The sequence below is a fragment of the Mesonia algae genome (genome assembly GCF_003253545.1).
In the GTDB taxonomy this organism is placed as follows: domain Bacteria; phylum Bacteroidota; class Bacteroidia; order Flavobacteriales; family Flavobacteriaceae; genus Mesonia; species Mesonia algae.
In genome coordinates, this window is sequence record NZ_QKYV01000002.1 from 115,343 (window position 1) to 173,013 (window position 57,671).

Annotated in this window: 56 protein-coding genes (2 of these 56 running past the window's edge); 37 read left to right on the forward strand and 19 right to left on the reverse strand. The window is 31.8% G+C overall.

The genetic code is table 11. The annotated features are described in order from the left end of the window. The 4 genes from LX95_RS03710 to LX95_RS03725 all read left to right on the forward strand — a co-directional run. Positions 1-245, forward strand: the end of a protein-coding gene (locus tag LX95_RS03710) for a short chain dehydrogenase (RefSeq protein ID WP_111540096.1). 358 nt of this gene lie to the left of the window's left edge; only the last 245 of its 603 coding nucleotides appear in the window; its start codon lies off the left edge, out of view; it ends in the stop codon at positions 243-245. A gap of 2 nt (positions 246-247) precedes the next feature. Next, positions 248-1,111 carry a helix-turn-helix domain-containing protein gene (locus LX95_RS03715; RefSeq protein ID WP_111540097.1) on the forward strand — a complete coding sequence of 288 codons (864 nt, stop codon included), beginning with the start codon at positions 248-250 and terminating at the stop codon, positions 1,109-1,111. An 89-nt stretch (positions 1,112-1,200) separates the two neighbouring features. Beyond that, a complete protein-coding gene (locus tag LX95_RS03720; RefSeq protein ID WP_111540098.1) occupies positions 1,201-1,398 on the forward strand; it encodes a hypothetical protein in 198 nt (65 codons plus the stop codon). Next, on the forward strand, positions 1,398-2,258 hold the full coding sequence (locus LX95_RS03725; RefSeq protein ID WP_111540099.1) for an SDR family oxidoreductase: 861 nt from the start codon (positions 1,398-1,400) through the stop codon (positions 2,256-2,258). Before LX95_RS03720 ends, LX95_RS03725 begins: the two co-directional genes overlap by 1 nt. A 68-nt stretch (positions 2,259-2,326) precedes the next feature. On the opposite strand, the gene LX95_RS03730 is transcribed toward LX95_RS03725, so the two are convergent. Then, complete coding sequence (locus tag LX95_RS03730) at positions 2,327-2,950, reverse strand: LysE family translocator (protein ID WP_111540100.1); 624 nt, start codon at positions 2,948-2,950, stop codon at positions 2,327-2,329. Positions 2,951-3,060: 110 nt separating this feature from the next. On the opposite strand from LX95_RS03730, the gene LX95_RS03735 reads away from it, so the two are divergent. The 8 genes from LX95_RS03735 to LX95_RS03770 all read left to right on the forward strand — a co-directional run bounded on the left by LX95_RS03735 (position 3,061) and on the right by LX95_RS03770 (position 8,523). Next, entirely contained in the window at positions 3,061-3,933 is an 873-nt protein-coding gene (locus LX95_RS03735) for a LysR family transcriptional regulator (RefSeq protein ID WP_111540101.1), read from the forward strand. Positions 3,934-3,991: 58 nt separating this feature from the next. Further along, the gene (locus tag LX95_RS03740) at positions 3,992-4,555 is read left to right on the forward strand and encodes a TetR/AcrR family transcriptional regulator (protein WP_111540102.1); all 564 of its coding nucleotides are present in this window, start codon (positions 3,992-3,994) and stop codon (positions 4,553-4,555) included. Positions 4,556-4,621: 66 nt separating this feature from the next. Beyond that, positions 4,622-5,170 (forward strand): carboxymuconolactone decarboxylase family protein, encoded by a 549-nt coding sequence (locus LX95_RS03745; RefSeq protein WP_111540103.1) that lies wholly within the window; start codon positions 4,622-4,624, stop codon positions 5,168-5,170. Positions 5,171-5,274: 104 nt separating this feature from the next. Further along, complete coding sequence (locus LX95_RS03750; RefSeq protein WP_111540104.1) at positions 5,275-6,000, forward strand: SDR family oxidoreductase; 726 nt, start codon at positions 5,275-5,277, stop codon at positions 5,998-6,000. A gap of 17 nt (positions 6,001-6,017) precedes the next feature. Next, positions 6,018-6,332, forward strand: coding sequence for an EthD family reductase (locus LX95_RS03755; RefSeq protein ID WP_111540105.1), 315 nt, complete (start codon positions 6,018-6,020; stop codon positions 6,330-6,332). 22 nt (positions 6,333-6,354) lie between these two features. Beyond that, on the forward strand, positions 6,355-7,026 hold the full coding sequence (locus LX95_RS03760) for a hypothetical protein (RefSeq protein ID WP_111540106.1): 672 nt from the start codon (positions 6,355-6,357) through the stop codon (positions 7,024-7,026). A gap of 53 nt (positions 7,027-7,079) precedes the next feature. Next, positions 7,080-7,724 carry a DsbA family oxidoreductase gene (locus LX95_RS03765; RefSeq protein WP_111540107.1) on the forward strand — a complete coding sequence of 215 codons (645 nt, stop codon included), beginning with the start codon at positions 7,080-7,082 and terminating at the stop codon, positions 7,722-7,724. Positions 7,725-7,731: 7 nt separating this feature from the next. Next, positions 7,732-8,523 (forward strand): haloacid dehalogenase type II, encoded by a 792-nt coding sequence (locus LX95_RS03770; protein WP_111540108.1) that lies wholly within the window; start codon positions 7,732-7,734, stop codon positions 8,521-8,523. Positions 8,524-8,577: 54 nt separating this feature from the next. Here LX95_RS03770 and LX95_RS03775 read toward each other — a convergent pair whose 3' ends face one another. Continuing rightward, complete coding sequence (locus LX95_RS03775; RefSeq protein ID WP_111540388.1) at positions 8,578-8,949, reverse strand: Fur family transcriptional regulator; 372 nt, start codon at positions 8,947-8,949, stop codon at positions 8,578-8,580. A gap of 73 nt (positions 8,950-9,022) precedes the next feature. On the opposite strand from LX95_RS03775, the gene LX95_RS03780 reads away from it, so the two are divergent. The 6 genes from LX95_RS03780 to LX95_RS03805 all read left to right on the forward strand — a co-directional run bounded on the left by LX95_RS03780 (position 9,023) and on the right by LX95_RS03805 (position 17,772). Continuing rightward, positions 9,023-9,958 (forward strand): NAD(P)/FAD-dependent oxidoreductase, encoded by a 936-nt coding sequence (locus LX95_RS03780; RefSeq protein WP_111540109.1) that lies wholly within the window; start codon positions 9,023-9,025, stop codon positions 9,956-9,958. Positions 9,959-10,007: 49 nt separating this feature from the next. Continuing rightward, a complete protein-coding gene (locus LX95_RS03785; RefSeq protein WP_111540110.1) occupies positions 10,008-10,919 on the forward strand; it encodes a helix-turn-helix domain-containing protein in 912 nt (303 codons plus the stop codon). Positions 10,920-11,150: 231 nt separating this feature from the next. After that, positions 11,151-12,218 (forward strand): efflux RND transporter periplasmic adaptor subunit, encoded by a 1,068-nt coding sequence (locus LX95_RS03790; RefSeq protein ID WP_111540111.1) that lies wholly within the window; start codon positions 11,151-11,153, stop codon positions 12,216-12,218. A 4-nt stretch (positions 12,219-12,222) separates the two neighbouring features. Then, positions 12,223-15,351, forward strand: coding sequence for an efflux RND transporter permease subunit (locus LX95_RS03795; protein WP_111540112.1), 3,129 nt, complete (start codon positions 12,223-12,225; stop codon positions 15,349-15,351). Between the two features lie 3 nt (positions 15,352-15,354). Beyond that, a complete protein-coding gene (locus tag LX95_RS03800) occupies positions 15,355-16,686 on the forward strand; it encodes a TolC family protein (protein WP_111540113.1) in 1,332 nt (443 codons plus the stop codon). A 21-nt stretch (positions 16,687-16,707) separates the two neighbouring features. Further along, positions 16,708-17,772 carry an adenylate/guanylate cyclase domain-containing protein gene (locus LX95_RS03805; protein ID WP_111540114.1) on the forward strand — a complete coding sequence of 355 codons (1,065 nt, stop codon included), beginning with the start codon at positions 16,708-16,710 and terminating at the stop codon, positions 17,770-17,772. A gap of 503 nt (positions 17,773-18,275) precedes the next feature. Here the strand turns inward: LX95_RS03805 and LX95_RS03810 are convergent. Beyond that, positions 18,276-18,893 (reverse strand): toxin-antitoxin system YwqK family antitoxin, encoded by a 618-nt coding sequence (locus LX95_RS03810; protein WP_111540115.1) that lies wholly within the window; start codon positions 18,891-18,893, stop codon positions 18,276-18,278. An 18-nt stretch (positions 18,894-18,911) separates the two neighbouring features. Continuing rightward, positions 18,912-21,434, reverse strand: a complete 2,523-nt coding sequence (locus LX95_RS03815) for a leucine-rich repeat domain-containing protein (protein ID WP_111540116.1) — start codon at positions 21,432-21,434, stop codon at positions 18,912-18,914. 216 nt (positions 21,435-21,650) lie between these two features. Here LX95_RS03815 and LX95_RS03820 point away from each other — a divergent pair, with 216 nt between their 5' ends. The 9 genes from LX95_RS03820 to LX95_RS03860 all read left to right on the forward strand — a co-directional run bounded on the left by LX95_RS03820 (position 21,651) and on the right by LX95_RS03860 (position 33,509). Then, a complete protein-coding gene (locus LX95_RS03820) occupies positions 21,651-26,654 on the forward strand; it encodes a DUF4132 domain-containing protein (protein WP_111540117.1) in 5,004 nt (1,667 codons plus the stop codon). Between the two features lie 121 nt (positions 26,655-26,775). Then, positions 26,776-27,189, forward strand: a complete 414-nt coding sequence (locus tag LX95_RS03825) for a hypothetical protein (RefSeq protein WP_111540118.1) — start codon at positions 26,776-26,778, stop codon at positions 27,187-27,189. A gap of 11 nt (positions 27,190-27,200) precedes the next feature. Further along, complete coding sequence (locus LX95_RS03830) at positions 27,201-27,521, forward strand: hypothetical protein (protein ID WP_111540119.1); 321 nt, start codon at positions 27,201-27,203, stop codon at positions 27,519-27,521. Between the two features lie 37 nt (positions 27,522-27,558). Then, positions 27,559-28,290: an SIMPL domain-containing protein gene (locus LX95_RS03835; RefSeq protein ID WP_111540120.1), complete on the forward strand. Its 732-nt coding sequence runs from the start codon at positions 27,559-27,561 to the stop codon at positions 28,288-28,290. A gap of 105 nt (positions 28,291-28,395) precedes the next feature. Further along, positions 28,396-28,911 carry a GNAT family N-acetyltransferase gene (locus LX95_RS03840; protein ID WP_111540121.1) on the forward strand — a complete coding sequence of 172 codons (516 nt, stop codon included), beginning with the start codon at positions 28,396-28,398 and terminating at the stop codon, positions 28,909-28,911. 4 nt (positions 28,912-28,915) lie between these two features. Further along, the gene (locus tag LX95_RS03845; protein ID WP_111540122.1) at positions 28,916-29,617 is read left to right on the forward strand and encodes a hypothetical protein; all 702 of its coding nucleotides are present in this window, start codon (positions 28,916-28,918) and stop codon (positions 29,615-29,617) included. 268 nt (positions 29,618-29,885) lie between these two features. Beyond that, entirely contained in the window at positions 29,886-30,260 is a 375-nt protein-coding gene (locus tag LX95_RS03850; RefSeq protein WP_111540123.1) for a hypothetical protein, read from the forward strand. 68 nt (positions 30,261-30,328) lie between these two features. Beyond that, complete coding sequence (locus LX95_RS03855; RefSeq protein WP_111540124.1) at positions 30,329-32,704, forward strand: leucine-rich repeat domain-containing protein; 2,376 nt, start codon at positions 30,329-30,331, stop codon at positions 32,702-32,704. Between the two features lie 34 nt (positions 32,705-32,738). Then, positions 32,739-33,509, forward strand: a complete 771-nt coding sequence (locus LX95_RS03860) for a hypothetical protein (RefSeq protein ID WP_111540125.1) — start codon at positions 32,739-32,741, stop codon at positions 33,507-33,509. A 71-nt stretch (positions 33,510-33,580) separates the two neighbouring features. Here LX95_RS03860 and LX95_RS03865 read toward each other — a convergent pair whose 3' ends face one another. The 14 genes from LX95_RS03865 to LX95_RS03930 form a co-directional block, all read right to left on the reverse strand. After that, complete coding sequence (locus tag LX95_RS03865) at positions 33,581-34,012, reverse strand: hypothetical protein (RefSeq protein ID WP_111540126.1); 432 nt, start codon at positions 34,010-34,012, stop codon at positions 33,581-33,583. A 19-nt stretch (positions 34,013-34,031) separates the two neighbouring features. After that, the gene (locus LX95_RS03870) at positions 34,032-34,541 is read right to left on the reverse strand and encodes an endonuclease V (protein ID WP_111540127.1); all 510 of its coding nucleotides are present in this window, start codon (positions 34,539-34,541) and stop codon (positions 34,032-34,034) included. Between the two features lie 20 nt (positions 34,542-34,561). Further along, a complete protein-coding gene (locus tag LX95_RS03875) occupies positions 34,562-35,356 on the reverse strand; it encodes an alpha-ketoglutarate-dependent dioxygenase AlkB (RefSeq protein ID WP_245924720.1) in 795 nt (264 codons plus the stop codon). 17 nt (positions 35,357-35,373) lie between these two features. Continuing rightward, entirely contained in the window at positions 35,374-36,597 is a 1,224-nt protein-coding gene (locus LX95_RS03880) for a hypothetical protein (protein ID WP_111540128.1), read from the reverse strand. Positions 36,598-36,599: 2 nt separating this feature from the next. Continuing rightward, entirely contained in the window at positions 36,600-37,052 is a 453-nt protein-coding gene (locus tag LX95_RS03885) for a hypothetical protein (protein ID WP_111540129.1), read from the reverse strand. Positions 37,053-37,076: 24 nt separating this feature from the next. After that, positions 37,077-37,682 (reverse strand): SMI1/KNR4 family protein, encoded by a 606-nt coding sequence (locus LX95_RS03890; protein ID WP_111540130.1) that lies wholly within the window; start codon positions 37,680-37,682, stop codon positions 37,077-37,079. 14 nt (positions 37,683-37,696) lie between these two features. Further along, positions 37,697-38,218 carry a hypothetical protein gene (locus LX95_RS03895; protein WP_111540131.1) on the reverse strand — a complete coding sequence of 174 codons (522 nt, stop codon included), beginning with the start codon at positions 38,216-38,218 and terminating at the stop codon, positions 37,697-37,699. A 14-nt stretch (positions 38,219-38,232) separates the two neighbouring features. After that, positions 38,233-38,940, reverse strand: a complete 708-nt coding sequence (locus LX95_RS03900) for a DUF1963 domain-containing protein (protein WP_111540132.1) — start codon at positions 38,938-38,940, stop codon at positions 38,233-38,235. A gap of 11 nt (positions 38,941-38,951) precedes the next feature. Continuing rightward, positions 38,952-39,377, reverse strand: coding sequence for a DUF2262 domain-containing protein (locus LX95_RS03905; RefSeq protein WP_111540133.1), 426 nt, complete (start codon positions 39,375-39,377; stop codon positions 38,952-38,954). Between the two features lie 33 nt (positions 39,378-39,410). Continuing rightward, positions 39,411-40,160 (reverse strand): DUF1963 domain-containing protein, encoded by a 750-nt coding sequence (locus LX95_RS03910; protein WP_111540134.1) that lies wholly within the window; start codon positions 40,158-40,160, stop codon positions 39,411-39,413. A 92-nt stretch (positions 40,161-40,252) separates the two neighbouring features. Continuing rightward, a complete protein-coding gene (locus LX95_RS03915; RefSeq protein ID WP_111540135.1) occupies positions 40,253-41,389 on the reverse strand; it encodes a hypothetical protein in 1,137 nt (378 codons plus the stop codon). 169 nt (positions 41,390-41,558) lie between these two features. Continuing rightward, positions 41,559-42,815 (reverse strand): hypothetical protein, encoded by a 1,257-nt coding sequence (locus tag LX95_RS03920; protein ID WP_111540136.1) that lies wholly within the window; start codon positions 42,813-42,815, stop codon positions 41,559-41,561. A gap of 54 nt (positions 42,816-42,869) precedes the next feature. Beyond that, positions 42,870-43,517 carry a hypothetical protein gene (locus LX95_RS03925; protein WP_111540137.1) on the reverse strand — a complete coding sequence of 216 codons (648 nt, stop codon included), beginning with the start codon at positions 43,515-43,517 and terminating at the stop codon, positions 42,870-42,872. Positions 43,518-43,679: 162 nt separating this feature from the next. Then, positions 43,680-44,585: a DUF6892 domain-containing protein gene (locus LX95_RS03930; protein WP_111540138.1), complete on the reverse strand. Its 906-nt coding sequence runs from the start codon at positions 44,583-44,585 to the stop codon at positions 43,680-43,682. Positions 44,586-44,746: 161 nt separating this feature from the next. Here LX95_RS03930 and LX95_RS03935 point away from each other — a divergent pair, with 161 nt between their 5' ends. From LX95_RS03935 to LX95_RS03980, 10 genes are all read left to right on the forward strand, one after another. After that, entirely contained in the window at positions 44,747-45,097 is a 351-nt protein-coding gene (locus LX95_RS03935; RefSeq protein ID WP_111540139.1) for a hypothetical protein, read from the forward strand. Positions 45,098-45,099: 2 nt separating this feature from the next. Further along, the gene (locus LX95_RS03940; RefSeq protein WP_111540140.1) at positions 45,100-45,966 is read left to right on the forward strand and encodes a hypothetical protein; all 867 of its coding nucleotides are present in this window, start codon (positions 45,100-45,102) and stop codon (positions 45,964-45,966) included. Continuing rightward, on the forward strand, positions 45,967-47,100 hold the full coding sequence (locus tag LX95_RS03945; RefSeq protein ID WP_111540141.1) for an adenylosuccinate synthetase: 1,134 nt from the start codon (positions 45,967-45,969) through the stop codon (positions 47,098-47,100). A 55-nt stretch (positions 47,101-47,155) separates the two neighbouring features. Then, a complete protein-coding gene (locus LX95_RS03950; protein WP_111540142.1) occupies positions 47,156-47,575 on the forward strand; it encodes a hypothetical protein in 420 nt (139 codons plus the stop codon). An 89-nt stretch (positions 47,576-47,664) separates the two neighbouring features. Next, positions 47,665-48,717, forward strand: a complete 1,053-nt coding sequence (locus tag LX95_RS03955) for an SMI1/KNR4 family protein (protein WP_111540143.1) — start codon at positions 47,665-47,667, stop codon at positions 48,715-48,717. Between the two features lie 45 nt (positions 48,718-48,762). Further along, positions 48,763-51,249 carry a hypothetical protein gene (locus tag LX95_RS03960; protein ID WP_111540144.1) on the forward strand — a complete coding sequence of 829 codons (2,487 nt, stop codon included), beginning with the start codon at positions 48,763-48,765 and terminating at the stop codon, positions 51,247-51,249. A 3-nt stretch (positions 51,250-51,252) separates the two neighbouring features. Next, on the forward strand, positions 51,253-51,909 hold the full coding sequence (locus LX95_RS03965) for a DUF1266 domain-containing protein (RefSeq protein ID WP_111540145.1): 657 nt from the start codon (positions 51,253-51,255) through the stop codon (positions 51,907-51,909). Next, positions 51,909-54,167: a tetratricopeptide repeat protein gene (locus tag LX95_RS03970; protein WP_146240734.1), complete on the forward strand. Its 2,259-nt coding sequence runs from the start codon at positions 51,909-51,911 to the stop codon at positions 54,165-54,167. Before LX95_RS03965 ends, LX95_RS03970 begins: the two co-directional genes overlap by 1 nt. Positions 54,168-54,183: 16 nt before the next feature. Next, complete coding sequence (locus LX95_RS03975) at positions 54,184-56,160, forward strand: ATP-binding protein (RefSeq protein ID WP_111540147.1); 1,977 nt, start codon at positions 54,184-54,186, stop codon at positions 56,158-56,160. Beyond that, positions 56,157-56,792 (forward strand): response regulator transcription factor, encoded by a 636-nt coding sequence (locus LX95_RS03980; protein ID WP_111540148.1) that lies wholly within the window; start codon positions 56,157-56,159, stop codon positions 56,790-56,792. Before LX95_RS03975 ends, LX95_RS03980 begins: the two co-directional genes overlap by 4 nt. Before the next feature lie 68 nt (positions 56,793-56,860). Here LX95_RS03980 and LX95_RS03985 read toward each other — a convergent pair whose 3' ends face one another. Further along, on the reverse strand, positions 56,861-57,671 hold the 3' portion of the coding sequence (locus LX95_RS03985) for a hypothetical protein (protein WP_111540149.1). Its footprint extends 185 nt past the window's final position; 811 of the gene's 996 nt are visible here — the last part of the coding sequence; its start codon lies off the right edge, out of view — the gene reads right to left on this strand; the stop codon is at positions 56,861-56,863.

Consider the following 57,671-nt stretch of genomic DNA (forward strand, 5'->3'; position numbering starts at 1 on the left):
TGCAAACTACAAGTGCTGCTATGGTAAATGGAGGAATTCACAGTTTTGTAAAAGCAGTTGTGCTAGAAATGGAAAACGGTATTAGAGTAAATGTAGTATCTTCAGATATGGTAGAGGATGCATATGAAAAATATAAAGACGTTTTTCCTGGCCATAATCCTGTACCTATGAATAAAGTTGTTAATGCTTACATAAAAAGTGTAAAAGGAAGAGTAAATGGAGAAGTCATTCAAGTAAGTGCATAATATTGAATAGCATACCCAATATATTATTTAATAGTAGTGAAGGTGCCACTGATATAGAATTTCTAAGTTTATCTGAAATTTTCTTTAGGGTAGCTAAAAACCCTACTCATAATCCAAAAAAACTTCATAGAATCAATTTCTTCGCGTTGTTAATCGTGACTTCTGGTAGTGGAACGCATCAGGTAGATTTAGAACGTTATGCTATTCAAAAAGGTTCAGTGTTAAAAATCGCCAAAGGTCAGGTTCACGCGTTTCAAGAAGATTTAGGCTATGATGGCTATTTGGTGATTTTCACAGAAGAATTTGTATTGAAATATTTTTCAACATCTACAATCAACTTTATCTCTCAACTTTATAATTATCATATTTCCAATCCGTTGGTCGAAAATAGTACGTTTAATGATTTTTTTCTCAAACAGGTTTCAGAAGAACTTCAAAATATAGATTCTTACGCAAAAAAAGAGATAATTGCTAAAATGCTGGAGTTGTATTTACTGAAGTTAGAACGACTTGCGCATAGTTCTAATTCAGATAAACTGAATAAAGATTATTTCGCACATTTTATAAATTTCAAGAATTTAGTAGAAAACGATTTTTCTAAAACTCGAAATGCTAAAGATTATGCAGACCGCCTTTCTATTACCCCTAAACATCTTAATACTATTGTAAAAACCGTTACATTAAACACTACAAAAGCCTTCATTGATCAATATGTTATTCTGGAATCAAAACGGGCCATTCTTAGTGGTAGTAATTCCTTAAAAGAAGTTTCATATCAAATGGGCTTTGACGAAATAACTAATTTTTCAAAATTTTTCAAAAAGCATACAGGCTTATCCCCCAAAGAATATAAATCAGTATTATAAGCTGTAGGTTCCATATTTACCATTTTTAGAAATAGATTTACCTTGTTTAAAACTGTTCATCAAAAGAACTTTACACAAAAAATAATAGTATGAGTAAAGTAGCAATTTGCCCAACATGTGGCAGTAAATCTAAGATAAAAGAAAAAGACGGAGTAGTAACTTATAAAGCCATTCAAGATGAAGAAGCTTTTAAAAAAGTAGGGCAAATGAAGAAAGCTATGGAGAAATTTAAAACCAAAGCAGAAGAACTTCAGAAGGAATTGGACATATTAAAATCAGATAAATAATGAAAATAGCGGTAACTTCAGCAAGCGGACAGTTAGGATCTACTATTGTAAAAAATTTAATTAAAGAAATAGGAAAAGAGAATGTTGTAGCCATTGCAAGAACTCCACAAAAAGCAAAACATCTAGGAGTAAAGGTAAGAAAAGGAGATTATAATAATAGAGAGCAATTTAATGAAGCTTTAAAAGGAATTGATAAAGTATTATTAGTTTCGGGAATGGATGAACCAAAAAAGAGGATTCAACAACATAGAAATGTAATTGATGCGGCGAAACATAATGGTGTTCAAAAAATCGTGTATACAAGTATAATAGGTGATGAAGAGAAAACGGCATTCCGTTCTATTGTAAAAAGCAACAGGCAAACGGAAAAAGACATACAAGCTTCTGGTTTAGATTGGGTAATTGGTAGAAATGGTATTTATATAGAACCTGATTTAGAATATTTGGAAACCTATATTAAAGAAGGTGAAATTAGAAATTGTGCTGCAGATGGTAAATGCGCTTATACAAGTCGGGAAGAATTGGGCCATGCTTATACCCAAATGTTATTAAAAGATCATCTTAATAACAATAGATTTAACTTAGCTGGAGAATCAATTACACAATCTGATTTGGCAGAACTTATAAATAAAGTATTTCAAACAAATTTAAAATATAACCCTGTTTCTGTAGAAGCTTACGCAGCAGAAAGAAAAGTAGAATTGGGGGATTTTATGGGAACCATAATCGCTGGTATTTATGAAGGAATTAAGATTGGAGTAAACGATGTGAGTTCAGATTTTGAAAAAGTAGCTCAAAGACCGCATCAATCTTCAATAGAAATGATAGAAAGCTATCGTAATCAGCACAATAAAATTTAGTTGAAAAATTATAAAGTATTGAATATAAAACAGCTTCAGGATTAATTCTGAAGCTGTTAAAGGTTTACTTACGTTAAAGCGATCTTTATCCCTATGACGATAAAAACTATGCCGCTTAACTTATTTAACCAAAACCCTGCTCTGGGATTATTTTCAAATTTTTGAGAGAAAGCACTCGCAAATATCGTTAAAAGTAAATACCATAAAACCCCAATTAAAGCATAAGTAATCCCTAATGCAATGAATGGCATTGGATTTTCAATTTGAGTAGGATTAATAAATTGCGGAAAAAAAGCTAAAAAGAATAATGCAACTTTTGGATTTAATGTGTTTGTTAAAAAACCAGACCAAAAATCATTTTTCTTATCTTTATGGACTTTATTTTTTGTTTCATTAGGTAAAAAATCTTCTCTATTTCTAAATTTCACAAAGCCTAAATAAATCAAATAAATAGCCCCTGCAAATTTGATTATAGTAAAGCCATATTCAGATTTAGAAAGAAGAACAGATAAGCCCAAAGCTGCAAATAAAGTATGTGTTAAAACCCCTGCATTAATACCAAAAGTGGCATAAATACCCGATTTTCTTCCTTGACCAATAGACTTGTTTAAAACAAACGCAGTATCTATTCCTGGAGTCATTGTGAAGAACACAGCAGTTATAAAAAAACCAAAAAAATTTTCAATTCCCATAGCACCTATGTTTTTTAAGAGTTAAATAAAATATCTATGCAAATAAATTCTTTTGAGCGCTTTTAAAAAATACTTATTTTTGATTAACTAATGCGAAAACTGCATTAAATATGACTTTACAACAGATCAATTATTTTTTAATACTCGCCAAAGAATTGCATTTTTGGAAAACTGCTGAAAAGATTTTCATTTCTCAATCTTCATTAAGTAGACACATACAATCTTTAGAAGAAGAATTAGGAGTTGTGCTTTTCGAAAGAGATAAAAGAAATGTGAAGTTAACTAATGCAGGAAAGTTTTTGCAAGAACAATGGACAATAAAACTCAAAGAGTTTGATCAAATCCATCGTCAGGCTAAAAAGATAGAAGAAGGGGAGTTTGGAGTAGTTTCCATTACTTATCCTGGTTCTATATCTTATAAATTTCTTCCTAATTTTTTAGAAGTGCTAAATTCTAATTTACCTGATTTAAAATTAGAACTTACAGAACCTACAGATGAGAATCACGAAAAGCTATTACTTGATTATCGAACAGATATTGCTTTTAGTAGAGATCAATTAAAGAACCCAAGTATTGAGTCTTTAAAATTGTATTCGGAGCCTATTTGCCTGGCAGTACCCAAGGATCACTGGTTTGTTCAACAAAAATCTAGAGATATTAGTAAACTAAAGAATGAAAAATTTCTTATTTCGGGATTACATCAAACCACTTTCTTTGGTTCTCTATTAAGAGAATTATTTATAAAATATGATTTTGAACCTATTACTACAATAGAGTCTGATTTTGGGGGAATGATTGTAAACCTTGTCGCTAAAAAAATTGGAATTTCCATACTTCCTTATTCTTATAAATTTTCTAATACGAAAGATGTAAAGTTTATTGAATTAGATGAAAAAATAGATTTATATATTAATTGGAGAAAGGGCGAATTAAATAAAACCATTCATAAAGTGGTTGAGTTTGCTGTACTTATTAATAAATAATTGTTAAAAGCTTTCTGTTAACTAAACGATTGTTTAGTTTTGAATTGTAATTAGAACTATGGCTAGAAAAAAAGAATATATAGAAGAAGAAGTTATTGATAAAGCAATGCATTTGTTTTGGCATAACGGTTATGAAAACACCTCTATGAAGATGTTAGAGCAAGAAATGGGGATTAATAAGTTTTCTATATATTCAAGTTTTGGAAGTAAACACGGGCTTTTTCTTAAGAGTTTAAAATGCTACAATTCTAAAATTAAAAACATCTTTGAAAAACTTAAAAATGCTTCAAACGGTGTTGAAGACATCAAAGAATTTTTTTATGATTCTGTAAATATCGGATCTCAATTAGGTAATAAAAAAGGTTGTTTGCTTACTAATACTTATAATGAGTTTTCGGAAAGTGATGATGTTTTAATTAAAAATGAAATGAATGTTTTTATGAGTAACCTTAAAAACATTTTTATTGAAAAGCTAAAAACTGATGCATCCAAAAGCGAGGAAACAGTATTAAAGCAAGCTAACTTTTTACTATTAGCTAAGCACGGTTTAGCCGCAGCGTCTAGAGTCAATACCCAAAAAGAAATAGAAGACTATATTGAAATGACGTTTAAAAACATATAAAAATTTTTTAACCCAAATCTAAACGATTGTTTAGATATTTATTAATAATAATTAAAGTTTAAAATTATGACAAGTTTAAAAATTCAGAGTTTAGAATCTGCTCCAGAAGAGAGCAAAGAATTATTAGAAAAATCTAAAAAGGCTTATGGTATGATACCTGGTTTACATGGTGTTTTGGCCGGAGCTCCAGGGATTCTTGATGCTTACCAAAAATTACATGAGTTATTTGTAGATTCCTCTTTTAATAATGAAGAGTTAACTGTAGTATGGCAATCTATAAATGTAGAACACGAATGTCATTATTGTGTGCCAGCACACACAGGTATTGCTAAAATGATGAAAGTAGATGATGCTATTACAGAAGCGCTACGTAACGAAACCAAATTAGAAGATTCTAAGTTAGAAGCCCTTCGAACTATGACATTAAAAATTGTTCGTAATCGTGGTAATGTAACTCAAGAAGATTTAGATGCTTTTTACGAAGCAGGTTACGGTGAGAGACAAGTACTGGAAATTATCTTAGGCTTATCTCAAAAAACCATTAGTAATTATGTAAATCATATTGCTAATACACCAGTTGATGAGGGATTTAAAAAATACGACTGGAGTAAATAAATCTTCGTTTTATTCTAAATCTTAAAATAGGTTAGTTGTTATAAACCTTCCGTTTAGTCGGAAGGTTTATAAACTAAAAATTAAGAATCTAAAAAAATAGATATATGAGCATGATAGTAGAAAATAAAGTAGCATTAGTAACTGGCGCAAACAGGGGAATTGGTAAATCTATTGTAGAATCATTTATAAAATACGGTGCTAAAAAAGTATACCTAGCAGTTCGAGATTTAGATTCTACGAAAGAATTAGAAGATAAGTATGGAAATAAAGTTGTAAAGGTAAAAGCAGATCTGTCCAATACAGAATCTATAGAAAATTTAGCACAACAAACAACAGATGTAGAGATTGTTGTTAATAATGCTGGTATTGGTAACCCACAGGTAACCATTGGTAAAGAAGTAGAAAAAGAGCTTCAAAAACAGTTAGACGTTAATGTATTCGGTTTTTTACGAGTGGCAAATGCTTTTGCTAAAATATTAGAAAAAAACAAAGGAGCACTAGTTCAAATGAATTCTGTAGCTTCTTTAAAAAACTTCCCTCATCTTTCTATCTATTCCGCATCAAAGGCAGCTTCTTATTCTTTAACACAGGGTTTAAGAGCAGACTTAAAAGATAAAGGAGTAAATATTTTAAGTGTACATCCAGGTCCTATAGATACTGAAATGGCAGCTGAAGCAGGTTTTGATAATCCTTCTTCTCCAGAAACTGTTTCAGAAGGAATTGTAGCCACACTCAAATCTGGAGATTTTCATTTATTTCCAGACGAGATGGCAAAAGAGGTAGAACAGGCTTACCAGAGTTTTTCTGAAAATGTTGTTTTAGCAGAATAAATATATAAAATAAAAATATGATAAAAGTATCCGTAATGTATCCGAACGGTAAAGATGTGCAATTTGATACAGAATATTACAAAAACAAACATTTACCAATGATTGTAAATGCTCTAGGTGATGCCTTAAAAGGTTTAGAATTAGATTTAGGTGTGGCTAGTAGGGGTCTTGAAGAATCTGCACCTTACGTAGCAATCGCACATTTAAAATTTGATAGCATAACCTCGTTTCAAGAGTCTTTTGGACCTCATGGAGAAACTTTTGCTGCAGATGTTAAAAATTATAGTAACGTGCAAGGAGTGCTTCAAATTAGTGAATTGATTACTTTTTAAAAAAGGCTAGAAAGGTGTTGTAATGAAAATTAAAGAAGAAACTATAAAAAATATAGCAGAAAAGAGTTTCAAGTTAGTTTTTAGAACTACTACTGAAGCTCCAGGTTTTGTGCATCTAGTTTTCAATAAAAAAGAGATTACACCTTATCGATTTAGATATATTATGATAGATCTAAAAAAAGAATTATCCAAACTTAGTGTTTCTACATTCAACAAAAAATTAAGCTACCATTGGCTTGTACGCTTTGACCAACAAGTAAACACACCTTTTCATATAGACAATGCTGCAGATGAATCTATACTTATGTTAGGTTATGAGCCTAGTGAAATTAAAAGTGAGTTGCATGTGGCAGATTATCATGCTTACGCTAATAAAGCTTATAAAACATCCGAAGACTATGCTAATAAATTTACACCTGTTTTTAAAGAGGACGATGATTTATTAAAGCCTTTTACATCAAAAATAAATTCAGTAAAAGAGGACAATTATTCTATTGTTATAATTAATAATAGTAATCCAAAATCAAATGTAGAAACATTAGGTATATATCATAAAGCATTAATTATAAATAAAGATTTAAGTAAAAACAGAGTTGTGAATTCTATGGTTTTAAATGTGGTATCAATAGATGAAATCACAGAGGATGAAAAAAAGGAAACCATTTTTCTTAACACTAATCTAATTAGTAAATAACTAGTTTAGAGGTTTAAATAATAAATACAATATTTAATTAAAAAAATAAAATTATGGCTGATAAATTAAAAATAGATATCGTTTCAGATGTGGTGTGTCCTTGGTGTACTATTGGATACAAGCGTTTGGAAAAAGCAATTACAGAACTTGGTGTTCAAGATCAAATAGAAATAGAATGGCAACCTTTTGAGTTAAACCCTAATATGCCCGTTGAAGGTCAAAATGTAAAAGAACATATTACTGAAAAATATGGATCTACGCCTGAGCAACAAAAAGAGTCACAACAGCATATGACCGAAGTAGGAGAAGAGCTTGGTTTTAAATTTGATTATTTTGATGATATGCGAATGGTAAATACTTTTAATGCTCATATTTTATTAGATTATGCAAAAGACTTCGGAAAGCAAACCGAACTTAAAATGCGATTAACTACCGCTTTCTTTAGTGAACGAAAAGATGTTTCAGATAAAGATATCCTAAAACAAGCTTTACTAGATGTTGGTTTAAATGCAGATGAAGCACTTGCAAGGTTAGATATTGAAGAAATACGCTATGATATAAGAAACAAGCAAGGTTATTGGAAAAATATGGGAGTTAATTCGGTGCCAACAATTGTTTTTAACCGAAAAAGTGCAGTCACCGGAGCTCAACCTGTAGATACTTTTAAACAAGTATTAACCGAATTAATTAAAGAATAAGTGAACTATGAAAGATAGAAGACAATTTATAAAAAATCTAGGAATATTAGGAGCTACAGGAGCATTAATGCCCAATATAGGACTAGGACAAACAACAAATAATATGGAAAATAGTAACAATGTAAGACCAAAAGTTTTATTCTTTGATGTTAATGAAACCTTGCTAGATCTTACCGATATGAAACAAGTAGTGAGTGAAGCTCTTAATGGTAGAGATGATTTACTTTCATTATGGTTTACTACCATGCTTCAGTATTCTTTAGTTACTACTGCAAGTGGTCAATATGAACACTTTGGAAATATAGGAGCTGCAGCTTTACAAATGGTAGCAGCGAATAACGGTATTAAAATATCAGAAAAAGAAGCACGCAAAACTATTTTAAATTCCTTACGAGGTTTGCCAGCACACCCAGAAGTTAAAGAAGCTTTATCTCAGTTAAAAAAAGACGGTTATAAACTGGTATCTTTTACAAATTCTTCAAACGAAGGGGTGAAAAAACAGTTTGAAAGCGCGGGTTTAACTGAGTATTTTGATGAACGTTTAAGTGTTGAAGACATTGGGAAATTTAAACCTTTTACAGATACATATACTTGGGCTGCACGAAAAATGGGAATAAAGCCAGAAGAGTGCATGCTTATAGCGGCTCATGGTTGGGATGTAGCTGGTGCGTTGTGGGCTGGTTGGCGTGCTGCATTCATCAGTAGACCAGGACAGCAAATATTTCCTTTGGCCCCACAGACAGAGATTAGTGAAGATGATTTGAAAAAAGTTGCCGAAGTTTTGTTATCATATAAATAATAAAATATAGATAAGTGGTATTGCTTAGAAGGAGTTAAGATGACAATAAATAAATTAATGACAATCTTGACAAATACCAGAAACGACACTATTAAAATTTTCAAAAGTGTAGCCCTTCGGAAGGTTAATTACCGGTTCTTCTTCTAAGCATTCTACTTTTTCACAATTATTACATTGAAAATGAATGTGGTTGTGACGATGTTCTTCGTGTTTACACGTGGTACACATCGCAAAATATTGTTTACCATTCATTCCAACGATTCGATGTACAATACCATCTTTACAAAACCTATTAAGAATTCGATAAATAGTCGCTCTATTATAGCCTTCTATTTCATTTTCAATCATATCGTGGCTCATAGCAGTACCTTTTAATTTTAAAATTTCTAATACATCGTCCTTTGATTTTGTGTTTCTCCGTTTCATCATAAATTTATTTATTGCGACTATATCGCAATAATACAAAAGTTTCATACCTTTACCAAAAATAATTGAAACAATGAATCACATAAAAGAATTTGATGTAGTAATTATCGGTGGAAGTTACGCAGGTTTATCTGCAGCTATGGCTCTAGGGAGATCATTAAGGAAAGTTTTAATAATTGATAATGGTAAACCTTGCAATAGACAAACACCACATTCTCATAATTTTATAACTCAAGATGGAGCAACACCTAAAGAAATTTTTAATAAAGCAAAAGAACAAGTTCTACAATACCCAACAGTTAAATTCTTAAAAGATTTAGCTGTTTCCGCCACTAAAACTACAAATGGATTTGAAATCTTTACGGAAGCAAAAAAGAAGTTTATTGCTAAGAAGATTCTTTTCGCAACAGGAGTAAAAGACATCATGCCAAATTTAAAAGGTTTTAATGAGTGTTGGGGAGTTAGTGTTTTACACTGTCCTTATTGCCATGGCTATGAAGTGGCAAATAAAAAATTAGGTATAATAGCAAACGGTGATACAGCATTAGAACTTTGTAATCTTATTCAAAATTGGACAGATAAATTAACCTTGTTTACGAATGGAAAATCAGAATTGACGCAAGACCAAAGGAATTATATTTCAAAGTTAAAAATTGATATTGTAGAGAAAGAGATTCAAGAATTAGATCATACTAACGGAAATATAGAAAGTTTAATTTTTAATGATGGTTCTATGACTAAAATTGAAGCTATATTTTCTAGAGTTCCATTTGAACAACACTCTAAAATTCCAATAGAATTGGGATGCAAAACTGCAGAATCAGGACATATAGAAGTAGAATTCTCACAGAAAACAAATATTGAAGGTGTTTTTTGTGCTGGAGATAATACTACACCATTTCGAGCCGTTTCAATCTCAACCGCTTCAGGAACAAAAGCAGGAGCTTTCATTAATATGGAATTGATTAATGAAATATTGCCAAAATATAACGTAACTCACGATTCATAATCATATTTGATAAATATTATATTTGTACACAAAATCGTCATAAATAATTTTGCAAGAAAATTTAATAAGAAAACATACTATTGATGAACTAATTGAAATTATGGGGGACAAACCTCAAAATGACGATTTACACGTACATATTTCAAAAAATAAATATGAAGAAATTCCAATAACTTATCCTTTTAGAACAGATGAGTATTGTTTGTTATTCGTGGTTGAAGGAGAAATTAAGATTCAATTAAATTTATTTGAGATTAGCATTAGAAGTGGAGAAATCATACCCATCAAACCAAAAGTGGCAGTTCAAATCCTTGAACTCAGTGAAAATCTAGAAATTATTGGTGTTAGCTTTAGTATAGACTTTATTTTAAAGAATTCTTTTTCTAAGATAGAATTCGATAAAATGGAATTTTTTACTCAAGAGAACACCACAAAACTAAAATTAACACCACCCGAAAGCGAAACGGTAGTAACACTTTCAAAACTTTTAGAAGAATATAATAATTCAAAAAATATAAATAAACCTTTCAAAGAGGAATTAATAAAATTCACTTTTGGGACATTGGTTTTTCATTACTCATCAATTTTTAAACAGAATAATCCTAATCTAGATTTATCTTTATCTAGAAATGAAGAATTAGCACTTCGTTTTTTTAAAATTCTTAATGATAATTTTAAGTTTGAACGCTCTGTGCAATTTTATGCAGATCATTTATCTATGACCTCTGGTCACTTATCTAAAGTTTTAAAAGAAGTATCTGGTAAAACTGCGGGTCAATTAATTGTTGACACTGTTATTATGGAAGCTAAAATATTATTAGGAAATCCTTCACTTTCTATAGCCCAAGTAGCTGATGAACTCCAATTTAGCGATCAGTCATTTTTTGGAAAATATTTTAAAAAACATTCTGGTTTATCTCCATCTCAGTTCAAAAATGTTAAATTAAAGTTACAGAGTTAGACCAAGTCTGGTTTTAACGAATAATTATAAGTACTTGATAGTTATAATTTTGTATTTTTTTGTTTCTTTATTTAAGTATAAAAAATGCTTAAAATTGACCAATTTTACCCTTTTATAGACCTTTTCTATTTATAATTATAGATGCATTTTTGCGGGGTAAATTATTTTAGCCGAACCCTTATATAGGTTCATTTGATTTAAAAAATAATAGAAACTTTAAAAGCTAATTAAATGCTACGTAAACCTTTTTTGTACTCTATCATATTAGGATTTCTCTTGCTCGCTTGTAATGAAAAAGAAACTTCTAAGAAAATAACACCTATTGGAGTAAAAACCATAACTATTGGAAACACAAACGGTACAACTGAAATCACTTCGGAAAGTTACCCAGGAACAATACAAGCTCAACTAGACGCTCAATTGAGTTTTCAAGTATCTGGTGATATCAATAAAATTCATGTTAGTATTGGAGACTATGTTGAAAAAGGAAGTCTCATTGCTAGTATAGATCCTACTACTTATGTAGAACAATATGAAGCAAAAAAAGCACAAGCTAATTTAGCACAAGAGAATTACACTCGTATTAATGAGGTGTATAAAAAAGGGAGTATTGCTGAGATTAGAATGATTGAAGCACGCTCTAATTTTAAGCAGGCTCAGTCTGCCGCAAATGCAGCATATCAAAATGTAAAGAAAACAAAGTTAAGAGCACCATTTTCAGGATATATTGGTAATAAAATGATGGAAACTGGGGATGTGGCAAGTCCAGGAATGCCTGTAGTAGAGTTACTTGATATGAATAAGGTGCAGGCTCTTATCTCTTTATCAGATAGAGAAGTGAACACTTATAAAGTAGGAGATAGTGCTACGGTTACTATAAATGCCTTAGATAAAAAATTTACAGGAGTACTTACCGAGATTGCTGTTCAGTCTGGGAGTCAAAGCCCTGTATATAAAGCTAAGATTACTTTACCAAATCCAGAGAATGTATTAAAACCAGGAATGGCTTGTCAAGCTAGTTTTAATAAATCAGTTAAAAAGACTAATACAGAGACAGAAAACAATTTACAATCAATTATACTTCCTGTGCAGGTGGTTTCTATAACCGATGATGGACAAAATTTTGTATATATTGTAGATACTAATAAAAATACCGCACAACGAAAATTCGTTGAAATCGGTACTCTCTACAATGACGGTATCGCTATAGAAAAAGGCTTGAAGAAAGGTGATGTAATTATTACATCTGGATACCATAAACTTACCAATAACACACCTGTAAAAGTTTTAAGTAAGTAGCCCTATGAAAAAGCAAGGAACCGTTATAGAATGGGGGATGAAGCATAAAGCTTTTCCTCTAGCATTAGCTCTTACATTATTAGTAATTGGACTTATTGGGCTATTTAATATGTCTCGAAATGAGTTTCCCGATTTTACAACTCGAACAGGACTTGTCATTGGATCCTTTCCAGGAGCAAGTTCAGAAGAGGTAGAAACCCAATTAACTTCTAAACTTGAAGAATACTTATTTACGTTTAATGAAGTGGATAAAACTAAAACCTATTCCTATTCAAAAAATGGGATGAGTTATGTGTATCTAGAAGTTTCAGACAGAATTGGGAAAGATGAAACTCAACAATTTTGGAATAAGCTAAAAAATAATTTATTTGTATTTCAGCAGCAATCTTTACCTAAAGGAGTACGAGGTATTGCTGTAAATAGCGATTTTGGTAATACCGCTGCGATGATTTTGTCGGTACAATCTAAAACGAGACCCTATAAAGATCTTCAACTACATGTAGAAGATATTATTGACAACCTTCGCCAAATAGAAGATATGGCGAAAATCACTTACTCTGGTGGACTTACAGAACAAATAGCTGTTTCGGTAGATCAAAATAAATTAGCTCAGTATGGTATAAGTCCGGGGATGCTAATGCAAAGTCTGCAAACCCGAGGAACTATATTACCTGGAGGAACTTTAGAAAACAAAAATTTTGATCGCCCAATACATATTGATGCATTTTTAAATGATGTTAGCGATGTGGCACAACATATCATTAGATCTGATAAAAATGGAAATGTAATTAGACTAAGCGATATAGCCAATGTAAAGCGGGAATATGAAGATCCCGACTCTTATATACAAACGGGAGGTACAAAAGCAATGATTATAACTTTGGAAATGGCTAAAGGGAATAATATTGTACAATTTGGAGAAGAAATAAAAGAGCATTTAGCCCAGCTAAAACAAGATTTACCAGAAGATATTGAAGTTAGAACTATAGCAGATCAACCTGTAGTGGTAGATCATTCTATAGGTCACTTTATGAAAGAATTTGGCTATGCGCTTTTAGGCGTCATCTTAGTATGTATGCTTTTACTCCCTTTTAGAGTAGCTTCTTTAGCTGCAGCAACCATACCTATTACTATTTCTGCAACGCTGGCACTTATGTATCTATTCAGCATGGAACTTAATACCGTAACCTTAGCCGCTTTAATTGTTGTGCTTGGTATTGTGGTAGATGATCCTATTGTTGTCATAGACAATTATGTAGAAAAATTAGATGAAGGCGAATCTAGATTTGAGGCAGCTTACCACAGTGCTGTAGAATTATTCCCATCGGTTTTTACGGCAACGCTTGCTATTTCTGCTACGTTTTTTCCGCTTATGTTTTTTATGACTGGAACAGCAAAAGATTTCTTAAGTACGTTTCCTTTTACAATTTCTATAGCTTTATTTCTTTCTCTGGCGATTTCCATTTTGTTAGTTCCTTTTCTTAATACCGTTTTTATAAAAAAGGGGTTGCATTCAGAAAAAGATGAAGACGATGCTAAAAAGAAAAAATCTATGTTAGATAGACTTCAAGATTTCTTTAACAATAGTGTTGAAAAAGCTATGGAACATTATAAAATAACTGTTTTCATGGGAGTTTTCTCTATCATATTGGGAGTATTCCTTTTTTCAAATGTAAGTCAAGAACTATTTCCAATTGTAGAAAGAGATCAATTTGCAATAGAAGTGAATCTTAGTAAAGGAAGTAATTTACAAGAAACGGCAGCTATTGTAGAAGAGTTTGAAGAGATTTTAGCAAAAGATGAGAGAATCTTAGACTACACCAGTTTTATTGGAGAAAGTTCTCCTCGATTTCATATGGTTTATGCTCCAAATCTTCCAGCAAAAAATTATGCTCAAATATTGGTGACAACAGCTTCAAACGATGCTACGGAGGAAGTACTAAGAGAATATGACGATAAGTATTCTAAGATGTTTCCTAATGCCTATTTAAGGATGAAACAACTTAACATGGTAGGAAAGCCGGCACCAATTGAGGTAAGGCTTTACGGAAATGATATTTCAGAATTAAAAAAATACGGAGATCAAATTATAGATTTAGCTCGAGAAACTCCTCAAACTATTTGGTCTAGAAGTAATTTTGGAGAATTATACAGTTCGGTAAGTATTGATATTAAAGAAGAACAAGCCGCTCAAGCAGGTCTTACCAAAGAAAATATAGGTAATGCCATCGCTATGAATATGGAAGGCTTACAAACAACTCAAATCTATGAGGATGATTATGCCATTAATATTAAAATAAAAGCAGAAAATCATGCGGCACAGACAATTTCAGATTTAAGTCAACTTTCAATATTAGCACCTAACACAGGTAATGTAATTCCATTAAAACAAGTAGCAAATATAACCCCAGCTTGGGAGCAAGAACAAATTGTTAGACGTAATGGGATGCGCTGTTTAACCATTAGAGTTGATATTGAAAAGGGAGCTGTAGCTAACGTTGTTCAAGGCAAAATGACGCCTAAAATAGAAGAATTAGATATTCCTAGTCATATTAGAATAAACTATGGAGGAGAACATGAAATGTCTGAAGAGAATCTATTACCAATGGGGATTTCTTTATTGATAAGTGTATTGCTTATTATCCTAATTCTTATTTGGCATTTTAAATCCTTCAAACACGCAGCTTTAAGTTTTATTACTATGCCGTTAAGTATTCTTGGAGCCGCATTAGGTTTATTATTAATGCAATATCCTTTCGGATTTACTTCCTTTTTAGGAATATTAGCTCTCTGTGGTATCGTAGTAAGAAACGGAATTATTCTTATTGATTTTGCAGATGAATTACGTATTCACCACGGTAAAAATGTTCTACAAGCTGCTATACTTTCTGCACAACGTAGAATGAGGCCTATTTTTCTTACTTCGTCTGCTGCTGCAGTAGGAGTTACTCCAATGATTATTAGTAGATCTAGTCTATGGGGACCATTGGGGACTGTAATTGCATTTGGTCTTTTGGTTTCTATGGTTTTAACACTTTATGTATTACCTGCTCTTTACTGGTTATTTTTTAGAAACGAAGAAAAGACTGAAGAAGAAAATAATGAAGAAGAATTAAAAACAATAAATTCATAAAAAATGGACGTTATAAACCATTCACTATATAAAAAAGTAAGCGTTTTATTAGTACTTCTTTTATCGCTAACGACAATTAACGCTCAGGACAAAAAATTAGAATTAGAAGACTTAAAAAAGTCAGCTTTAGAATATAGCAATCATATTAAAAATGGAAATCTTCGTGCTGAAAAAGCTGAGGTTGCTAGACAAGAAGCATATTCTAAATATTTTCCTGAAGTTGAGGCTACTGGATTGGCATTATATGGTTTTAATGACCTTATACCACCTATTCCACAAACGCTTCCCAACGGAATTGATAATATTTATAGCATAGGCGCGACTGCTACACAAGCTATATATGCTGGAGGAAAAATTAGATTGGCAAATCAATTAGCTCAGGTACAATTAGAAAGTCGTAAACTGGGTACAGAAGAAACTATGGATTCTGTTGTTCTTGCCACCGAAACTAAATTTTGGCAGTTGATTAATATTCAAGAACAGCAAAAAGTAGTGAGGGCGAGTAAAACCTATCTTAATAATTTATTAAAACAACAAGAAGATCTTTTGGATGCAGGACTTATTTCAAAAAATCAGCTACTTCAGGTAAAAGTAGAGAAAAGCGGACTTTTATTAAGGGAAAATGAATTATCAAACCAAAGAAAAATCGCTTTATTAGATTTGGTATTATATGCAGGAATTTCATATGATACTACTTTAGTAGCCTCAAAGAAATCTAATATAGAAATTGCGTCCCCTCATTTAACCTACAAAAACCCTGAACTAGATATTAAAAACAATACGATGTATCGTCTTTTAGAAAAACAGGTAGAAGTAGCACACTTGCAAGTAGAAAATGAAAAAGCCAATTTATTACCTCAAATAGGAGTGGGGCTAAATGCATCAAAATTTGATTCTTTTAATAATGATTTAGGAATAGATATACAACCCATTGCCTTTGGTACTATTACTATCCCTATTTCTGCCTGGTGGGGAGGAGAAAAAAAGCAAATTAGACAGAGTAAAATAGAGGTAGAAATTGCAGAAAATAAGTTGAAAGATGGAAAAGATCAATTAACAGTTGGAATTATGAAAAGCTGGTATGACCTTCTTAACGCTTACAAACAAATTCAATACTCAAAAGATAAGTTGCTTTATGCTACCGAAAACCTAGAAACTCAAAGAGATTATTATGATAGTGGATTAACTAATTTAACAGATTTATTAGATGCACAACAATCTAAGGAAGAAGCAGAAGCTTCAGTGGTAAACGCTTTTGCTAACTACGAACAAAAAGAAGCTGTATACCTTTATAGAACTCATCAATTAGAAATACCTACTATAAAAAATAATTAGCCGTGAACAAAAGCACAAGCTATGTATAAAAAAGCTTTAACTGAAAATATTCTGTTTGTTATCTTTCTTATATTAGGTGCCTGTGTTTTTGTTTATTCAAGATTTACAGGTTTAGAAGACTTAGTAATAGACCCAACTTATATAGTTCCGTTTGATAAAAAACAATTCTATTTTAAAACTGTTTTTGTAGCATTCTTTCAAGGACTCTTTATTCTAAGTTTTGAAAAATTTCTTCATAAAAAATTATCCCAACATCTTATCTGGAAAAAAAGAATAATATGGGTACTAGGAGTTTTTATTTTAATTTTTTTAAACATCTTTTTTATATCTATTTTTTATGATGTGTTATTTGAAGACTTTACATTTTCCCAAGCGTTTAAGGCCATTAGGACTTTGATACAAACCAATCTCTTTATTGTATTTCTAATTTATTTTTTTTCTTTTAGTGCATTTCTTTCTTTTCTAAAACATCTAAGAGAATTGTTTGGAGAACCTGTATTACTTAATTATATCACTGGAAAGTATGAGAACCCAATTGAGGAAAATCGAGCTTTTATGTTTTTAGATTTAAATAATTCTACACAATTAGCAGAAGAAATGGGCCATTTAAAATATAGTAATTTGTTAAACACATGTTTTAAAGATATACTAGACGGTTTACAGAAATTTGATATAGAAATCTATCAATTTGTAGGTGATGAAATTGTTTTTACCTGGAAATCTGAAACGGATTTAAACAACAAAGCTTTTAAAATTTTCAGTAAAATTGAAAAAAATCTTCAAAGAAAACAGAAAGACTATCTACTAAAATTTAAAATGTTACCCAAGTTTAAATCTGCAGTACATTTGGGAGCCGTTTCGGCAACAATTATTGGAGGACAAAATTACAAAGAAATGGCCTACCATGGAGATGTTCTTAATACTACATCGCGTTTGTTAGAACAATGTCACTTACATAAAAAGAAAATTGTTTTTTCTGAAAACTATTTAAAAAACCAAACCAATCTAATAGATGAAGCTCTTCAATATTTAGGAAGTGTACAATTGAGAGGGAAGCAAAGTTACTTAAATATTTACGGGGTATAATTTCCTATACATAAAGATAATTTTTATTAATAGGGTTCCTATAAATAGGATTATTAGTAGTTCTTCTGCTGATGTAAAATATCAAATAAGTTTTAAACAAATTCTGACTAGAGATAAATTTTCTTGAGATACTTATTTACTCTTAACCTATACTCAGCAAGCATTTTACAATATTTACGAATATTCTTTTTCTTTTATAAAAGTTAATTTTAATCCTACAACAGCTTTAAGAAAGCCTATATTTAATACAAATCATATTTTATAAGAAATGGTAATAATGATAAAACACAATTTTAATTAAAGTGATAATGTTTCTTCTAAAAGTTGGAATAGGTTAACGGATTAAACCTTGACGGAAGAAAGGCATAATTCGATTATAAATTTATTATAACCTTCAAAAACCAGCACTCTAATCAATATAATCTTAAAATGATATCTTGGTCAAGCAGAAAGATTACTCAATTATGAACAGGCCGTAAATATGCTGATAATTGCATTTCTACTTATTCTAAACTAGCTCTTTCCTCAGTTTCTATTAACTTACCGTTTACATCATAAGTCTCTATGATTGTTTTTTTTCTCTTATATTGATAAAGTTGATATGTTTCTAAATCCTCATTTTCATTATAATAATTTACTTTAGTAAAATCAAAACTAGACTTTTTATAAAAGGCTTGAGTTACTAAAAGACCGTTTTCTCGGTAACTTTTTATTTCAACAGGATTACCGTTTTTAAAATTACCTTTCATTTTTATATTCCCGTTTTGGTAATACTGGGTTTCAATGCCGTTACAAACTTGATCGCAATTCATGCTAAGTTGACGTTTAGATTTTGATTGATTTTTACTATCAAATGCAAATAAAATCTTAGGAACTCTTAGGGTATCACTATGATTTTCAAGAGTTGTTATAAAGTGACCAATTAAATCACCACGTTTTACAAATACAGTAATTAATTTGTAATTGAATTCTGAAAAATCTTCAATTTCATATTCAGGTTCAATTATTTGTCCGTTACATTCGTCAAGAAAAACAAGATCTAATTTTTTAGTGTTTTTATTTTGGCTTGTGCAAGAAATAGTAGTGATTAGTAATAAACTTATGCGAAGTAATATTTTCATAACAATTATTTATAGGAATTATTTTTTACTGAATTGAAAAGGCTCATAACGATCTTCATCATCAAAATAGCGTTGAGGAACTAATTTACCTACTAAAGGTTCATAAATTTCTGATTTCATATTGCTTCCAGAAAATTTAGACGTCCAATAAACTAATTTTTCGAGATTTAAATTTCTAAACGATTCAGAAATACGCTCCGTAAAATCACAACCATTAATGCTTAAAACTTTAAGTTGCGTTAATGCTGCTAATTCTTCTGGCAATGTAACTTGTTTAAATCCTTCAACTCCCAAAACACGTAAACTTTTCATTGTCCCAAGCCACTTCGGAATTTTTCTTTTGCTATACTTTCCATTAATTACAAGAGTATCTAAATTTAAATTAGAAATGGCTTTCGGGTACGATTTCATTGCGTTACTAATCTGTTCAAACCAAAGGTATTTTAAACTTTTCCATTGCGATACAGAAGACACAGCATCATAATCAAAATGCTCACAAAAACTAACTTTAAAAGCTTCAATTTTTGGGACATTTAATCCTGAAATGGTTTTAATATCACACTCATAGACTACCATAATTTTCAAGGAATTCAAATTCACCTTCGGGAAATCATTAAGTCCTTCGCAACTTCTCAATTCTAAATATTCTAGATTTGGGAGCTGTTCTAACACTGTTTTCAAGGTCTCACTATCGCCTTTATAATTTTGAATTTCTAACTTTTTGAGATTTAAACTTTTATAAGCTGAAAATTCCTCACAATATTCAGGTTTTTCTTTAGGAAATTCAACGGTTAAATCTTCTAAATTGGGACACCTTTTTAATAAGCCTCCAATGTTTTTAGCAGGACCAGCATATTGGTAAGTTTTAATTTGCTCGGGTTGTTTAAGAAAACTAAACGTCGGGTCGCTTAATACAAACGAATTATTTTTTCCTAAGTTCATTTCATCAGCATCGATAAGTTTATAAAATGCTTTTAAATTTGTTATCGGAGTATGCTCAACATTAACATTTTTGGCTGTAATTTTAGTATTTCCAAGCTCTATTTCTTTTAAACCTTTTAAGGTTAGTTGTTCCATTTGCTTGGGTAAAACATCGGTATTCAACACCAAATGATTTTCAAACTGAATGGTTAATTCCTTTAATTTTTCAATTTCCGAAAGTCCTTTAGGAATAACCGCTAAACTCGCTTCTTCATCCACACGCGTAGCATAAGAGGTGTTTTTGAATAGCGTAATCGATTCTAAATTTCCGCAGGTATTAAGACCATCAAAAAGCCACTCTAAATTCGGCTCAAGTTTATAACTCAGGTGTTCTAAACTTTTAAACGCAGCTAATGTGTTCGTGTTTTTGGTTTCTGGAGCCGGACAATTAATACTTATGGTTTTTAATTCAGTAAAAAAAGCAGCATTATCTAAAACATAATTCAAGAGTTTAGGTGTATCTAGAACCACTTCGTTTCGTGTTGAAACTTCAGTCATTGGTTCAATATCTACATTTCTGTTTCCGATTTTGGTGACCAAATTTGGTTTAGAATCAAATCCAAAAAAGAAATCGGCAGAAATAGATTTTAATTCTGAGGCATTAACTTCAAATAGTTCTAGTTTCGGTAAATTTTCTATACCACTAGGCAACTGTTGCAAACTATTAGAGGTTACTTTAAAACGCTTTAGTTTTTTGAGATGCTGAAGATCTTGCGGTAAGGCTGTCAATGCATCTAAACTGAATAATTCAATGTCTTTTAAAGAAGCCGGAAATACAACTTCAGATAAATCTTGAACGTCAACATAATGTAGTTTTAAGACCTTTAATTTTGGGAGTTCTGTTAGCCAACCAAACTCAATTAGGTTTGTATTAGCAGCTCTATTACCAAATACATAAGCGCCTTTAATACTTAATTTTTTTAAAGCTTTTAAATTTACTATTGAAGCTGGTATGTCCTTTAAAAAAGGCATTGTAAGCTTCATTTTTTTTAGGTTTGCAAGATTACCTAGATCTTCAGGTAATTGTGTAAAATCAGCCTCAATCTCTAAAGATTTTAAACTTGTTAATTTAGGCACTTCCTGAATTAAGGAGGCATAACCTTCTCCTTCTTTTTTTAAACCGATTTTTAATGATTCCATACCATTAAATCGACCTAACAAATACGGATGCTTTAATAATCGATCTAAAAATTCAGTAGAAAAACTAAACAACCCTAATTCTGGTTCTTTATGAATCAATGTGTAAAGTTTAAACAGATCTAACTCTTCAGATAACAACCCATATTCTAAAATAGAAATTAGCCTAGCGTTTACGGATTTTACACCGCCTTTTTGAGTTAATTTCTTTCGGCTTTTAAAGGCGAGTTGTAAAGCTTCTGGGGCTTGTTTTTTTATAATATTGGCACATTCGGTTCTAATCTCTTTATTTGCTGCGGCTTTAGCAATTACAAAGATTTCATAGTAAAAAGCTTCGGGATAATTCTCACAAGATTTAATGGCTTCAAAAGAAGTCTCAATTTCAAAAAAATTAAATAGTGGCGCTTTTATAATGGTTGACATAACAGAGTTTCATTTTAGAATTACAAACTTATTTTAAAATGTCTAAATTTTATTCACGGTATTCTGTGATATTATATATAATTGCAAACCTTCAATAGAAAAAATCCCCAAATACCGTGAGCGAAAAAATTGAGATTCCATTTATCTTGCCAACTGTTATTCGCCTTATTTTAGGTAAATAATTTACATTTATAACAGCTATAAGTATAACAAGATATGATCCCAATAGAAGAAGCTCAAAAATACATTCACAGTCATAAAAAACCAGCCGTAGATCGTTTTGAATTTCGTGCGTTTTCCGAACCTTATCGTGTGTTAGCCAAAATTTTAGGTCGTATTGATAAAGGTGAGAGAAGAGATTATTACACCGCAACAGACTATATTGCGGTTGCTGAAGATGCCATTAATGCTAACCCTTGGCGAACCGAAGAAGGAATGCGTTTAGGGATGCAGTTGTTTGGCATTATTCAAACACCATATTTAGCCGATATGTGGGATTTTATGGACACTTTGCCTTACCAAAAAGGGTACTCTAGAAAAGCATTTAGATCTGTAAAAACTATAGATACTTTACGTAATAAATTACAACTTTTCTCCTCTTTTTTAAGTTTAAGTAGACAAGGTTTTGGTGGCTTGTCTTTACAGGAACATTTTCAATACAGTACCTATTTTCCGCACGGAAATAGTTACTTTTTAGCCACTTTACTCCATAATGGTAATGGAATGTTTGATGAATTGTTAGACGATATTCTCCAAGCAGAAGATGAAATTGGTGGCGTTAGCAAAGATATTATTGAGGCGTTGCTACTTTCTGAAGATGAAAAACATTGGGAAATGGTTGCCAAGCTATTGCTCGCAGCTCAACGTCAAGAAGGTTTACGACAGACCATTTTAGAATCTTTAGACACGTCTGGTCTTGGCGCTCTAAAATATATAATTAATGTTGTTTTAGAAAACGACTTAACCCGTTTTACAAGTGTTACTAGAGCTGTAAGTATGTGGTTTGGTTTAAATTGGGACACACCTAAAAAGTCGGTTATTAATCGCGTTTTAGAATTAGCACATTCTCTAATTTTAAACCTCAAAGAAGTAGATACTTACCTAAAAAGTAAGGATAATTTAGAAGTATTAGTAGGCTTATGGGCTATTGGTATTTTAGATGTCGATACGGCAAACAAAAAAGCCTTAGATATTGTGTTTGAGTCGGAAGATCGACACAAAAAGATTTTAGCTTTATACTTCATCAGTAATACAGATAGAACCAATGATTCTTTAGTTGAATTTTTCAAAAAAGAGATCGGTAAAGATTATGCGTTAGACCATTGGGTTGCGGTTAACTTGCCCAACCAAACTTTAGATGACGAAACCTTTTTAAAGCTATTTACCGTAGCAAAAACTACTGAAGACAAAGGGAAAACTTTTGAGAGTAAAATATTCTCTTGGTGGAGTTTTACACCAAATTCATCGTATTTCTATCGCTTTTTAGTTTATGGTGCAACAGAAACTCAATTAGAGTTAATTGCTAATGATTTAGAGGTGCTACCAACAGAATTTAGAGAAGATTATATTCGTAAGGTATTCCCTAAACATTACAGCTACTCTTTTTATGATTACAACCAAAAATCTGAGAAAAAAGAGCTTTTACCTTACGATAAAAACCATTGGAAACGTACGTTAGCCAGAAAAGCCATTTACAATAGAAATGAGTTATTAATGGCTACAGGGTTAAACTTGTTCAGCAAAATGCATCTTTACGATGAAGATTTAGCAATTGTTGAAGATTTATTAAGACGAAAACATAAAAACTTAAGAACCTCGTTAATTCAGATCATCCTCAACTTAAATTCAGTAGATTTAAGACAAAGTACCACAAACTTAGTCGGCTCAAAAAGCATAGATCAACGTTTGGCAGGTTTAGAGTTATTAACGCTTTTACACGATAATAATAGACACGCAGATTTGGTTGAAACGCAAATTAAGATTTATAATGAGCGACCAAAAATTACTAAAAACGAGCAAGTTTATTTAGATAAATTTTCAGATAATTCAGAAGAATTGAATTATTCTAATGGTTTTGGTGCCATAGATTATGATAACTTAACGCCGTTATACATTCCAAAAACACGTTTTGAGAAAAAAACCAGTTTCTTTGATAAATTAGGAATCACCACTTCTGAAGCTTCAGGGTTTAAATTCAAAGATTTTATAGATGTTAATAAAATCATCAAGGAAGTTAATCGCCTGATTGATCTTGTAACGCAAAATAGAAACCACGAGTACCAAACCGAAGTTTTTAAAGGTGAGATTACTACTACCTATATTGCAAAAGGCATTAGAGACATCAAAAAATTGAGTAAGGATGCAACGCCAGAAGAACATTTACATAATATTCCTTTAGCTAATGTTTGGATTGCTTGGTACAAAGAGAGTCAACTTAACGATTTTGAAATGTATGCTGCAATTCGCTACATTGCAAACCGCAATAACCCATTTGGAGATTATAAAGATTTAGAGCCTTTTGCAAGACAATATTATCCAGATTTAAATGGTCTCAATTTAGGAGATGCAAGACACTATTTCACTACATCAGACACTTACGAAACTATTTTAAGACGCTTAGCTAAGGCGTATTCAGATATGAAAACCATCGTTGCCTTTAAATTGGATATGATGGAAGATATGATTGCTAATTTCCCTAACAACCTAAAATTAGTAAATTTTCAATCCTCTAGTTATCGTTATAATAGTAAAACTTACAATTGGGCCAATGTTATTTTACCGCTTTCACCAGGAGTAAGCCATAACAATTTAGACGATTTATCTGAAGAACAACTTCAACGCTATTGGGGACTTTATATGTATTTGGTGGCACAAGATATTAGTCATCCCATTGCCACAACAGATGTTAAAGTCATTACAGAGCAGCAAAAAAGACCAGGTATTGTACCATTTCCAAATTTAGATGTCACTTTAAAACTTTATAAATTAGGGTTAATCAATGAAGATGATTTACGTTTTCAGGCTTTAAATTCTCACGAATTAATGGTGATTATGGACGGTGGTTTTAATTACCGAATGAATTACAAATTAATTGAACGTAACTGTGTTCCAAAACACGTCATTGCGCCATTAAAAACCAATTTATTAGAAACAGAATTAGAACGTGGCGATTTAGGAACCACAGCAACCTCTTATATGAAATCTATTCACCGTGTAGAAGGTGTAGATTATGTTTTCAGAATATTAGAACGTTTAGGAAAAGATAATTTTGAACGCGGTTATAGTTATTATGGCGATAGCCGAAAAACAATTTTTAGTGCCATTCTAAAAAAAACAGACTTTAAAGATACCGAGAGTTATGCCGACTTTGCTCAGCTTGCAGATACCTCTAAAATCACAAAAAAACGATTGGTAGAACTTGCTTGTTATGCCACACAATGGACAGGTGTAGTTGGTGAATATCTAAGTTTAGAAAATTTAGAAAGCGCCGTTTGGTGGTTTCAGGCGCACGCTTCAGATTATATGAATTCTGAAAAAGAAACTATTATTTCGCGTTATTCTAACATCCCAAAAAGTGATTTTGCTCTTGGTGCCATAGATGTGGATTGGTTTAATAAAGTGTACCAAACCATCGGAAAATCGAATTGGAAATTACTTCACGATGCTGCCAAATATATTTCAGATGGTAATGGTCACCGCCAAGTAAAACTTTACTCTAGCGTAATGTTGGGGGAAGTAAAAATCACCGAAACACTAAAGAAAATTAAAGACAAGCGCGATAAAGATTACGTGCGTGCTTTAGGATTAATTCCGCTTAGTAAAACCGTTCCGCAGAAAGATTTATTAAAACGTTACAATCTGCTGCAAGATTTCTTAAAAGAAAGCAAGCAATTTGGAGCGCAGCGTCAAGAAAGTGAAGCGATTGCTGTAGAAATTGGTTTAGACAATTTATCGCGTACTGCGGGTTATAAAGACCGTGTACGTTTCAGTTGGGCAATGGAAGCCAAAGCCACACAAACCATTATGGAAAATGCTACAATAGCCATAGAAGAAACTGAGCTTGAATTGTTAATTAACGATCTTGGTAAAGCAGAAATTAAAGTTACCAAAGCTGGAAAATTACTCAAAAATATTCCTGCTAAATTGCGCAAAGACAAACAAGTTGTGGCTCTAAAGGATAACAAATCTTACTTGTCTAGACAGTACAGTAGAACGCGTTTATCTTTAGAAAACGCAATGGTGAACGAAGATGAATTTTCAGCGTTAGAAATTCATAATATGATGCAACATCCTATTGTAAGAGTGATGTTGAGCAAATTGGTAATGTACGTTTCAGAAAAAGAAATTTCAGGATTTTATAGTGAAGGTAAATTAACCAATGCTGTAGGAAAAACTTATCAGCTAGACGAAGACGATCTTTTGGTGATTGCACATCCGTCGCATCTGTACAAAGCTGTAGAATGGGATATTTACCAAAAACACCTGTTTGCAGAGCGTTTGGTACAACCTTTTAAGCAAGTATTTAGAGAATTGTATTTAATTACCGATGATGAACGCGAACACAGTAACCGATCTGAGCGTTACCAAGGACACCAAATTCAGCCTAAAAAAACCGTTGCTCTTCTGCGTGGTCGCGGTTGGACGGTAAGTATGGAAGACGGTTTGCAAGAAGTGTATCACAAACGTGGTTTCATTGCCACAATGTACGCGATGGCCGATTGGTATTCGCCTTCAGAGTCAGAAGCACCAACGCTAGAAGACATCTGTTTCCATTCCATCGATACGTACGAGAGAATTCCGTTAACTGAAATTCCATCGGTAGTTTTTAGTGAAATTATGCGCGATGTAGATCTTGTGGTTAGTGTGGCTCACGTTGGTGGCGTAGATCCAGAAGCCAGCCATAGCACAATGCAAATGCGTGCTGCTTTGGCCGAAGAATCTGCAAGATTATTCAAGTTAGAAAACATTACCGTAAAGGAGCGTCACGTGTTTATTACAGGAAAACTTGGCGAATACACCATTCATTTAGGAAGTGGATTGGTGAGCAAAAACGGGCTAGCTTTATCCATCATTCCGGTGCACAGTCAGCATCGCGGCCGACTATTTTTACCATTTGTAGACGAAGATCCAAAATCGGCAGAAATTATTTCTAAAATGAAATTATTATCTGAAGATCATAAAATTCAAGATCCAACTATTTTAGCACAAATCAATAGCTAACTTTAAACTAATTAGGGCGTTCCCTCACTTAGGTGAGGGCGGGCTTTCTGTTGCAAGTCCTCGTGCTACCGCACTGTGGGCTTTCCACGGCAATCCCTAACGCAAAAACATCTGTACATTAATGGAACTTACGTTACAACTTAAAAGATTAGGTAAAAAAAAGGTCAAACAAGTGCCTTTTACATTACAAGAAACACCAAAAAACCTTGAAGAATTATTAATTGGTTGTGTAAAACATCAAGTAGAAGCTTTTAATAAAAAACGTTTAGAAGTAAATGTCATAGGTTTTTTAAGTCCGGCAGAAATTCAAGAACAAGCCCAAAGCGGAAAAGTAGACTTTGGAGAAATCAACAACAAGGACTTAGCAAATTTAGAAAAAGCCATAGATAATGTGTTACTCGCTTTTAAAGACGGTTTATTCGTAGTTTTTGTAGATGATGATGAAATCACTGACTTAAAAACACCTCTAGAACTCACTTCAGATAGTGTGATTGCTTTTATAAGAATGACATTTTTGGTAGGTACCTATTGGTAAACTCTTAAATAATGACAACCGAAATCATACAAGATCAATTGGCCAATCAAATTGCAAACCATAATAAAACTTGGGGAAATTTACTAGCCGAAACTGAATTGGGAAATACAGCTTCTAGTTATTGGGATGTGACGTTAAATTTTAACGATATCATTATAAACAACACAAAAAAGAGCTTCAAATTTAAAAATGCAGCCTTCACGTTTGATGTTAATTCGGGGATTTCATATGGCGATGAGCATCATTTATTTACAAAAAAAGTTTCTGGCAGTGGTACTTATTTTGAGACAAATAATAAAACCATTCAACTTCAAACTTTAATTCTAGATTAAAATTTAAACTTTTATAAAACTTAATACAAAACACATTATGAAAAACTACACTAGCGCCATTATATTTGGCATCGCAATTGTTGCCGCATCCATATTTTTAGGCAAAGCCTATACCGACAGAAATAAAGTAGACGGACAAATTGAAGTCACCGGTCTTGGTAAAACCGATTTCTCATCAGATCTTATTGTTTGGGAAGGCAGTTTTGGTTCAGAAAACACCAATCTAAAACAAGCTTACCTCAGTTTAGAAGAAAAAAAATCAACGATAAATGCTTACCTAACAAATAAAGGAATTCAACCCGAAGAACTAATTTATAGTGCGGTGTCTACCAGCAAAAAAACAAAAACAATTTATACCATTAATGGCGATTATGCAGGTGAAGAATTTGTAGGTTATCAACTGAACCAATCCTTAGAAATTGAATCTAAAGAAGTTGATAAAATTGAAAAAGTATCTCGAGAAATCACCGAATTATTAAATCAAGGCGTTCAGTTTTATTCGCAAGCACCAAGATATTACTATACGAAGCTAGCCGATTTAAAAATTGAAATGATTTCTAAAGCTACTGAAGATGCAAGATTACGTGCCGAGAAAATCGCTGAATTTTCTGGTGGTGCATTAAGTGATTTAGAATCTGCTAGAATGGGAATATTTCAAATAACGGGTCAAAATTCTGGTGAAGATTATTCTTGGGGTGGAACATTTAATACGAGTTCTAGAGAAAAAACAGCATCAATTACTATGAAATTGGTTTATAAAGTAGATTAATCCTCTACTTAATTTCAAACATAAAAAAGGTATTCTTATTCATTAGAATACCTTTCTTTTTCTATTTAATTAAAATAATTTAGCAAAAAAATAGAAAAGTATATAATGGTCGAAATTATAAAAGCAAATGCAACAGATTCTGATGTCATTGTTGCCTTAGGAAAACAAACATTTTTAGAATCTCACGGCCACAGCGCTTCTAAAGAAAATATTGAAGATTATATTACCAAAACCTATCATAAGGACGTTATTCTTAAAGAATTTGAAAACAATAACGTGCATTATCATCTTATTTATAGCGATGGTGTGATTGCTGGTTTTTCAAAAATTGAACTATATACCACCAACAAAAATATAGCCGGTTCATCAATTACCAAGTTAGATAGAATATACCTCTTAAAATCTTTTCACGGAAAAAAATTAGGCAAAGAACTGTTTAACTTTAATATCAAATTATCTAAATCTAATAAGCAAAATGGCATTTGGCTTGCCGTTTGGGTAGAGAATAAAAAAGCTGTTGATTTTTATATGAAGCAAGGATTTAAAATTGTGGGTGAATTTGATTTTAAAATATCTGAGACGCATTCCAACCCAAATTATATTTTGTATTTAGAATACTAAAATAATGAAAAGCATATTTATTGAAGATACATCGCGTTATTCTCTACAAGAAAAAAGGGACGAGAATTCTTATTATGTTATAAATATTTCAGGTGCTAATCTCTATAAAAAACCTTCTTTAGATTCAGAAATTATTGAGAACATTAAAGTTGGAGAGAAAATTGTAGCAAACAGAATTCTTAAAACAGAACAACCTATACATATTGGTGTAGAATTTCAGCTTCAGGGAGGTTTTATTGAAGTTAAAAATCAAGTATATTCAGGGTTTATTCATAGTTCAGATTTAACAAGATTTAAACCTCAATTAGAAGAAATATTGGATGGAATTATAATTCCAGATTTTAAAGGGAAAGTAAAAAGCAAAACATCAGAAAAAAAAATTGAAACGTTCAACAACAAAGAATATGAAGTTGAAGTGGAAATAACAACATACGAAAATGTAATTCATACTTATACTGATTTAAATGAATGCTTAGAGAATACTTATCTTTATAAGGATATGACTTTGAATGAGGTTTATCACCAATTGCCAGTTCATAATCCTAATATTGATATAACTTCAAAAGGAAGTGTTATTTTAATGCCTGAGTTTATAGAAAAAAAACGAAGTAAATATTTTTTTAGTGGAATAGGGATAACACGCTATACTACCATTGTTGAAAATCTAGACGGTCAGTATTTGATATCCTCATTGGATTGTCCATAAATAACGATAAGCTTACACACGCTAATTACCCCTTACAGTCAAGGTTTTCTTTTCAATAAGAAGACCTTTTTTTATGGAGTAAAATAGGTAGCATTAATCTTAAACAAACAACTACTAAATCTATAAATGGCGGAATACCGTGATTAAAAAAACTAGATGCTTTTTTAATTTTGAACTCTATTTTAAAATGCAAAAACTAATAAGTGAGTAATGTATTATTTGCAATAGTTTATTGAGCATAAATAGTAAAAAAATAAAACGATTAAAAATGAAATATTTAGACTTTAGCATTAACGGTAGAGTACAAAATTTAATGGTAGATGTTTTTGATGCTATAAGCACATCAACAGAATCAAAAATAAAAATCGCTGAACTTTTAGATACTAGAAGCATTTTTGAACTTGTCTTTGAAATTGTAAAAGAAACAGGATTTTATAACCTAGATGAAAATTTTAATCTTATTAAATCCCTAAATATAGATACCCAAGAAGAGAATAGGGAAGAGGCGCTTTACAATACTTGGGCAACTATGGGTGAAAACTTAAACACGGCTAAAACTCAAGAAGAATTCAATGCCAAGTTTGCTTTATTTGTGCCTATTATTTTAAAACGTATGGAAGCAATTAACCGTATGTCGGCTTAATGTCTTTTCGCATTACTTAAATTCTTTTAATCTAATACCAACTACATTTTAGCTTATAAACTTACACTATGATCCTAGACCTTTCTAACCTTAACCAGTATTACAAGCAATTACAGTCGCAACCCAATTATCCAAAAGCTTATTTATATGAGCTTTTTGCTGTTGGTAAAACGTCTAGAGATGAAATTATTGTTGCAGAAATTACTGAAACTATAGAGCAATACGTTACAGCAGAGATTATTGCGGCTTTTAAAACCCGTAATAAATTGCCTGAAGATGGTGAAAATTCAGGAGAAATTTTAGAGACCTTACTTAAATATGGACTTAAAGACCCATTATTTCCCATAGGTAAAATCTACAACGCTTTTCAATTTTCTTTGCTTTCTATTAGAACAAAAAGTATTGCAGAAATACTAGAAAAACAACCCGATCTTATTTCGCGTTTAAACGGTGTTACTAGACTAAAAATAGCTAATGTATTTACTAACGGTTTGCCAAAAGAAATTTGTGACATTACCTCTTTAACGGGTTTAAACATTAAAGGCGATTACCAAGCCTTACCCGTTTCTATAGGGAATTTACAACAGTTAGAAAGTGTGACTCTAGAATTACCAAAACTCGCTTCCTTTCCTGAATCGTTTTGGTTTTTAAAAAACATAAAAGAACTAGAATTAAGCGATATAGAAACAGATTTCCAAGCGTCGCTTCAGCTAGAAAAACTCACAAAACTAGAAGAATTAGGCTTCTACGTCGTTAATTTAAAAGACACTTCTCAATTACAACTTCCTTCGAGTTTAAAAGAATTAGATTTTATAAGATTAGAACATTTAACTCAACTTCCTGCTAGTATTTCTACACTCGTAAACCTTGAAAAATTTAATTTATTTAAATGTCCACTGTTAGTTGAAATACCAAAGGTCTTTCACAATTTAAACAAGCTTTTTGTTCTTAAGTTTAAAGCTGTTCCTTTAATTAAAACCATTGAAGACAATCAAATATTTACCAAGAAATGTGAATACATTACTTTAGACGATAGTCTACAAATTGTACCAGGAAGTTCACCTATTCCAAATACTGAATTATTAGTTAGAGATACTAAAACCTTAAATTACGTATTATCTCATCCTGAACGCTTTACCTCTTTAGAAAAAATAATAATTCAATATATCACAGATTTTTCTGAGGTCACACTCGGTTTCGGACAATTAACAACACTTAAAGCTATCGATATTCATCAAGGAATTCATATGGAAACCTTGTTTCAAGATATTGAAAAATGTACGCAATTACGCTATTTAAAAATGTACGGCGCTAGTATAGAAAGTATTCCTGAAGGTTTAAAAGACCTGGAGTATTTAGACTTTTTAAGTTTTAATAGTTGTCGTGAATTGGTATTAAATGCTGCTAATTTACCTTCTAAAATTAAAGAATTATACCTATTTGATATTAAAGCATATGTTCCTGCTGAAAAATTACTTGAAGCTGAACAAGCTTATTTTGGGAATTTAGCGATTGAAGAACCTAAGGTATTATTTAGCAACTTAATAACTAAATCGCTTCATTTTTCGGGTATTAATGAATGCGAAAATACGCAAGAAGATTTAACGCAATACTTACCAAAACCGAAACTATTAACCACACTAAAAGCTTATACAAATACAGGTCATTTTAAAGATGTACTTCACTATTGCACAAACTTAGAGCATTTACATTTAGATAATAATGAAGCTAGTCTGGGAACATTAACTAGCTTACCTGCTCCGAAATTAAAATATTTTAAATTAGATTTTTATAAGGGAGACAACCTAGAATCTATTATTAAAAATATGCCCAATTTAGAGGGCTTAAATATGGCACATTATGACGTTTCAACTACGTTTCCTAAAGTAACGTTGCCGAATTTAAAAGCTTTAGATTTAAGTTATACCACTTTTGAAAGTCTTGAAACTTTAGAAGCACCTGTTTTAGAATCGATTTATATTGCCTTAAGTTATCAATTTGGAATGGAAGCTTATGCGAAATTAAATCAGTTTAAAGCCTTGAAAAAATTAAGTTTTAGGGGCATTAGTGACGAGGTAAATAGTATTCCGGAAAGTATTTCAGAATTAAAACTAACCGAATTTTTAATAAACCATAAGTTTGAAGTGTTGCCAGAATTCATTCAGCATATGACCACTTTAAAAACCTTATCCTTAGGCGGAAATGACTTTGTCGATTTACCAACTTGGATAGCCGATTTACCCCATTTAGAACGCTTAGACATTGATGGTTGTAAGTTTGAAAATGCCGTGCCAGAATACTTTCAGAAACTAAAACTGAAAGAACTAAAATATTACATCTCTGGTTTTGATGGATATAATATGAATCCAAAAAAATACAATAACTTAATAACGCCAGGTTATACGAAGTTGAAAAAAGAGTTCAGTAAAGAAGCAAATGTGTAATTTTTGATGCTATTTACTATTTAAAACAAAACTTATGAACATAGAAAAATTAATTAGAACTCGAGAGCCTTACCAAGAAATGTTATTTGACAGTTTTTTAATCGAAAATATAAAGTCGTACGAGGAACTTATTGAGGTTTATAAAACCTATAAACAAAATCATCCTGACAAGACCATAATCTTAACGCTTGATGATTTAGGTCAAGCTGAATATACCAGCGGTCACGCTTGTGATTATAATTCTCTGCTAGATACAGACAGTTATGATTTATCTGGACTCGATGAAGCTTGTTATGATGACGATAACGAGCATTTGGGACATCTTTCTACACCATCAGAATATTTCATTATCAGAGAAAACTTTTTGAAACAAACAAAAGGTATTGATTTTAAAACCATTTGTGAAAAAGGCATAGACAATTCTGATGACGATGTTTTAGATTTAGAAAACATTAATGAATCTCCATTGGCTTTTTTAGACCAACAGGTGATTCTTAAAATTCTTCCTGTTGATAAACCATACGAAGGCCTTACCGGATTTCCGAATGGATATTTTGATGCCGACTTCAGTCCTTTTGAAAATTATGCATTATCAAAACACCTCTTTGAAACCTACAATTTTGAACTTTTTGGTATAGGTGCTTCTTTTTTAGGATTTATTAGAAATGAAAAATTAGAAGACAATGAATTAAAAGCATTGGTAACTGACTTGGCAAAATTGTATAACACCACCGAACCAGAGTTTGAAAAATTAGCAGATATCATCAAAAATAAAAAACATTTGTTTTTAAGATATACGGAGTAATTTCAATCCTAAAAATCCCAATTATAAAATTTATAATTGGGCTTTTATTATATAAGAAAACTCATTAAAATTTACTCTGAAAATTGTTTAATAATTTCAAACAAGGTCAATTTAGTTCTCTTTATACTGCCATCATCGTGACGAAATAAATGTACTTTAGTATTATCATAGCAACCAAAAAACAATAAATCCCCTTCGGAATTAGCACCTATAGCTTTACCTAAAGCCAACTTTTCTAAACTCCACTTATAACCATCTAAATCTTTAAATGTCGGATTCATAAATTCACTTAACGTCTTTACATATGGTTTTAATGCGTGAATTCGACTGACTTCCATTCCATCTATGTTGGTAAGCTCCATCATCTTTTCAAAATTATACAAGGTAAATTCTTCTTCCTCAAAAATTACAGTTCTTGGTTTTTCAGCAATAAACTCCCTGTAATTTTTTCTAAATAGTGGTTTTAGTTCATCTTCAGAGCTTACGATTAAGTCTTCATTCATAATTATATTTTTTTTAATATTAGTTCTTAGTATTTTCTTTTGTTTTTGTATCTACAATCTGCAGTAATGTTGGCATTCGGTATTTACCGTGCATACGTTCTATGGCATTACAAACCTCATCTCTATCTGTACCAATAGAGGTCACATACATTGGTTTTTTACTTTCGCCACGACATACTTCCTTAAATACAGAAGTTTTAGATACAAACTCAGATTTCGCAATTCCAACAACAGGAATTTTACCTTCTAAAGCTTGGTACAAATAGCCCCCTAAGCCCAAATGTTTTTCCTCTAAAATCACGTAACCATCAACGATAATTAAGTCGACTTCATCTAAATTCACTTGTTTAAGTAGACTTAAAATACACGGTAATTCGCGTTTGTAAAAAGACCCTGGCTCGTATGGTGCTACGCCTTCAATAATATCGGTGTAAATTTTTGTTGGTTCGTCGTCTTCCCAATCGTTAAAACTTACTGCTATGGTTTTGGCTTTGCCGTCGTAATAATAAGTATCAAAAGCGAGTATCATAATTGTTGTTTTTTTTGTAATTACTGTTCTGTCTTTAAAGGCAACATTAAATCAGCTTTACTAAGTGTATATTTTAAAGCAGGATAAGTAAAATCTAGACTTCTATTTTCCTGTCCTCTTAGTTTATAAAATTCTTTTTCTTGCGTTTCACTTGCGAGATCCATTACTGTACAACCTTCAAAATACGGGATATTATTTCTGAATTCAACCAAGGTTTTAGAAGTTCTAAAAGTGATACCAAGCCATTTATTATCGGCTAATTTAAGCGCCTCACGATTTGGGTTTTCTAAAATTATTTTATGTGAATATTTAGCATTCATTTTCACAGAAAATAAAACGAATGAATGATGCGTAAGCTTAATATCAAATTCTTCCGCAGTAGATTTATCTTTAATTCTAAGTATACGAGTGGATGCATCTGTAAGTGTTTCAGGATGTTTATAACAAGAAAATAACCCAATATAAGAGTCGGATTCAAGGTCTAAATTTTGATCGGAATGATAGCCCATTTTTGTATAGTTCTCGTCATATATTTCAATAAGTCCACAGTTAAAAGCTGTTTTTGGTTGATTTTCGGCTTCTAATGTATTATTTATATGATTTAAAATATCTAGATGATTTTCAGTAAAATAATGAGCAGGAATACTAAACTTTGTTGTTGTTCTTACTACGGGAATGCCTTTATCTAAGCACTTTATTATATTATTCCCAACACGTCCTTTTCCTAAGACTTCAAAATTGATTTCTTTAGATAAAGAGTCAAAACAATTAGCTTTTAATGGAAGTGTCGTTTTATAAAACGGATACATATTCATACAATAATGCTTTCAGATTAATAGATTGGTTTTTTATAATCTCCAGTATTCATACTAAAGTGAACTTTACCATAATCTACACGTTTAACGGTCTTGTTTTCTTCGTAATAAGACGTTCTTAAATCTTCTAGATTTTCAGTAACCATTGGTTCTAACTTAATACGTTCGTCTTCATTTTTAATGTAGGTTTGGCCGTTTGTGTAAACAACTTCTAGATTAGAACAACGAATGACATAGCCCATTCTAATCGGAATTAAATCGATATCTAAAACCGATGGTCTTATCTCGTGCGTGTACAAACGGTTTGTAGATAATGGGATAATAAATACCGAATTAGGATATAAAGTGACACTAAACTCTTTAACCAAAGTGTCATCATTTACAGACGATTTAAGTTTGAAAAGCAGACGACTTAATCCGCTAGATTTCCCGTAAATTCTATCGAACTTATTCGTTTTAGAACGACTTAACTTATTTAAATTAGTTTGATTGTAAAACGTACAGAAGGCAATTAAACCCTCTTTTGGCATATCTTTCGTTTTGTCGGAATGCGCTTTTATCTTCGCTTTTACATCTTTAGGATGGTCTTTATCTTTCTTTTTATTCTCGTAAATCTGAGCTAAAACGTGGTTTAATTCGGTGGCTTTTTCAAAATCAAATTTTACAGCCTCATTAATTGCATTTACAATATGTGTATCTGTTGCTCTAAAATTATCTGTTGGTCCTGTTAAGTTAGTAGAACATCTTAATAATTTAAAATGAAGTTGTTCTTCGTTTTTAGTCGATTTTTCTTGGGTGATTTTACTTAGATAAATGCCTTTTCTTAAAGCTACAGATTGTTTTGTAGATTCTGTTAAATGTTGAAATTGATGCTCTGTCTCTATATTTGAAAAATAATTTTCATCCTCAAAAAACTCACGATAAAACACGCCTGCATTGTGTACATTTATTGGGACTTGCCCTTCATTTATCACTTTTATATTTGGGGTTGAAAGATTTTCGTAATGAGAAGAAAATTCTTTGATAATGAAAACGTCTTCAGATTTAGCGTCTAACAAAGTTATATCTCCCAGAGCAAAAATTCGGATTGAGTTTTTTGTGTTTTCAATATCTGAAAAACGTGTTACTACATTTCCGTTAAAGTTGGCTTTTAAATCATTTAAGGCTTCCGAAGTATCTTCAGAATTCGTTAAATCAATTAAAATATTTTTAGTTTTAGAAAGTACGTTTTCAGCCTTCATAACTATTGTGTTTGATGTTCATAATAACCCAATGCTTCAGCTCTCACTAAATCGGTATAATTAGTATTCTCAGAAATCAATTTTAGGAGTTCTATATATTTTTTGCGTTCCTCTTTTTTTAAACCATTAATACATCTATTTAATAAAAGTGTCGAAGTAATTGTACCGTTCTCTTTATTGAATTTCAGCAATTCAGCATTATAAATTTTGTAGTTTGGTTGATCTATAGCTTCTATTAAATGAATAAAAGAGAAATCTTCATCTAATTCTGGATCTTGACGTTTTAAGAAACCGAAAAGCGTTTGAATGAGTTGCTGCTTTTGTGAATCTGTAAAACGATTTACATCTTCTAATTGGTAGCCAATAGCATCAAAGAATTCACTAATTTCATAATCTTCCATTTCGTCATTTACTTGGAAGTTTTTAATTAGTGTGATGGTGTCTTCTAAATTCATTTTATGATTTGGTTAAAAATTATTCTATTCTAAATAACCTTCTCGTATAAAAGAAAATTTATTATCGATTAGTATTTGTAAATAGGCTTCAAAGCTATCTGCAATCACTTCAAACTCGTTAGGATCGTGAAGATACCTCACGATTTGGCCTATTTTTCCTTTATCAGAAGGACTATAATCTATGTAAAGCTGGGAGGTTCCGCCGTTATTTGTGCAATTTGCAAAATGAAGCCAATCAAGATCTTTTGCGTGTTTTAAGAGTTTTTCATCGATGTCTACACCATCATATTCTCCATCTAAATAATCTTGAAAATTATAAGGTGCATCACCTTGATTTTCTAAGATTTGTTGAGACGACAATAAATAATAATCACGTTTAACTAGATCTGAACCCAATAAAGTAAACGCAATATCTTCATCGCCATACGTTCTCCAATACGTACCATCAACATACTGCAATAGATGAATTAATGCCTCAGGAATCTCAGGACAAGCGGCTTTAAGCTCGTCTATATGGTCTTGAGATGCACCGTGTTTTACGCTCTCAAAATGATTCCAAATTTCTTTGCCTTTAACGTTATAATAAGCGTTTTTTAATCCGGAAATGTATGAATCTACGATGTTATTCATTCTGTTTTATTGTTTTAAAGAAAGAACGTACCTGTTTCAGACATTCCGATAGGATGTGCTGTTCGTGCTGTCCATTCTTCATTATTTAAAATAGAATTAGGTTGCATTTCTATTTTAGTATCTAAACTTTTTCTACCTACAAGAACCATTTTGTTTTCTATGTTAGATTTAGTAGTGTTGAAAATTTCTAAATATTCCTCATTAAAATGCATTAGCATAATCTGTGTTTTATGCTGAATTTTATAAATATCTAATACTTTAAAATAGGCTCCAGAAGCAATTAAATGAAATCCATATTTAGCTACTTCAGGATTTATACCTCCTAAGTTAGAAGCTGAATTAGATGCAATAGCAAAGCGTACATTTTTAGCTAAGCCTTCTGCTTGGTTAGAAACATCTGTAAAACCACGCTCTTGTATAATTTGATCTATTTTATAACGCGTAACCAAATCTTCTGAAAGCTCACAATCTCTATAATACATTGTTAAACCCGAAAACGTATTTTGATAGGCTTGTTCTATTTTTGTGTTTTCCATTTTATAATTTTCAATTAATAGAAATCGTAATACAAACTCCACTGGTTGGTGTCGTTATTTTTGGCGAACATTAAACTGCCTCCATCAACTACGTTGAAATTTGCCTTATAATCTGATACAATTTGAAACACAAACTGAAAGCCTTCTCCAAAACCTTCTGCGTCGCCTATTCCAGATTGACAAAAAGAGGGATAACCACCTATTTTATGATCGTAAATATGATCGGTAATATCAAAATAATCTTCAATAATGCCTTCATTTTCGAGTCTTAAAACTTCATTTTCATCTTCCATAGACAAACCGCCACCATCCCATAACGGGAAATCATTTTCATCTAATTCTGCTTGTAACGGAAAAGCATTTATAAATGAATTTGGGTTTTCTAAATTCTTAATCTGAATAGTGTCTAGATTTTCATATTCACGTATTACCCAATTATCTCCCATAGGCTCAAAACATTCTGGCCATTCTGCGGAAACAAAAACCGTGATAAGCTTCGTGTTTTTAAGATTTGGATGTAGGTAAGGTAAATTAGGTAAGTAAAATTGTGCCAGAGGAAGCATTTGATCTCCGTTTTTATCTAACGGAATGTCTTCGTTTTCGTGATAAGCAAAGACTTTACCAATCCAACTTTCTTCAATCGTATTTTTTGGTCTAAAGCCGCCTGTGGTAAATTTAGTAATGGGTTTAGATATTTTATTTTTTAGGTCTTCTACAGTCATTTGTGTGTTTTTTATCCAAACATTGTGCTATCGGCAAAAGTTTTACCATCGTAAGATTGTGCAATTAAATAATGATTCCCGAACATACCATCTTCATTATAAACAACGTCTATTAAATCTTTTGCGTAAAAATGAATAGCTGTTATTGTTAACTTCTCTCTGAATTCTTGCTTGCTTAACTCTGGATATCCATTATCTTCATCTGCCCAGTTTTCATTATAATTTTCGTAAAACGCACTTACGATTTCATCTGTGGCTTTGTTCTTTTTATCCTCAAAATCTTCAAAAAATGAATTTCCTAAAGCAATCATTTCCTCTAAACTAATGTCTTCTAAATTTAGACTGACATTAATTTTTTTCTGATCTGATTCAATTGTTGTTCTATAACAATCTTCACTTCTTGGATCTTTTTTGAGTTGATCTTTTGTAATATTCATTAGTGTATTTTATTAATTAATAGCGCTGTACTATTATCCTAAATCGGTTCTAATGTTAGAGAAGTCGCCTTTGGCAAGTTTATCTTTTTCAATAAAAAACATTAAAAACTCATCCCAATCCCAGTCCCAAGAAAAACTGATATTATTACGTAATGTAAGTAAAGACACCCATTCATCTGTTTTACGAGGATCGTAACCTAACGTGTTGTAATACGGATATCCAAATAAATAGCTATATGTTTTTTTGCTTACCATATCTGGTATCTTATCACACACATAATCCATCTGTTTTTTATTTAATCCTTTTTCTTTAAATAAATCTTCTCTATAAGGTATATCAACATTTTCGTGTAAGTCTATGCGTAGGCAATATTCTATGTTAAAGTAATTTAAATTAGGGTTTACATAGGTTTTTAACGGTGTACCTTCTTCAAAATAATAAATTTTAGCGTAATCTTTTGCTCCAAAAAACACATTTTTATCATCATCATTAGCAATGAAAAAACTCAACATTCCTGTTTTTGGTAGTGGCGTTTCAAATTTAATTTCACTTAAATTAATCTGTAACGCAAACTGGTAATCACCAAACTCGTGTTTAGGCCATTCAAAATCTTCAGGTACTTCTGGGAAACCACCTTGCTTACTTAAACCTACATTTTCTTTGCTACGGTTTTCGTGTTCTATTTTAATAGAAGGCAACATAATGGACCTTAGGTACGCTTCTTTTTTATATAAATCGTATTTTTCAATTTTAACTATCTCTTCAAATTTAGCTTTATCCATAAGAATTTTTTTACTCGTGTTTCTTTACAAAGATGAAACTTTACTTAAGTTTTTAAGTAACGGTTTACAGTGATATTATAAATTCTATTAGTTTATAATGTGGCTTTACGCTCTTTAAGTTTTTCAAGAAGTAAATTGATATTTTGTAACTTTTCTTTATAAGCTTTCTCAATTGCTATTTGAGATTCTGTGGTAGTTTGAGAAGAGTTAAATTCTATAGGTTCTATATTTTCTATATCATTAATTATCCTTTCTGTATTATTTATTTTGAATAAAACAGGGAATGATTTGTTAGTAGCTTTTAAATCATCTTTAGTAATTCTTCTTATAGACCCGTATTGAGCAATGTTTAATTTTTTAGAATCTAGTTTTACATCATTAATTTTGGCAGTTAATAGAGTAGAGGAGGATTGAAGACAAATAATACCTTCTGTTGGATCTTCTTTAGAAGAAGTAGGGATTTTAAGTTCTTGCAATTTAGGTGTAGTTAATTTTATAGTATCTAAAAGAATACTATTCTCTTCAAATATATGAGATGGATATATAGTATGATAAAGTTGATTGTCTTTCAATTTAGACCATTTACCCCCTTCGGTATATAGTTTTGCAGGATCAATAACTACCGTGTATTTTATTTTTGATTTTTTTATATAAGGTTTAAAATCATTGTTTAGTGTTTTAAACTGCGCTTTATAAAACGAAACTAGATTATACGTCATCTCTAAATCTTTCTTGGTTTTAATTTTAGAAATGTTATTCAATATTTCTAACACGCTTTTATAAGCTTCAGCTTCTATACTAGAAACTGTTAAGTTTATAGATGGAGTAGAAGTAGTGTTATTTTGAATAGTAATGGTAGTTGTTTCTTCTTCGTACATATTTTTTTGCACTGAATTACCATTAATAAATTGCGAGTTTGTTAATTGTTTTCCTGTAATTACAAATTTTCTAGAAGTGTCTGCCGCTAACAGATTGGTTACTTGTATAGGATCTTCAATAGTAATTTTAGTATTACTAGTGTTTAGTGGTAAATCTATTCCATTTTTTTCTACTCTTGGCTCATTCAACGTATAAATTACCTCTAATTGTAGTAAGTTTTTTGGTAAATAATATGGAGTTTGATTAGAAACTGAAATGTCACTTTCTTGGTATAAAGCCGTATATGTTTTACTACTACAAGAAGAAAGTATAACTAATAATAATACGAAATAAGAATATTGATTTTTCAATTTAATTTTTTTTTAAGTGAATGTTTTTATAAGAATAGTTACCACTTAGTGCATTATTTTATCAAATATTATAGCACTAGTAAGCTTGCCTACGTGTAAAACTCAAGCAGGAAATAATATCTTATTTTAAAATATAAGTGAAACGAATTACGTCTCTATAAAGGATGTTTTACCATTTTAAAACAGGTTCTTCTTTCCAAAAAATTATACGGAAGTCTTCATAATGGTTAGCAGTACCAATGGTGTGGTTATCTCTTAATCCTTGGTTTAATTGTAGTTTATGTAGCATTCCAGAAGCAGCACCAATCCATAAGGTTTTTTCATCTTCAGAAATAGTAATACCAGTAATTGTAGATCCTAAAAAGTGTTTCCAAATACAGTTTCCTTTGGTATCTACGGCTTTAATATAACCAAAAGCGTCTCCTAGTATATAGAATTCTGAGGTTGAAACACCACAGTAAACTCGCATTCCATCTTCAATAGTGATACAATCTTCACCACCTTCATAAGCTGGAATATTTATACTTTCAAAATCTGAAGTTGCTACACCAATGGTTATACCGTTATAAAAATGACACGAATTGGTAATTAACTGTTTATCATCTTTAGAAAACAAACAAAAATCTGGATAAGAAGATTGTGTGCCTATTTCTGCAATTTCTTTACCATTATTATCTAAAACTCTATGGTCATAACATTGATCACCAACTACAATGTATTTATTGTCGTTAGAAAGTGTTGCATTTTCCATATCCATATAAGGTTCCCACTCGTCATCTTCTGGATCTGGTAATGGGTGAATCATATTTTCCCCTGTATTAGAGATAACATAAATTCCATCTGATGATACCAATAGAATTTTAAGTCCGTCGTTAAAAGGGATCAATTCTGTAATTCCAATATTCTTTGTTTCATCTAATTGGAACGTTGCTATAATATCACCTTCCCAACCTTGAGTAGTACTAATAATATTATTTGCAGCAATAGCAAACACATTATTTTGTTTAGATTTCCCTACAGCAGCAATAGAAGTATCGAGTTCTAAAATATCATTATTATCCAAGATATAAGCTTGTCTTTGCTCGTATGGCGCTCCTGTTACAAAAACAATTTTCTGTTCATTTATAAATTGTAACTGCATTATACTTTGCCCTTTTTCTTTCATTAACTGAACTAAAGGCGTGTGCGCAGGCGGAAAATCTGTTCTAAATTGAGAAACAGTATTATTTTTATTAGCGTCTTTTAAAAGTTGAAAAAGCGTATCTGCTAAATGGCCTCTACCATCTCTAGGTTCTTCGCCTTTCCAATTTTCCCAACCCTTAGTTTCACCAAATTCAACCATAGCATTTACATCAGAAGCATATTTACTTCCTTGTTTATTCCATTCATCTTTAATTTGTTGAATATCTTTATTTGTAATTTCCATTTGTGATAGGTATTGAAATAGTGAAACTAATGTTGAATTATTTTAAAAGCACTCTTAGTGAAATAAGATTGCGGTTTTATTAAGGATACTAAATTTAGCAGCATCTAAAAGTGTAGCACAAACTAAGGTCTCTACCCAAAAATCACCTTTGTCTTGTATTTTCTGATTAATTTCTGGTAAATTAGAAATGATATCGTCTTCGTTTAACTGAATATTCAAAAATTTGATTAAGCTTTTTAACTCACTTAATAAATCATAGGAAGAACCAATCATTGCTCCAGGAACAGGATTTTCGTCAGTATCAAAAAGCACTTCCGGTAACTCCACAGGAAGATAAAAACCTTCCGCATCAGAGTGTGTTAAAAGGTGACTAGACAAGTAAGAATAATGTTCCTCTAAAATAGGATCTTTTCCAGGCTCATCGTCTATAGGAAATGGTGTTGGTGTCCAATCCCAATTTTCATTATCTCTGTTTTCCCATACGTGTGCAGCAAAACGTTTCAAAAAATGTAAAAATACATAAGGAAAACCTCCAGAATGTAAAGGTGCTCGATCTAAAGTTTCTGGTTCTTGGTGTGGCTCTATATTATTTTTAGCCAAGATGTTATTGATGTTCTCAAAAATTACTTTATAAGCTTGGTAACCTTCAGGTTCGTTTTCTATAAAGTCTGCTAAAATGCCGCTAGTAATTGCTAATCCCATTGTTTTGTTTTTAAAACCAAAATTAGGGCTTAAGCATCTTATCTCTATCACTGAAATTAGTGATAATTATATATAGCGAGATTTTATTTTCTATAATATTAAATGTGTTGCATAAAAAAAGTACGCCTATTTGGCGTACTTTTATAAAATCTCACAAGTAAATTATAACCATTCTGCCTCAATCCCCATTTGCTCAAACTCATTATAAGCTTTTTCGCTGGCATAGCACAACGTTACTTTTTTTAAGTTAGGAAATTGCTTAGCATCTATGGCCGTTTCAATATCCCAGTACTCCACATCACCGCCAGAAAATGGGCATAAATTCATATAAATATCGTTTCCGCCGTCTTGATAAAAATCAGTAATTTCGGTAGCTAAGCGTTTTGGTATGGGTAAATCTTTAAAATATTGGGTAACTTCTGCAATGGGTTCATACCCTTCTTCATCAATATCTATTGCCCTTCCTCTGTACCATTTTGCAAATTCGTGGAGGTCAAACTGTGGTTTTATTAAACCTTTCATATACATCAACTCTTCAATTATAGATAATTTAAATCCGAAATCTGTAAATGTAAGTCCTTCTTCATCTAAAGGTGTGATGCTGTATTTATCCTTAGGAATGCCCGCACCACGTTCATAAGGCGTATATTCACTAATTTCAATAGCTTCTATTTGTTCTTTTCTCACAGAGAACCAAGCACTAATATCATTGACCACCAATGCACCACTTCTATCACCTTCAAAAAGTTTTACAAGATTTTTTTTATGAGATTTATAATAGCTAATAATGTCTTGATTGTTATAGTGAAATATGCCAGTAAAAATCTGCTTCGGACTAAATTCATATTCTTCTAATTCTAAAGCTACGGTTATCGACTCTACGACCTCTCCGTTTTTAGAATAGGCTAAAATACCTAAATCGTCCCAAGTAAAAACGGTATTACTTTTCCTTTTTACGGTTCTATAATTTTCATTTAAACATGCTTTTAATTGTGTTAACGGTACTGGAAATGTGATGTTTTCTGAATTAATTTGAAATCCTTTTGATGATAAAAACAATGCAATCATAAATCTATTTTTAAGAGTACCAAAAGTAAGTTGGTTATTTAAATCACTAATGCCTGTATTCCGTGATTTTTTCTTCGGAAGTATTAATCATAAATTAATATCACTGTTATCAGGGATAAAATAATCACTGACTAAATTTAATTTTGTAGAAAACCTTTTTTATGGAAGATCAAGTTAATAAAGCGGCGTTTTTAGAATCTCTAAAACGCAACAATGAAAAAATAAGAGACGATCGTGCAAGTGCTATTGCAGAAGATGCACAATTAATGTACAAACGTGAAACTGAAGATTTAGCCTTGTCTTTAAAACGTCTAAGACGCGAGCAAGAAAATATGCTAGATATGAGTCCTACAGATGCTAATAGCTTAGTGTTGGCCTCAGATTTTGATGCAAAAGATTATGTAGCAAAAGACTTAGAAATGTCAGTTAAAATAAGAAACTTAGAAATTAAATTAGAATTAGCCAAAAAGCGTTATACACACTTATTTGGTGGCACAATAAACGAACTATAATTATGGGAGGAGGAAGATTTAGCCAAGATGCTTACGCACGATTAAGAAAAACAAAAGATTACAGTAATAAATCTAGAGAAGAGATTTTTACTTCTAGAGCAATAGACCCAGAAATGGATCCGGTTAAAGTTCTTGTAAGAGAATCACGCGATTCTGAAGAACACCCTGAAACCGTTTCTATTATTGTAGCTTTAGATGTTACAGGAAGTATGGGTTTTGTACCAGAACATATTGTAAAAGAAGCTTTACCAGACCTTATAGGTTCTTTAATGGAGGCTGGTATTGAAGATCCGCAAGTCTTGTTTTTAGGGATTGGTGATTTTATTTATGATCACGCACCTTTGCAAGTGGGGCAATTTGAATCTTCTGCAGAATTGTTAGACCGTTGGTTAACGCGCGTTTATTTAGAAGGCGGTGGCGGCGGAAACAATCAAGAAGGCTATAATTTGGCACATTTATTTGCGGCGCGTCATACGTCTATTGATTGTTGGGAAAAGAGAAAACAAAAAGGCTTTTTATTTACCATTGGAGACGAACCTGTTTTTCCTACTATTCCTGCGGAAATTATTAAAAGATACACGTGCACCAATGAAGCTGAAACTATTACTACGGAAGCTATTATTGAAGAAGCAAAAGAAAAATACAATGTATTTCATATGCACTTAGAACACAATGAGTGGTCTAAACAAGAAAGTCGTAAAGGCAATTGGAAAACGCTTTTAGGTGATCATTTTATGGAGATTCCAGACTATAAAACTGTTGCTAAGCGTATTGCTGAAGTTGTGATTCAAAATCATAATCCAAGCCCTACATCTGCTAAAAGTTCTACCTCTTCAAGTGTAGATATAGACGTAGAAAATATGCTTTAAATGACAAAATGTAGTCTTGTTATAGATTTAGGATTTGGCGATGCCGGAAAAGGATTAACAACCGATTTTCTGGCATCGCAAAACCCTGAAGAAAGTCTAGTGGTCCGGTTTTCTGGCGGACATCAAATTGGGCACACCGTAAGTACAAAAATGCTTTCACACACGTTTAGCAATTTTGGTTCAGGAACCTTTTTGAACGTACCAACCTATTATTCTGAATACACCACACTTTTTCCACCAGCTATTTTAGATGAAGGTCATTTCTTGAAAAATTATCAGCCAAAACTGTATTTTCATCCGCTAGCAATGATTACCACGTTTTATGATATTGCTTTTAACCGAGCGATAGAAAAACAACAGCAACACGGCTCTTGCGGTTTAGGTTTTGGAACTACCATCGCCAGAAATAAAGCTGAAGTTTACCTTTATGCCAATGACTTACAATTTCAATGGGTTTTAAAACAGCGCTTACAGAGTATAAAAACTTATTATGAAACTAAAATCGCGCATCAGCCAAAATCGGTTCAAGATTATTACAACAACGAACTAAAAGATTACAACGAAACTTATTTTATAGATAGTTGTAAATCTATTGAGACGTTTTATGATATAAGAACACTTTCAGAATTAGCTACTAGTTATAAGCATTTTATTTTTGAAGGTAGCCAAGGTATTTTACTCGATACCCAACACGGGTTTCATCCGCATACCACTTGGAGTTACACCACTTCTAAAAACGCCCTTCAGCTTATAAAATCACATATAGGCAATGATGTGGAAATAAATATTTATTACGTATCGCGTTGTTATCAAACGCGTCACGGTAACGGACCAATGGCTGAAACGGAAGCTGTAACACTTCAGCATAATGAAAATGAAGCGAATGTCACTAACGAGTTTCAGGGTGAATTTAGAACTCAAGCTTTAGCGCCTGAATTGCTCAATTATGCCTTAAGCTGCGATGCTATTCATCATCAAAATTTAAAAGTGAAAAAACATTTAATGTTAACTTGCCTCGATCAATTACCTAGTTTTAATTACGAGCTTCTGCTTCAAACATTAAATGTGAAATTTCAGACGGTTTACGGAAGTTACGGACCAAGACGAGAATGTATTAAAGAAATTTCAAAATAAGATTTTGAAGGAATTCAACTCGACTTTAAAATTATAAAAAAAATCACTAAAATTTATGATGACTAAATCACACACAAAATCTGGCATTGAATTAAGTTCCAAAGCAAAATATAAACCTTTAGTTTTTGCTCTATTTATGATAGGGCTTTGCCTAATTTCCCTACAAGACATATCTATAGAATCAGTGATTCCTTTAGGCGCTGCTATCATATTCTTTGGTCTCTATGTTTTTAATAAAAAGCTTAAAGTTTTCAATTTTTTTGAGACTCATTTTGTGTTTCAACCAGGAGTTATAGGCAAAATAACGGTGCCTTATAACGCACTTAAATCTTTTGCGGTTGAAAAAAAAGTCATCCTGATTACGTATGAGAATTCAGATAAAAAAGAAAAAAAGATTAGATTCCTTGTTAGTCAGATTGAACCTAAGCAATTTCCGTTATTAGAAAGCACTTTAAAAAGCAAGATTAGCAATTAAACAGGGAACTTCTTTTACAAAATCACTAGTTTCAGTGATGAAAATTTTAATATTCCAAAGTACCTTAGCATTATTAAAAATAAGAGAAAATGAAGCATAGTTTAGCCTATTCTAAAGACTTTAAAGCCTTAAAATGGAATGATTTTAATTTTGAAACCCTTCAAATTAAAACCCTTCCTGTACTTGAAGATCCTTTTCATTATAGCAATTGTTTTACATTTAGAGATGCCCTTTTAGAAGCTGTTGAAAAACATTCTGGGAAATCCGTTTTTAAACTCTTATTTATTACTCCAGATCACAGTAATATTCACCAATTTTATGGTGTTGCTTATCTTGAAGGTAAAATTGTTTACGCCTTCGAAATAGAAAAAACACCGCTCTTTAATGAATGGTACGACATTATTATAGATGATGATGGTGAAAAACCGCTAAAATCTTCTGTGTATTCATTTCAACAGAATAGCTATAGCTCACAACCCGTGAGTAATTTAAAAAACATCACTTTTCAAGAAGAAACAGGTGCTTTTATAGATCATTTTATCCCAAATCAATTTATAGCCGAACAATTGGCCAAAGAAAAATCAGATTTCTTAAATCCTTTTATTCAATTGGAAGCTAAAATAGATATGAAAGACTTGGTGCAAACATTTATGACTTTAGTGACCGAAAAGCGATTAAGCATTAATCCACCTAATAACAACGACGCTATTTATGCAAAGTTTGAAGCAGAATCTGGTTATCCTTTTCCGCAACTTATTAAAGAATATTTAAGCTTGCATAATGGCATAAACCGCTGTGCTATTATGGGTGCAGAAGATATTTATAACGAATGGAAACAGTGGAAAGAAATTTATGATGATTGGACGCAAGAAGAGTTGTTAGATACCTATTCTACCAACGAGGGTAAAGCACTTTTAATGTATACCACACCGTATTGGATTCCTTTTTTCGATTTACAAAATGGTAATTTTTTAGCCTTCGATTTTGCACCGAATACTAAAGGTAAAGCCGGACAAATTATTCGCTTTGGTGCCGATCAAGAAATTGGATATATCGAAGCAGAAGATCTTATTACTTTCTTAAATAGTTTAAAGGGTAACGAAGGTGAAATTGAAGACCACGAATGGTTTTACAGTGCTTAAAACTTTCAAAAACACACAACCTATAATTTAGATAATACACAGCAAATGCCTGCGATTTTTAAAACACATATCATCCCAAAAATAAAAACAACGTCTCTACAGGCTACAGAAACTACAGCTTTGCTTCAGGTTTTAGAGTTAATTGACGCCACAGAAACCGATGTTTATAGCAATACTAAAAAAAGTTTAGACACAACAGATACCACAGTAAATTTTACTGAGCAACTGGCACAACACATCTATTTTCATCCAGAAATTTACGCTAACGAACAAGAAGGTTTAGAGTTTGTTGCTTCTTGGCTTCCGTTAGTAGAAAACGGATTTTATCCTGATAAAAAAAGTGCCGACAAGCTTGTGACGTTTTTATATTTTAGCTTGAGTTATTTTCAATCTGAAGCGATTTCAGAAACGCTAAAAACACAAATTTTTAACGTTCTGAAAGCTTTGATGCAAAGTAAATCTGAAGCCTCATTTCCTATAGCTCGCTTTTTAGTCCACCGTATTTTTGACATTCGTGATGTGTTGAGTTCAGATTTTTTAATTCAACATTGTATCATTCATCAAATTCTAAACGAATCCTATACCGTTGTCAATGCTGATAAAACAGTTAATACCTTTCCATTTCAAATAGATAACGATTTTATTCAACACTTTTTTGATAATAATTGGAGAAAATTCATCACAGAATTCCATCTCCTTTTACCCGTAGGTCGTGTGTATGCCAAAGGCGCTTACGATTTAATGTTGCCTTGGTTTTCTGAAGATTTAGCCGACTATTACGATAATAATGTAGAACTTATTTTTGAAGCGCATAAAGCAATAAAAGAGCGCTTCATTTTTGTAGAAGCTAAAAGTTCAGAATTATTAAATTTAAAAACCTCTGAAGATTTTTATCCGTTAATTGCTTCTTTAGGTGATAAAGTTTGGGATGCTGGCGATGTGTTATTATTTCATTTTCGTGATAAAGATATCCCGCAAATTCAGTTAGAAAAAAGTCATTTAAGATTTATAGCGTGGCTGAATGCCGATGGCGGAAGTAATTTTCAAACCGAAGCTTTTAAAGACTATGGAAAACAAATTCTTACTGAAAATGCAGCTGAAGTGCTTCCCGCACAATTAATTCCGTTTTGGTTTAATAAATGTCATCCTAAAACAGGAATTAAATCTCAGACTGAAACTTTCAACACTATTTTTACCAATTTACTTATTGAAGGACGCAACGGAAAATTGCCACAAATGCGTTTTGGTGATGCCGATTTTGAAGTGACAGGTGCATTTCTAATTCGTGAAGTGTTTCAAGTTAAAGACAACCTAGATGCGTGGCTTCAAGGTTTTATAAAAGAAGGCATTTCGAATCCGTTAAATCAATTTTTAGTTCGCACATTTTACGATGCAGGAGAAGCATTACTAGAACTTTACACCCCAGAACAACAAAATAGTTTACAGTTATATTTATTAGAACTAGCCTATACTTCACGAACTGTTGAAGACACAGTTAGAACACAAAATTTACCACTAATTGTTGATGCCTTAGCCAATTTATGTGTAGAATCTGGCAATTTTACCCGTGTTAATGAAATTTGGGCTTTAAAAGATATTGATACTTGTGTAATCAAATCTTGTAACGATTTTGCACGCGCTCATTATATAAATGAAGACCATCCGTTAACGCTTCATCTTGTTCAGGCTTGGTTTAATTATTTAGCCGATTATTATTACAGCTTTACGGAAGAAGCCATTTGGGTAGAAACGGTTTTAAACACCCAAGGTTGTAGAATGGCTACTTATTTTAATACCTATGAAAATGATATTAGTTTCTTTTTAGACCGTGCATTAAATAGAATAATAACTTTTCATAGAAAATCTAAACTAAAACAGGCTGAAAATAACGTTTTAGGTCGTATTTCTGAACAAATTGAAATGTTTTTGATTGATTTTCTAACAGAATTAGGCGAAAATAAACTCCACAAAAACACCGTAGGATATTTAAAGGATTACAATAAAAATGACGTTGCTAATTTTAACCAGCAACCTAAATTAGTTACGATCATTGATGCCTTTTACGATTTCCATTTTGAAAGTGAACCACAACAAGAAATTAGCACTGTTATAGAGCAATTACAAACTTCTAACATAGAAATTGAGTTTGTAGAAATTAATCAGAATTACGTAGAAACGATTCTTCAAAACCTAGAACAGTACAAGGATGTTGGTATTTGCGACGTTAAACTTTTAGAAGTTTTAGAAGAAAGAAAAGACGATTTTAAACTTTGGTTGGCTAACGATGAAACAGGACTTGATGCCCGTTTTAGTCAGGCGCTGTATATGACCTTACTGGACACCAATTTAGCCCCAGGAACCGATAAAGAGACCTACGGAAACCTATGCAGAAGCTTATTTACGCATTTGGTAAAAGGCTCAAAAATGGCAGCATCTTACGCAATGGGATTACAAGCAATGGCAAAATCTGGAGCCTATTCAGAAGATTTAACAACCGCCTTATTAGAAGTGGTAAACGGTTTAAATGCTTAGAAAATGACACACGAAATTACCCCCCAAATACAAGACCAATTAAATTTATCGGCCTTGATATTAAAGAAGAATTATAAAAAAGCCGAATTAACAACTTGGTCTGGGTTTGATTTAGAAAATGAAATGGATGTTAAACAAGCTAAACGTCTTTTAAATGTATTCGGAATAAAGTCTGGTTTGCATTTACGCAATAGTTTGCAGCGTTACGAAACCGGACAAATGGTCTCTCATAATTTTGATAAACTAGCTTTAGAATTTAGGATGATGACCACAACCGATTTTGATGCTAAATACAATGCAGAACAAAACCCGAGAACAAAAGCAATTTATAAAATGGTTTGGAAATACCGTTTTATACTCAAAACTCAAAAGCTTATTGGATACGAAATGGCGTATTATGTTTTTCAAATGCGTCTAGGACACGTTTTAGGTTTAATACAAACCGATGAAATAATTTTGCGCCTAGAAGAAGCTAACCATATTATAAAATCTAACTTTTCTAATTGGGGAGAATTTCATCGTAATGTCTGTTTAGGAGGTGAGTATGTTTTAGGAGCAACTGAACAAGATGTTAGTAAATTTCCAGGAACAGAAACCCTTTGGGAATGCTACCAACGCTTACATATACAACACGCCGACTGGTTTAAAGAATGGAAATAATGAGTAAAGAGATAATAAACCTTAACAAAAAATTAGAGCGTGCCGAAGAACTTTACAAGGCCAATCTATACGAACCTTTAGGAACGCTTCTTAGTAATTTACAAGAAAGCATTGAAATGCTATCCGATAAATATCCAGCCATAAATGCAAGATATTACCGCATTTATATGCTATATATTAGTGCTTTTGAAGAGCTTAATATGAAAGCTATGGAATCCTATCTGCAAGCTTTAATTAGTATTGGACAAGAGCTTCCATCAGATTACGAATACATTTGTAGTTTTTATAAAGAATGTAATGAATGGGTATACACCACGGCCTTAATGACCAATCCATATAACGATACTTTACATTTACTTTATGCGCTAAAATTAAAGGAGGAACAACGATATGATGAGGCTATATTGACCTTAAAATATATGTTGGAATGTTATCCTGCGCTTACCGAAACTCGTTTCTTACTTTGGGAGATTGAAGCAGCACATCTAGAAAATCTATGTCATTCTGACGATGAAGTAGATGCTAATCAATTATTAGAACTAGCTTCAGAAACCCATAACACTAGTATTTTAAAAGGTTTAGAAATTGATGAGCGTTTAGACCAAGCGAGTCAGAATCTAGCAGGAATTCAGGTGGCTTTATGGGAAAATAAGGCTTCTGAAAATAAAAAACGATGGATTGCCGAATGGAGACATCTAGAATTAAGTCATACTACTCGCATTTTACTTGCAGATTATGCCAAATCATTTATGATGTACGATATGGTCTCTCAGCTAATAAGTGCTCCAGCAGAACCTGTTTTTCCAGAAGAAAACTATACCAATTTTTCAGAATATGAAAAGTATATGGAGGCGCTTGTTAATTCTGGTTGGCAATTAGCACAGCATCAATATTTGTTATTAGGAAATTCATCTTATTATTACTCTAAAAACAAAACAACTATAGACCTTTGTGTACAACGCGGACTGGCTCTAAATCCTAAAAATCCGTTGCTATTGGTATTAAAAGCGCAATCTTTTTTATCAGAAGAAAATTATAACGAGACTGGTGCGGCTTATCACGAGGCCTTTAAAAACGGACTTAGAATGAGTGAGTATCTGTTTAATTTACTAACCGTTAACAGTAGAATAGAAAGTTGGCAAGGTATTTTAAATATTGTTACACAATTTCATAGACGACAAACACCAACGTTAAAAACGTTATTTTTTCAGGCGAGAGCATTAGTTAAGTTAGGTCGTTATGATGAAGCTTTGGTTATAATTAATGAATCACTTTCAGATTATCCATTACCACAACATTCATATGCGCCTTGGTTGTATAATTTACGAATGGTGATTCATAAAATAAATCATAACTACACGGCGTTTTTTGAAGATATGCAATCAGAAATCAACTTTTATGTAGATGGTGATTCTGATTATTTTAGCACAATGAATATGTGCATTGAGACGCTTGTAGAAATGGGAGATTATGAAGAATGCTATAAATACGCTATATATAATTTTGAGCAAGGGGAATTACCGCAAGAGTTAAAACCAGTTTTTCAATGGATTTGTTATCAAACTTTTTTAGAAAATCCAGAAGAATTAGGCGAAGCTACAGCAGAGGATTTAATAGATAACCCAATGACATTTGCCCAATACCGAAACAACGGATTTATTCAATGGATGTTAATGGACTTTACGGGCGGAGCAAACTCTTTACAACAAGCTGCAGAATTATCGACTAACAAAGCATATTATTTAAAATTAGCTTTAGAATGTGGAAGCTCAGGGAGTGATAATATAGCAGTAATAAAACTCTGTGAAACTATAAAAAAAGAAGCTCCAGAAGCCAGAGATTGGAAAGTAGATTTTGCTTATGCCTCTGCTTTACAACAAGAAAAACGCTACGAAGAGAGTTTGGTGGCGCACAACGATTTGTTACAACGTTATACGGAATATACCTTTTTTAATTTTGAAAAAAATGAGTTTCATAAGATGTTAAAAACCGCAAAAGACACGATGAAAGATTTAGGAAATGTAGAAGATTACACCAAATACAACGCAATGTATTTAAGTAAGGATAATCCGTCTGAAATGGCCTTATTAGATCATTTAGAAATAGCACAAACACATTATAAAGAAGATTTATTTCTTCAGCATAATTTACTAGAAAGCATTTCTAAGCTAGATATTGAATTTGAAAATGGAGAATTACAAATGTTAAAAGAAATGAAATCTAAAATAAGAACTGACTATTTCAATCAAAGAGATTAAGTTTGTCTTTTCTTTAATGAAGCTATTTAGAAAACATATTATTTTAATAGTATTCCTTTTTTTAGGATTACAAGATGTAGCTATTGCACAAACATCGCAAAATACTCCTTTAATAGATTCTCTTTCTATAGTCTATAACAAAAATGTATATGAAAATCCGCAACTAGCAAAAGAGGCAGCTTTACAATGGCTTAGTGAAAGTAAAAAATTAGAAATGGACCTACAGGTGGCTAGAGCACTTTATGCTTTAGGTCATCTTGGGAATATATCGGGAGATTATAAAAGCACAATTAAGTACTCCCATGATGCAATTACTTTACTTAAATCTCTCCAAGTTGAAAAAGGTTTAGCAGCCTGTTATAATATTTTAGGCACAGGTTATAAAAACTTAGGAGAATATCCAAAGTCTATGGATAGCTTTGTAGAATGTTTAAATTATTCAAAACAAACAGAGAATAGGGTACAAGAAGCTAATGCATATCAAAATATAGCTACACTATATTTACTTCAGAATGAATATAAAAAATCTGCAGAAAATTTAGATCGCGCAGCCAATCTTTATCGAGAACTAGGTGATGATGATGGTGTACTTACCACACTCTTTAATTTTGCTAATATTTTAAAAGAAGAAGGTAAGTTTGATCAAGCTAGAAAACATTACCAAACCGTTTTAGGTTATAGAGAAAGAGAAGGTAATAAAGCGGTTATCGCCTATGTAAACATTAATCTTTCACAAATGCTGGTGGAAGAAGAACGTTGTGCTGAGGCGGTAATTTCATTAGAAAAAACATTGATTCTTTTGAAAGAGCTTCAGTTTAATTCAGATATAGCAATTGTCCTAAACGACTTGGGATTATGCGAGAGTAAATTGGGACATACACAAAAAGCAATCAACTATTTTCAGCAAGCATTAGAAATAGGAGAGGAGCACTCGTTATTAATGTATAATTCTAACATCTATAAAAATCTTTCCCAGCTTTACCAAGATGAAGGAAATTATAAAAATGCTTTAAAATTTTATGAAAAATCTATCACAACCATAGAAGAACAAAATTCTCTAGATAAAGAGAAATATGTAGCCAATATACAAGAACGCTATGAAACTCAATTAAAAGAAACTAGAATAAAACTTTTAGAAAAAGAACAAAAGTTAAGTGAAGCTGAGTTGCAAAAAGCAGAGCTTACTGTAAAAAGACAACGTATTGTGAGAAATACGTTTATTGCTGGTTTTGTGCTAATATTATTAACCCTAATTGTTTTGAGATTTTTCTATGTACAGCGATTAAGAGCACAAAAAGAATTGAGTTTGCAACAAGAAGAAAATGCTAAGCAGCAAATAAATCAGATGATAAAAGATCATAAATTATCTGTTATAGAGCGTTATCAAGAAGGCCAAGATGAAGAAAGGTCTCGATTAGCAAGAGAAATACACGATGGTATAGGGAGTGATTTAGCAGGTATAAAAATTGCCTTTGAGCATTATGCAGAGCAGCACGAAGAAAAACAACAATCTAAAAGAATTGCATCAGCTATAAACAATGCTTGTATTGATGTACGCGGACTTTCACATCAGCTTCATCCTTTGCCGTTTTCTAAAATAGGATTTACTAGTTTTCTACACGATTTTATTAACCAGATTTCAGAAAAATCAACAGTAGAAATTAAAGCTTTCTTCTTTCCGGAAGAAGATATAGATAGTTTACCAGAAGCATTATTAGCAGATACCTACAGAATTGTTCAGGAATTGGTGAATAATATACTTAAACACGCAGCGGCAACTCAGGCAGAAGTACAACTTACTAAACATGAAGATCACTTAAATATGGTGATTAATGATAATGGCAAAGGATTTCAAAAAAATAAAAAACAAGGAATAGGCCTACGTAATATTAAAGAAAGACTCCATAAAATGCAAGGAACATTAGATATAGATAGTGCTTCAGCAAATGGCACATCTATTATGATAGACATTCCTATAAAAAAAGAATTGTGAAGAAGATAAACATTGTTATAGCAGACGATCACCTAATGTTTCTTGAAGGTATTAATACCATTCTAAGCGACATGGAAGAAATTAATGAAGTTCACCTAGCTACAGAAGGGAAGCAAGTGATTAGACTACTTAATCAATTTGATATTAATTTAATTATAAGTGATATCAGTATGCCAAAAATGGATGGTATTGAATTGCTTACAGAAATTAAAAAGAAACATAGTGACGTAAAAATTATTATGCTAAGTATGCTAGATAATCATAGAACGGTGCATAAAGTAATTCAAAAAGGCGCAGATGGTTTTGTACCAAAGTTCACGAGTAAAGAAGAATTGCAAAAAGCTGTAAGAACTGTTTTAAATGATGAACAATATTTTTCTGAAATAATTAAACAACGTTATATGGAAAGTATTTTTGAACGTAAAAAATATAAAAACATAGAACTTTCACCAAGAGAAAAAGAAGTATTATCTCTATTGGGAGAAGAATTAACGTCTAAAGAAATTTCTGAGAAATTATTTATTTCTGTAAATACAGTAGAAACGCATAGAAAAAATATTCTTTTAAAAACTGGATCTAAAACAACCACAGGAGCGGTTAAATTTGCTATCGAATCAGGTTTATTTGATTAACATAAAAAAATACGTCTGAGTTTTGAACTCAAGCAAATTTTTAATGTTTTAAAGTAAACTAAAGAATTTTATTGAATTTTAATTCCTTCTGCTTCTAGAGCTTCTTTTATTTGTAGATTTTCTTGGTCTTTAGAAGTTTTATCATTTTCTTCAGAAAGCATTTCAGCACGATAAATGAAAGAAGATTGTAAATCGAAATAGACTACAAACAGTCCTTTTTGCGGATTTACCCATCTACCACTTTCTGTATTTTTTACTCTTTTATCATCTAAATATTGTATCCAAGCGCCTTTTGACAAAGAAGATTTATCCATATAAATTTTCCTATGACTTATAATTTTAAAATACGGATAATTAGTATCTAATTTAGCTTGCATATAAGCTTCTAATTTTGTCTCTAGCATTTCAAAATTAGTCAGATTTTCTGATAACAAATAGGGACCTGGTGTGTATTGAGCGTTTTCTATATCTAAGGTAATGTTGATAAATCCACCTGGGTATTCTGGAGTTTTAATAAGTAAACTCAATTCGTAAGCACTATCTATTTGCTTAAAAGATTGGTTTAAGCGATTTATAAAACGGGTAACGATATCATTTAGTTTATTTGGGTTTAAATCTTCATTAAACGTAAATTCAATATCATTATCAGAAAAAACTATTTTTGAAATTTCAGCTTTAAAATCTGCTATGACCTCTTGTCTAATGTTATAACGTTTTAAAATTTCCCGATATAAATCATCAAAAACTATTGCATCAGCTTTAGGGTATAGAGGAAGAGTGTCATTTTCTAATATGGTTTTTGCATTGATATGGGTATAAAATTCTATTTCAGGTACTTGTTTATCATAAACAACAACACTAAATATATTAGGATCCATT

Bases quoted from the DNA above. Each gene is read 5' to 3' on its own strand.
- LX95_RS03720 (WP_111540098.1), top strand. From the start codon at position 1,201: ATGAGTAAAGTAGCAATTTGCCCAACATGTGGCAGTAAATCTAAGATA.
- LX95_RS03725 (WP_111540099.1), top strand. From the start codon at position 1,398: ATGAAAATAGCGGTAACTTCAGCAAGCGGACAGTTAGGATCTACTATT.
- LX95_RS03730 (WP_111540100.1), bottom strand. From the start codon at position 2,950: ATGGGAATTGAAAATTTTTTTGGTTTTTTTATAACTGCTGTGTTCTTC.
- LX95_RS03735 (WP_111540101.1), top strand. From the start codon at position 3,061: ATGACTTTACAACAGATCAATTATTTTTTAATACTCGCCAAAGAATTG.
- LX95_RS03740 (WP_111540102.1), top strand. From the start codon at position 3,992: ATGGCTAGAAAAAAAGAATATATAGAAGAAGAAGTTATTGATAAAGCA.
- LX95_RS03745 (WP_111540103.1), top strand. From the start codon at position 4,622: ATGACAAGTTTAAAAATTCAGAGTTTAGAATCTGCTCCAGAAGAGAGC.
- LX95_RS03750 (WP_111540104.1), top strand. From the start codon at position 5,275: ATGAGCATGATAGTAGAAAATAAAGTAGCATTAGTAACTGGCGCAAAC.
- LX95_RS03755 (WP_111540105.1), top strand. From the start codon at position 6,018: ATGATAAAAGTATCCGTAATGTATCCGAACGGTAAAGATGTGCAATTT.
- LX95_RS03760 (WP_111540106.1), top strand. From the start codon at position 6,355: ATGAAAATTAAAGAAGAAACTATAAAAAATATAGCAGAAAAGAGTTTC.
- LX95_RS03765 (WP_111540107.1), top strand. From the start codon at position 7,080: ATGGCTGATAAATTAAAAATAGATATCGTTTCAGATGTGGTGTGTCCT.
- LX95_RS03770 (WP_111540108.1), top strand. From the start codon at position 7,732: ATGAAAGATAGAAGACAATTTATAAAAAATCTAGGAATATTAGGAGCT.
- LX95_RS03775 (WP_111540388.1), bottom strand. From the start codon at position 8,949: ATGAAACGGAGAAACACAAAATCAAAGGACGATGTATTAGAAATTTTA.
- LX95_RS03780 (WP_111540109.1), top strand. From the start codon at position 9,023: ATGAATCACATAAAAGAATTTGATGTAGTAATTATCGGTGGAAGTTAC.
- LX95_RS03790 (WP_111540111.1), top strand. From the start codon at position 11,151: ATGCTACGTAAACCTTTTTTGTACTCTATCATATTAGGATTTCTCTTG.
- LX95_RS03795 (WP_111540112.1), top strand. From the start codon at position 12,223: ATGAAAAAGCAAGGAACCGTTATAGAATGGGGGATGAAGCATAAAGCT.
- LX95_RS03800 (WP_111540113.1), top strand. From the start codon at position 15,355: ATGGACGTTATAAACCATTCACTATATAAAAAAGTAAGCGTTTTATTA.
- LX95_RS03805 (WP_111540114.1), top strand. From the start codon at position 16,708: ATGTATAAAAAAGCTTTAACTGAAAATATTCTGTTTGTTATCTTTCTT.
- LX95_RS03810 (WP_111540115.1), bottom strand. From the start codon at position 18,893: ATGAAAATATTACTTCGCATAAGTTTATTACTAATCACTACTATTTCT.
- LX95_RS03815 (WP_111540116.1), bottom strand. From the start codon at position 21,434: ATGTCAACCATTATAAAAGCGCCACTATTTAATTTTTTTGAAATTGAG.
- LX95_RS03820 (WP_111540117.1), top strand. From the start codon at position 21,651: ATGATCCCAATAGAAGAAGCTCAAAAATACATTCACAGTCATAAAAAA.
- LX95_RS03825 (WP_111540118.1), top strand. From the start codon at position 26,776: ATGGAACTTACGTTACAACTTAAAAGATTAGGTAAAAAAAAGGTCAAA.
- LX95_RS03830 (WP_111540119.1), top strand. From the start codon at position 27,201: ATGACAACCGAAATCATACAAGATCAATTGGCCAATCAAATTGCAAAC.
- LX95_RS03835 (WP_111540120.1), top strand. From the start codon at position 27,559: ATGAAAAACTACACTAGCGCCATTATATTTGGCATCGCAATTGTTGCC.
- LX95_RS03840 (WP_111540121.1), top strand. From the start codon at position 28,396: ATGGTCGAAATTATAAAAGCAAATGCAACAGATTCTGATGTCATTGTT.
- LX95_RS03845 (WP_111540122.1), top strand. From the start codon at position 28,916: ATGAAAAGCATATTTATTGAAGATACATCGCGTTATTCTCTACAAGAA.
- LX95_RS03850 (WP_111540123.1), top strand. From the start codon at position 29,886: ATGAAATATTTAGACTTTAGCATTAACGGTAGAGTACAAAATTTAATG.
- LX95_RS03855 (WP_111540124.1), top strand. From the start codon at position 30,329: ATGATCCTAGACCTTTCTAACCTTAACCAGTATTACAAGCAATTACAG.
- LX95_RS03860 (WP_111540125.1), top strand. From the start codon at position 32,739: ATGAACATAGAAAAATTAATTAGAACTCGAGAGCCTTACCAAGAAATG.
- LX95_RS03865 (WP_111540126.1), bottom strand. From the start codon at position 34,012: ATGAATGAAGACTTAATCGTAAGCTCTGAAGATGAACTAAAACCACTA.
- LX95_RS03870 (WP_111540127.1), bottom strand. From the start codon at position 34,541: ATGATACTCGCTTTTGATACTTATTATTACGACGGCAAAGCCAAAACC.
- LX95_RS03875 (WP_245924720.1), bottom strand. From the start codon at position 35,356: ATGAATATGTATCCGTTTTATAAAACGACACTTCCATTAAAAGCTAAT.
- LX95_RS03880 (WP_111540128.1), bottom strand. From the start codon at position 36,597: ATGAAGGCTGAAAACGTACTTTCTAAAACTAAAAATATTTTAATTGAT.
- LX95_RS03885 (WP_111540129.1), bottom strand. From the start codon at position 37,052: ATGAATTTAGAAGACACCATCACACTAATTAAAAACTTCCAAGTAAAT.
- LX95_RS03890 (WP_111540130.1), bottom strand. From the start codon at position 37,682: ATGAATAACATCGTAGATTCATACATTTCCGGATTAAAAAACGCTTAT.
- LX95_RS03895 (WP_111540131.1), bottom strand. From the start codon at position 38,218: ATGGAAAACACAAAAATAGAACAAGCCTATCAAAATACGTTTTCGGGT.
- LX95_RS03900 (WP_111540132.1), bottom strand. From the start codon at position 38,940: ATGACTGTAGAAGACCTAAAAAATAAAATATCTAAACCCATTACTAAA.
- LX95_RS03905 (WP_111540133.1), bottom strand. From the start codon at position 39,377: ATGAATATTACAAAAGATCAACTCAAAAAAGATCCAAGAAGTGAAGAT.
- LX95_RS03910 (WP_111540134.1), bottom strand. From the start codon at position 40,160: ATGGATAAAGCTAAATTTGAAGAGATAGTTAAAATTGAAAAATACGAT.
- LX95_RS03920 (WP_111540136.1), bottom strand. From the start codon at position 42,815: ATGGAAATTACAAATAAAGATATTCAACAAATTAAAGATGAATGGAAT.
- LX95_RS03925 (WP_111540137.1), bottom strand. From the start codon at position 43,517: ATGGGATTAGCAATTACTAGCGGCATTTTAGCAGACTTTATAGAAAAC.
- LX95_RS03930 (WP_111540138.1), bottom strand. From the start codon at position 44,585: ATGATTGCATTGTTTTTATCATCAAAAGGATTTCAAATTAATTCAGAA.
- LX95_RS03935 (WP_111540139.1), top strand. From the start codon at position 44,747: ATGGAAGATCAAGTTAATAAAGCGGCGTTTTTAGAATCTCTAAAACGC.
- LX95_RS03940 (WP_111540140.1), top strand. From the start codon at position 45,100: ATGGGAGGAGGAAGATTTAGCCAAGATGCTTACGCACGATTAAGAAAA.
- LX95_RS03945 (WP_111540141.1), top strand. From the start codon at position 45,967: ATGACAAAATGTAGTCTTGTTATAGATTTAGGATTTGGCGATGCCGGA.
- LX95_RS03950 (WP_111540142.1), top strand. From the start codon at position 47,156: ATGATGACTAAATCACACACAAAATCTGGCATTGAATTAAGTTCCAAA.
- LX95_RS03955 (WP_111540143.1), top strand. From the start codon at position 47,665: ATGAAGCATAGTTTAGCCTATTCTAAAGACTTTAAAGCCTTAAAATGG.
- LX95_RS03960 (WP_111540144.1), top strand. From the start codon at position 48,763: ATGCCTGCGATTTTTAAAACACATATCATCCCAAAAATAAAAACAACG.
- LX95_RS03965 (WP_111540145.1), top strand. From the start codon at position 51,253: ATGACACACGAAATTACCCCCCAAATACAAGACCAATTAAATTTATCG.
- LX95_RS03970 (WP_146240734.1), top strand. From the start codon at position 51,909: ATGAGTAAAGAGATAATAAACCTTAACAAAAAATTAGAGCGTGCCGAA.
- LX95_RS03975 (WP_111540147.1), top strand. From the start codon at position 54,184: ATGAAGCTATTTAGAAAACATATTATTTTAATAGTATTCCTTTTTTTA.